This window comes from Dyella sp. CR10 (assembly GCF_055814425.1).
In genome coordinates, this window is sequence record NZ_CP185986.1 from 3,234,822 (window position 1) to 3,292,492 (window position 57,671).

The window sequence follows — 57,671 nt, forward strand, 5'->3', positions numbered from 1 at the left end:
CGCAGCGGCGACGTGAGCGCATTGGTGATCGGGTATGCCGGCAGGCCGTGCTCGATGCCGGCCATTGCCTTGACGTACGTGTTGCGCAGGCCGCGCGCCGCGCGGCCGGAGAAACTGCGGATGGTGGCGACCTCATGCTCGGCCGATCCGGGCAGGTCGCGCTTCCAGGCATCGGCCGCGCCGCTTTCCGGACATGCCAGGAACGCCGTGCCCAGCTGACTGGCCGCCGCTCCGAGCACCTCCGCTGCCAGCATGCCGCGTCCATCCATGATGCCGCCGGCGGCGATCAGCGGGATCTTCACCGCCCGCGCAGCCAGCGGCAGCAGCGCGAACAGGCCGATCAGTGCCTCTTCCGGCTCGTGCAGGAAGGTGCCGCGGTGCCCGCCCGCTTCCGCACTCTGCAGGCTGACCGCATCGGCGCCCAGCGTTTCCCAGGCGCGCGCCTCGGCCACTGTGGTGGCGGTGCCCACCACCACGATGCCCAGTTCCTTGAGCCGCCGCATCTGCGCCGGCGTGAGCAAGCCGAAGGCGAAGCTCGCCACCGGCGGGCGCGCCTCGCACAAGGCCTCGAATTGGTCGGCGAAGGACGGCGCCCAGCGCGCAGGCAGAGTGGTTCGCACCGCCAGCCCTTCGCGCTCCATCAGCGCATCGAGCGCGCGGCGCGCCGCGTCCACCGCGGACATGTCCACCTCGAAGGCTTCCGGCAACACGAACAGATTGATCCCGAACGGCTGCCCACAGACCGCGCGAACGGCCTCGGCCTGATCGAGGATCGCCTGCGGTTCCAGATAGCCCGCGCCCAGCGAACCCAGCGCGCCCGCGTTGGATACCGCGGCGACCAGCGCCGGCGTGGTGGAGCCGGACATCGGTGCCTGGATCAAGGGATGCGCGATGCCCAGTCGCGCGACGAGAGAGGGAACCATGGCGTGCCTCCGCGATGCGAAACCCGCGCATTACACCACGGAAGAAAACGCGACGGCCCTCTCCGTCGCCGGAAAGGGCCGCGCGTGGAACCGCTGAAATGACGATCAGTGGCCGCTGCTCGAGGACGAGGCAGGCTCGGTCGAGGCCTTCTTGTGCTTCTTGTGCTTGTGCTTCGTGCCGGTCTCGGACTTCATCGAGTCGCCGGATTTCATCGAGTCGCCGGATTTCATGGAATCGTGCGACTTCATCGAGTCGTTGGATTTCATGTCCTTTTGCATGTCCGATTTCATCGTGTCGGATTTCATCGACGACTGCGCGGGCGCGGGCGCGGCTTGCTGCGCCGAAGCCTGGCCGATGCCGACACCGAGAGCGAGCGCGATGGAGAGACCAAGGACGGCGTGGCGTGACATTTTCATAGATGCGTTCTCCTTCAGTCGGTGGTGTTAGTGATGCGGCTCGGCCGCACGTCCAGAATGAAGTGCCGGCGCGGTCCCCTCCCGGACCGCGCCGGCGAACCGCCGTCGACATGGCCGACTGCGGGTACGCTGCGTCAAGCGGAATGCGCAACGGCCCCGCTGGCTGACGCCGCGGCGGCGCCCCCTCCGCGCCACCGACGGCAAGCAGCCTAGCCCCGCGTTCATGCCGTACCGCCCAGGGCGGAATATCGCCGTTCAGCGTCAATACCGTCTCGCGCGGGTTTCGCCGAGGGCGTGCTGCAATGCCCACGTGCGACGATCCGGCAGGGATGGCGCCGCCACACCCTTCATGGGCAAGGAAAGCACACAGCGGTGGGCGCTCCAGCCCGGGCGGAGGTCGCTTATGCCGATGCGGTCTGCCGCGGACGAACGCCGAAGCGCTGCAACGCACCAGAAAAACGAAAGTTCATGCGCCTTGCGCGAGACTGACGCCGCAACCGACGAAAACGTTTCAGCGCGGCTGCAGCAGCCGCCCGCTCATCGCCGTATTCACGCCGATCACCAGCATCACCGCCAGCGCATGCATCACCAGGTCGGTGAAGGCGGCGTCGAACTCATGGCAGATCTCCAGCAGGCTCGCCGACGCAGCCGCGCTGGCCAGGCCGACCAGCACGGCGGTGAGCACCGGCCGCAGCGGGCAGGCACGCCGCAGCAGCCAGATCATCAGCGCCGACAGCGGTACCGAGAAGCTGACGATGAAGAACAGGCAATGCCCAGCCTGATGCGGGCCCGCCACCAGCGTGTCGGGGGCGATCCAGCCGCGCAGGCAGCCCAGGCCGCTGGCGCCTATCCACAGCAGCGCCGCCGGCAGCGGCAGCCATGCCCAGCGCACGCTGCGCCCCGGTACGCCCAGCGAGAACGCGGCCCAGGCGGCGGTCACCGCGGTCAGCGCCGCCCCGATGCCGGCCCAGGCCAGGTCCGGCGTGCCGGCCCAGCGCCGCAGCATGCCGTGAACGCCGTAATGCGCCAGCAGGATCGCTGCGATCGCCGCGACCACCAGCAGCCAGCCTGCGGTGCGCCGCCACGGCGGCGGCAACCGGCGCACCGGCGCCAGCTCGGCGCCGAGCGCATCGATCAGGGCCTGATGATTGCGCGGGTCGGACATGGTGCTCAGGGATCTCCGTGGATGCGTTGGCGCAGCGCTTTCAGCGCTCGATGCAGGTTGACCTTCAGCGCGCCCGTATTGCGACCGGTGTGCTCGGCGGCCTCGGCCAGCGAACGCTCGCGCAGGGCCAGCTGCTCCACCGCCTCGCGCTGTCCCGGCGGCAGCGTGGCGATCGCTTCGCGCAGCCGGCGGGCTTCCTGCTCGCGCTCGGCGCCGCGGGCCGCGTCGGCGTGCTGGTCGGGCTGGCTGTCGAGCACCAGCTCGTCGTGCAGCTCGCGGCGGTCGCGCCGGCCATGGCTGCGCAGCGCATCGATCGCGCGGCGCGTGGCGATCGCGGTAAGCCAGGCATCGTACGAACGCGAGGGATCGTAGGTGTGGCGGACGCGATGCACGGTCAGCAGCGTTTCCTGCACCACGTCGTCGATCGCGTCCACCGCCACGCCCTGGCGCCGCGCCGCGGCGCGGATAACCGGCAGCGATTCGGCCAGCACGCGCTCGTAGGCACGGCGATCGCCCGCCTGTGCGGCCGCCATCCACGCGGCGCGGCGCTGGTCGGCTTCTTCCTGGGCGCTGGCGGGTTCGGCGGACAAGGTTCGGGACGCGGCCTGGAAACACAAACCGTCATCTAGAACCATGCGGCCGCCCGCGGTCAAGCTCGCTGCCATGGATGTCTCGTCGTCCGGGTCAGATCTTCTTCGCCGCGACACGCCTGGCCGTTACCTGCCGGTGACACGCACACCGGGCACCGGTGCTGGTAACCCGTCGCCCGGCGGCGTCGAATAACAGTCAAACCGCGACGGATCGACTTTCATGCTCGTGCTCATCCTGGCCTACCTCGGCGGCGTGCTGACCATCCTCAGCCCGTGCATCCTGCCGGTGCTGCCCTTCGTGTTCGCCCGTGCGGACCGGCCGTTCCTGCGCAACGGCCTGCCGATGCTGCTGGGCATGGCAGTGACCTTCGCGCTGGTCGCCACGCTCGCGGCGCTGGGCGGCGGCTGGGCGGTGCGGGCCAATCAGTACGGCCGCTGGATCGCCCTGGCCGTGCTGGCGGTGCTCGGCCTTACCCTGCTCTCGCCGCGCGTGGCCGAATGGGTCGCCCGCCCGTTCGTGGCGCTGGGCAACCGATTGACGCAACGCGCTGAGGCGGACGAGGGCTCGGTGTTCTCCGCCGCCGGCCTGGGTATCGCCACCGGCCTCCTCTGGGCACCCTGCGCCGGCCCCATCCTCGGCCTGCTGCTGACCGGCGCGGCACTCAATGGCGCCAGCGTGCAGACCACGCTGCTTCTGCTCACCTATGCCGCAGGCGCCGCGACCTCGCTCGGCCTGGCCTTGCTGGTCGGCGGCAAGGTATTCGCCCTGATGAAGCGCTCGCTCGGCGCCGGCGAATGGCTGCGCCGCGCGCTGGGCGTGCTGGTCCTGGCCGGCGTCGCGGCCATCGCCCTGGGTCTGGACACCGGCGTGCTCACGCGCGTGTCGCTCGCCAGCACCGGTGGCCTGGAGCAGCGCCTCGTCGACCAGGTGATGCCGGCGCCCGCGCCGCAGCCGGAGCGCAAGCCCGGCGAAGCACTCCCGGTCGAAGGGCAGCTGCCCTCGCTGGCCGGCGCCACGGCGTGGCTCAACACCGCGCCCCTCACCGCGCCAGCGCTGCGCGGCAAGGTGGTGCTGGTGGATTTCTGGACGTACTCCTGCATCAACTGCATCCGCGCCCTGCCCTACGTGCGCGCCTGGGCCGACAAGTACAAGGAGCACGGCCTGGTGGTGCTGGGCGTACATGCACCGGAGTTCGCCTTCGAGAAGGACCCGGGCAACGTGCAGCGTGCGGTGAAGGATCTGGGCGTGAGCTATCCGGTCGCGCTCGATAACGACTATGCGATCTGGCAGGGCTTCAACAATCGCTACTGGCCCGCGCACTACTTCGTCGATACGCAAGGTCGCATCCGCCACCACCACTTCGGCGAAGGCGGTTATGAACAAAGCGAGGACGTGATCCGCCAGCTGCTGACCGAAGCGGGCCAGAAGAACCTGCCCGGCGGCTACGTGCGCCCCGACGCCAAGGGCGCCGAAGCCGCCGATTCGCAGGCCACTGACCGTTCGCCCGAAACTTACGTCGGCTATGCGCGCGCCGCGCACTTCGCCGGCGGAGAGATGGCCCGCAACGATCGCCAGCGCTATCGCGCCCCTGCCGCACTGGCCGCCAACCAGTGGTCGCTGGACGGCGATTGGACGGTGCGCGCCGAAGACGCGCAGCTCGACACCACCGGCGGTCGCATCGTGTACCGCTTCCGCGGCCGCGATCTTCATCTGGTGCTTGGGCCCGGCGCGGATGGCAAGCCGGTGCGGTTCCGCGTGCGCATCGATGGCAAGGCGCCCGGCGCCGACCACGGCATGGATATCGATGCCGACGGCAACGGCACGGTCACCACGCAGCGCCTGTACCAGCTCGTGCGGCAGGCGCAGGGCACGGGCGAACGGCAATTCGAGATCGAATTCCTCGATCCGGGCGTACGCGCCTACGCCTTCACGTTCGGCTGATCCATCCGCTTATCGAAGAGGCTTCCCCATGAGCACTCGCAGCATCCGCACGCTACAGAACGAACAACGCCGGACCTTCCTGCGCATCGCCGCGCTCGGCGCGGGCGCCGCGGCGGCCGGCGTGCTGTGGTGGCCGCGCCGCGGCCCCGGTTTAGCCACCGCAGTCGCGGCTGCCGCGACACCCGCGGCAAAGGACCTTTTGCTGGAATGCTTCGCCGATGCCGACGGCCGCCACCTCGGCCCCTGCCACGTGCAGAAGCTGGTGCTGACCGATACGCAATGGCGCCAGCGCCTGTCCGCCGAGGCCTTCGAGGTGATGCGCCGCGAAGGCACCGAGCGCCCCTTCAGCGGCCAGTACTGGAACCTGCATGCGAAAGGCCTGTTCCGCTGCCCGGGTTGCGATACCGCGCTGTTCGACGCCTCCACCAAGTTCGACTCCGGCACCGGCTGGCCCAGCTTCTGGGAGCCCATCGCCAAAGCCAACGTCATCGAGAGCAACGACTACAGCCTGGGCATGGTCCGCACCAAGGTGAGCTGCGCTGGCTGCGACAGCCACCTGGGCCATGTGTTCACCGACGGACCGAAGCCGACCGGCCTGCGCTATTGCATGAACTCGGTGGCGCTGCGCTTCGTGCCGCGCGGCGCGTGAACGCTCATAGCGTTTCGATGCGCAGGATGCGCCCGCCGCGCGGACTGCGGTCCACATAGTCCATGCGCACCACGCTGCCGCAGGTGATGGTGTCGTCGTCCGGCGATTTCAGACCGGTGGGATAGAGGCGATCACCGATGCGGTACCAGCGCTGCAGTTCCGAATAACGTCCCACCGCGACCGGACTGTCGAGCACTTCGGCGACGACGCCGGTCACGCTCAACGTCCTGGGACGAATCGCCGCCCAGCGCTTCATCTTCCGCCTCATCCATACGACGCCGCTGGTGCCTATGATCAATCCCGGCAGCGCACCGATCGGGCCGAAGGCGATCAGCAGCATGAACAGTACGAACACCAGCATGCCGCCCAATCCGGCCATCGCGATGCCGGTGAAGTCCCATGTGGCTACCGCCTGACATTCTTCTTCCGTGGACGCGCGCGCTGCCACGATCGGTGGATAGCCCGGGTATTCCACCTTGAGCAGCAGCGATGCCGGCGCGTCCGCCAGATCGAACCGTTCCAGCAGCACTGGCTGATGGATTAACCCGTCGAGGCGACGTGCCGATGTGATGCACTGAAGATTGCCGCTGTTGGCATGGCGGATCGGGATCCATACCGGCAGGACGGTGCCGCCGAGGTCATAGCGCAGGACGCCATCTTCGCTGGAAATCCCAGCCAGCTCTCCGCGGCTGACCGTCTTCGTGAAGCGCTGCGGTTGCCGCAGTACCGAGCCAATGGCGAGAAACAGGCGGATGTTGCGCATGCACCAGTACACGGCGAAACCCGCTACGACGGCCAGCAGGCAGCAGAACATCAGCACCACGGAAGTTCGGCTGTCGCTGCCGCCGAGATCGAACAGCACCCAGCAGAACACGACCAGCGCCAAGACGAACGTCGCGCTGATCAAACCGATGAAAACGATCGCGCCGGACAGACTCGCGCGCAGCGTGCGCAACAAGGCCAGGTCGTCACCCGCGAGCGGTTGTTCGCTCGATGCACACTGCATGGCTTGCGTCATGGCTGGCTTCCTTGTCCGGGCATGACGGCATGTCCCGTCGCGGCGGTGCGCGATGGCGCTGCTGCTCCCGCCAAGGGTTCGATGCGCACGATCCAGCCGCCGAGCGGACTCCTGTCCACATAATCCACGCGCACCAGGGTGCCGCAGACGAAGAGATGGTCCTTGGGCGGCTCCTGCCGGGTGGCGTAAAGGCGATCGCCGATGCGGTACCAGCGCTGGGTGCGCGAATACCGGCCGATGGAGACGGTCTTGTCGAGCACCTCCGCGATCACGCCGGTCACGACCAGCGTACGCGGCTGGATCGCCAGCCAGCGCTTCGTCTGCCGCCACATGAGCACCACGATCGCACCGATCGGGAGTGCCGACACCAGCAGCCCGCCGGTGAGCCGCGAATACATCCAGGCATCGATATAGGCGAACAGGCCCGTGCCAGCGGCCAGCAAAACCACGCTCGCGATCGCCGCCATGAACCAGGCATAGGCGATGTGGTCCCACCAGGCCACCGCGCGACGTTCGGCTGCCGTAGGTGCGCGTTCCACGATCGCCGGCGGATCGTCGGGATAGTCGACGCCGAGCAGCAACAGCTTCGGTGCGCCTTCGATGCGCAGCCATTCCAGCACCACCTGCCGATGCAGCAGGCCATCCAGGCGCGGCACCGACTTCTCGAACTCGAGCTTGTCCGCGTCGGCCAGCGGTACCGGCAACCAGACGTCGAACGCTTCGCCGCTCACCTCATAGCTGATGCGCCCATCCTCGCGCGACACCGCAGTCAATTCGCCCCGGCTCGCCTTCTTCGCGGTTCGACGCGGCTCCCGCACAATGGCGCTGACGCGGCGAAACAGCCGGACATGGCGCATGCCGTCGTACAGTGCGGCACCGACGATCGCGGCGAGTACGAGGGCCACCGCCAGGCCGGCAGGAAACTCAGCCCCGATGCCTCCCGCGAGCAGCATCCAGCCGCTGAATGCCAGCGCGTACGCGACGACGACGCCACCAAGCGCCGCAATGCACACGCCGCGAAACAGCGATGCCCGCAACGCGCGCAGCACGGCCAGGTCGCGCGCTTCCAGCGGTCGTTCGATGGTCGTGGTGCGGTGGGTGGGTGGTGTCACGATTCGCTTCCTTGCCGAAAACATCCACGCTTCAGATGCAGCGGTGCCGGTGCTCGCTAGCGATGCCGGTAAGGCGCCAGCAGCGCCGGATCCTCGAACAAACCGCATGGCAACAGATAGCGCGGGTCGCGCCCCGCCGCCAGCAGTTCGCGGATGCGCGTGGCGGAAATCTCCAGCGGCGTCACCGTCAGTTCGATGACCTTGCCCGCGGGCCGCGCGCGCAGCTCGGCGACATCGTCGGTGCGGCGACCGCCGATTTCCGCCCATAGCGCATGCGGCAACTCTGGCTCGGCACCCGGCCGGCTGAGCACCCCCAGATGTGCCACGTCGAACAGCTCGCGCCAGCGATGCCAGCCCGGCAGGCCGGCGAACGCGTCCGCGCCGAGCAGCAGCACCAGCGGACGATCGCCCAGTTCGGCGCGCAGCTCGCTCAAGGTGTCGTAGGTATAAGACGGACCGGCGCGGCGCAGCTCGCGCGTGTCCACGGCGAGGCGGTCCTGTTTCTGCAGCGCGGCGTGCAGCATGGCCACGCGCTGCTCCGGATTCGCCAGCGGCGCGGGACGGTGCGGCGGCACGCTGGCCGGCATCAGGCGCACCTCGGCGTCGAGCAGCTCCGCCGCTTCCCAGGCCACGCTCAGGTGCCCAAGGTGCACCGGGTCGAAGGTACCGCCGAACAGCGCGAGCGGTTTCATGCGAGCGCGCCGGCGGCCCTGGGCTCGGCGATGGCGGCAATCAGTCGCTCCGCTTCCAGCCACGGATCGCCTGCCTCGCGCCCTTTGGCCATGCGGTCGATGCGCGCGGCGCGCGCCAGGCACTGCAGCCAGTGTTCGCGCGGTGCACGGCGCAGCGCCTTGCGGAACAGCTGCTCGCGTGCAGGCCACAGGCGCTCGGCGCGGGCCTGCGCGGCGAAGTCGCGCGCATTGGCCAGGCGCAGCGCCAGCTGCAACTGATTCACCAGCCAGCCCATCAACGCGATCAGCTCGTCGCCTTCGGCGCGCAGCCCCGCAAGGATGTGCAAGGCGCGCCCGCCGTCGCCGGCGAAAGCCGCGTCGGTGAGCTTGAAAGCGTCGTAGCGCGCGCTGTCGGCAACCAGATCTTCCATCTCGGTCGCGTCGATGCGCCCGCTGCCGCTTTCGCCCCGCAGCACGGCGAGCTTGTCGATCTCCTGCGCGGCGGCCAACAGATTGCCTTCGACGCGCTCGGCCAGCAGCGCCGCCGCATCCGGCGTGGCACTGAGGCCGCGCGACGCCAGACGCGCGCCGACCCAGGCCGCCCACTCGTGCGGCTTGGGCGCGTTGAACACCACCAGCGCGCCGGCGGCGTCAAGGTTCTTGGTCCACGCGCCTTCGTGCTTATTGCTCCATTCGGTGGCGGTGATCAGCAGCGTGACGTCAGGCGGCGGGTTGGCGCAGAACTCGTTGATGGCCTTGGCGCCCTCGGTGCCCGGACGCCCGGTGGGCAGACGCAGGTCGAGCAGGCGGCGCGTGGCGAACAGCGACATGCCGGCGGCCGAACGCGCCAGATCGTCCCAGTCGAAATGGTTGCCGACATCCAGCACCTCGCGCTCGGTGTAGCCGAGACGGCGCGCCTGCGCACGCAGCGCGTCGGCCGCCTCGAGCACCAGCAGTTCCTCGCCGGCCAGCAGATACACCGGCAGCAGCCGGTCGCCAGCCAGCGCCTTCTGCCACTGCGCGGGATTGAGTGGCATGGCGCTCAGTGCGACGAGGAGGAAGCCGCGGCTGGCGCCACGCCGCCGCCGTGCTTCTGCAGCGCCTGCAGGCGGAACAGGATGGCCTGCACCATGTCGTCGTTGAGGCTGCGCTGGATCTCTTCCACCTGGGCCGTGGTGCCGATGGTGTTGGTGGCGTCGTAGCTGAATTCGCGCGACATGCTGATGCTCTGCGCCGGCAGCAGCACCTGACCGGCGCCGTCGTCGAGCTGGAACTGCACCTGGTAGCGCACCGCGTACTCGGTCACGCGCGCATAGCCGCTGACCGTCAGCGTCTCGGTGCTGAAGTTGGCCTGCGGCACGCGCAGCTCGGCAACCCCCGGGCCGGGCTTCTCTTCGACCGTCGCGCCGGAGGCTTCCAGAGCGCGCGCCAGATCGCGCTGCAGATCGACGCCGCCATTCACCGCCAGGTGCACGCGCTGCATCGCCGCGGGCAACGCGGCGCTCTGGCGGAGATGGAAACCGCACGCCGTCAGCGCGAGGGCGGACACCAGCATCAGCGTTGCTTTGAACATGCGGCTCACGGATCTCATGGGGACGCTCTCATCCTGCGACGATGTTGACGATCTTGCCGGGCACCACGATCACCTTGCGCACGCTCTGGCCTTCCAGGAAGGCAATCACGTTCGGGTGGGCCAGGGCCAGCTTCTCGGCCTCTTCCTTCGAAGCGCCGGCGGCGACCTCGATGGTACCGCGCAACTTGCCATTGACCTGAACCGCCAGGGTCAGCGAGTCGCGCACCAGCGCCGCTTCGTCGACCTTCGGCCAGGCCTGGTCTTCGAGCACCGCCTCCGCATGGCCCAGCACCTGCCACAGGGCGTGGCTGACATGCGGCACCACCGGATTGAGCAGCAGCACCATTGCCTCCAGCGCCTCGTGGCGCACGGCGCGGCCCTGCTCGCTCGGGTCGTCGAACTTGCCCAGCGCGTTGAGCAGCTCCATCAGCGATGCGATGGCGGTGTTGAAGGCGTGGCGGCGGCCGAAGTCATCGCTCACCTTCTGGATGGTCTCGTGCAGCTGGCGGCGCAGGGCCTTCTGAGCAGGGTTGAGAGCGACCGCATCGACCACCGGGTGGTCCGGACCGGCCGCGTGCGCGGTCACCTCGCGCCAGAAGCGGCGCAGGAAGCGCGCCATGCCTTCCACGCCCGCCTCGCTCCATTCCAGCGACTGCTCCGGCGGCGCGGCGAACATGGAGAACAGGCGCACCGTGTCAGCGCCGAACTTCTCCACCATCGCCTGCGGATCAATGCCGTTGTTCTTGGACTTGGACATCTTCTCGGTGCCACCGATCTGCACCGGCTGTCCGTCGCTCCTGAGCACCGCGCCGACCACGCGCGCCTTCTCGTCGCGCTGGATTTCCACGTCGGCCGGATTGATCCAATCCTTCGAGCCGTCGGCGTTGTCGCGATAGAACGTCTCGGCGATCACCATGCCCTGGCACAGCAGATTGGTGGCCGGTTCGTCCGAATGCACCAGGCCCGCGTCGCGCAGCAGCTTGTGATAGAAGCGGAAATACAGCAGGTGCAGGATGGCGTGTTCGATGCCGCCGATGTACTGGTCCACCGGCAACCAGTAGTTGGCGCGCCCGTCGACCTGCTCATGGGCGCCCGGGCTGGTGTAGCGCGCGTAGTACCAGCTCGACTCCATGAAGGTGTCGAAGGTGTCGGTCTCGCGCTCGGCCGGGCCGCCGCACTGCGGGCAGGTGGTCTTGCGCCATGCCGGATCGGCCTTGATCGGCGACTGCACGCCGGAGAAGGCGACGTCCTCGGGCAGCACCACGGGCAGCTGGTCTTCCGGCACCGGCACGGCGTCGCACGCGGGGCAGTAGATCACCGGGATCGGGCAGCCCCAGTAGCGCTGGCGGCTCACGCCCCAGTCGCGCAGGCGCCAGTTCACGCGGCGGTGGCCCTTGCCCTCGGCTTCCAGCGTGGTGGCGAGGTAGTCGAAGGCTTCGCGGTAGTTCTTGCCGTCCAGCGCGCCGGAATGAATCACGCGCATGTCGGCGCGGGTCTTGTCCGAGTACCACTCCTGCCACTTGGCCGGATCGTAGTTTTCGTCGCCGGCGGCGATCACCTGCTTGATCGGCAGGTCGTACTTGTGGGCGAACTCGAAGTCGCGCTCGTCATGCCCGGGCACCGCCATCACCGCGCCGGTGCCGTAGCCCATGAGCACGAAGTTGGCGACCCACACCGGCACCTTGGCGCCGGTGACCGGATGGATGGCGAACAGGCCGGTGGCCATGCCGCGCTTTTCCTGCGTCTCCAGCTCGGCCTCGGACACGCCGCCGTGGCGCAATTCATCCAGGAAGGAAGCCAGCGCCGGGTTGCCCTGCGCCGCCTTCAGCGCCAGCGGATGCTCGCCAGCGATGGACACGAAAGTCACGCCCATCAGCGTGTCGGGGCGCGTGGTGAACACCGTCAGCGGCTCGGCTTCGCCTTCGACGGCGAAATGGATCTCCAGACCCTCGGAGCGGCCGATCCAGTTGCGCTGCATGGTCTTCACCGCGTCCGGCCAGCCCGGCAGCGTGTCCAGGCCGTCGAGCAGTTCCTGCGCGTAGTCGGTGATCTTGAGGAACCACTGCGGGATCTCGCGCTTCTCGACCAGGGCACCGGAGCGCCAGCCGCGGCCATCCACCACCTGCTCGTTGGCCAGCACGGTCTGGTCGACCGGATCCCAGTTCACCACCGCGTTCTTGCGGTAGGCCATGCCCTTCTTCATCAGCCGGGTGAACATCAGCTGTTCCCAGCGGTAGTACTCCGGGCGGCAGGTGGCGAATTCGCGCGTCCAGTCGTAGGCGAAGCCCATGCGCTGCAGCTGGCCGCGCATGTGCTCGATGTTCTGGTAGGTCCACTTGGCCGGCGCGGTCTTGTTCTTGATCGCGGCGTTCTCGGCCGGCAGGCCGAACGCATCCCAGCCCATCGGCTGCAGCACGTTCTTGCCGTTCATGCGCTGAAAACGGCTGATCACATCGCCGATGGTGTAGTTGCGCACGTGGCCCATGTGCAGGGCACCGGACGGGTACGGCAGCATGGAGAGGCAGTAGAACTTGGGCCGCGAGGCATCCTCTTTCACCTCGTAGGCGCGCTGCTCGCGCCAGTACTGCTGCGCCGAGGCTTCCGCCGCCTGCGGCTGGTAGGCCTCGTTGCCCTGTTCGTTCGTGCCCTGGTCTTGGATGTCCTGCATGTGCTTCCGGCGCCTGACTCGTTGCTGGCAGCCGGACCGGCGTCCGCCGGCGGCTGCGGGTGAACGCGGCAGACTAGCAGATGAGGGCCGGTTCTTGGGCCTTTCGCGGGGACCGGAAGCGCCCCTGCGACGGTACCGGGCTCAGCCCGCCGGGCACGCCCCGGGCTGGCCGGCGCCCACCGCCTGTGCGCCCGTGGCGATCTTCGCGGCCAGCTCGCTCAGCGCCCGCTGATGGCCTTGCACCAGCGCCGCGTAGCCTTCACCGACGCTCTCCCGCACCTGGCTGGTGCACGAGAGGACCGCGCCGCCTTGCAGCGCGCGCACGCTCCATGCGGCATCGATCCATGCATAGCTGCCCGGCATCGAATCGAAGCGACGCAGATCCACCTTGATGCGCAGCACCGGCCGGCCCGACGCGGCCAGGCCGGTGATGTCCTGGGTATGCAGCTCGCGCGCCAGATCGGCCGACAGCGCGCCGCGCACCTCATCGGCCAGCGGCGCGATCCAGCGCTCCCCGTTCAGTACCGCCACGCCCTGCCCGCCCTGGCGCACCACCAGCTGCGGCTGGTCCGCCTGGGCCGGCACGCCCACCGGCAGCAGCTCGAACTGGAACGGCGTCGCCGGCGGCACGATGGCGGCCCGGGTAGCCGTCGCCACCTCGTCGGCCGGCGACACCAGCGTGTAGTAGTGCACCGGCGCCGAGCCGCCGCAGGCGGCCAACGCGAGCGCGCCGCCCAGGACCAGCGCGCCCAGTCCGATGAAGCGGTCTCCCTTGCGGATCATGGTTTGCTCCCTTCTTGCGTGGGTGCCTGCTGGATCGGCGCCAGCGGCGCATCCGCCCGGCGCCCGCGCAGCAGCGCGTCCGGATGGCTGCCGAGATAGTCGGTGAGCACGCGCAGCGAGCGCACCGTGCGCTGCAGCTCCTGCATGGTGCCGCCCAGGTTCTGCTGCAGCGGCGAATCGGCCGACAGCGCGTTGTTGGCGTTGCCCAGAGTCTGCTGCGCGCCCTGCAGGGTCGTCTTGAATTCCGGCAGCACGTCGTTATTGACCTGCTTGAGCGTGCGGTTGAGCTCGGCGAGGGTGGCATCGGCGTTCTTGCCGATGCTGTCAAACGGGATCTTCTGGATCTTGTCGACGATCTCGGCCAACTGCTCCTGCAGCTTGTCGAAGCTGCCAGGCACGGTCGGGATCTCCAGCGGCTTCGCAGCCGTATCAAACGCCACCTTCGGTGCCTTGGGTACGAAGTCCAGCGCGACATAGAGTTGGCCAGTCAGCAGGTTGCCGGTGCGCGCCTGCGCACGCAGGCCATGCTCGACCAGACGCCCCACCATCTGCGACAGCTCCGCATCGTCGCCGTGTGCCTTGGCCAGCGCGACCAGCTTGTCGTGCGCGCGACCCAGACGCTGCGGATAGACCACCGCGCCGACCACCACCGGGAAGGTCTGCGTCTTCTCGTCGAAATCCAGGTTGACCGACACCACGCGGCCGAACGGAATGCCCAGGAACTCCACCGGCGCATCCACTTTCAACCCGCGCAGCGACTGGTCGAAGCGCATGCGGATGTATTTCGGCTCGCCATCCGGCGGCGCCATCGCCGTGGTCTGGTCGCCGAACAGGCGGAACTCGGCACCGGTCAGGGCCGGCGTTTCGTCGTGCGGCCCCATCGGCGTGCCAAAAGCCACGCCGCCGGCCAGCACGGTGGCCAGCGACTGGGTGTTCAGCTTGACGCCGTCCGCGCCGATCGAGACGTCCACGCCGCTGGCGTTCCAGAAGCGCGTTGAACGGGTGACGAACTCGTCGTTGGGCCCGTCGACGAAGATCTGCAGGCTCACGCCCTTGCCGTCCCTGTCGAGCTGGTAGGTCACCACGCGGCCGACCTGGATGCGCCGGTAGTACACCGGCGAGCCGATGTCGAGCGAGCCCAGGTCGTCGGTATGCAGCTTGAAGGTCTTGCCCGGCGCGCCGTGAGTCACCGCCGGCGGTTCCTCCAGGCCGGTAAACTCGTCGCGCGAATCCTTGGACTCGCCCACGTCGGCGCCGATGAACGCACCGGACAGCAGCGTGTCGATGCCGGACACACCGCCCAGGCCGATGCGCGGCCGCACCACCCAGAAGCGGGTGTCGGCGGTGGCGAAGCCCTCGGCGCTCTTTTCCAGCGACACCTTGGCCGTCACGTGGCTGCGGTCCTTGGCCAGCGTCACCGCGGTGACGCGGCCGATCACCACGTTCTTGTACTTCACCGGCGTCTTGCCCGGATCGAGGCCCTCGGCGCTCTGGAAGCTGATCGTGATGTTCGGCCCGGCCTGCAGCCACGCATTGATCACCAGCGACAGGCCCACCAGCGCGGCGAGCACCGGGATCAGCCACACGAAGGAGGCATTGATGCGCGGTTTGCGCACGACCGGTTCGGGCAGCGCGTCGCCGGGCGGCGTTTGTTGGTCAGTCATCGGATTCCCTGCCATCCCAGATCAGCCTGGGGTCGAAACTCATCGAGGCGAGCATGGTCAGCACCACCGTCAGGCCGAAGAACACCACGCCCGGCAGCGGTTCCACCAGGCTCAGCACACCGAACTGCACCAGCGCCGTCAGCAGCGCCACCACGAACACGTCCAGCATCGACCAGTAGCCGATCAGCTCCACCAGGCGATACAGCTTGGCGCGCTGCCGCCGGCCCCACGCGGTGCTGCGGTGAGAACTCCACAGCAGCGTCACCAGCGCCAGGAACTTGAGCATCGGCACCATGATGCTGGCGGTGAACACGATCACCGCCAGGTCCGGCGAGCCTTTCACCCACAGCTCGACCACGCCGCTGAGAATGGTGTTGTCGTCGACGTCGCCCACGCTCACCGTGCGCATGATCGGCAGCAGATTGGCGGGAATATAGAGAATGAACGCCGCGATCAGCAGCGCCCAGGTGCGGCTGTAACTGGCGTGCTTGCGCCGGTGCAGCGCCGACAGGCAGCGCGGGCAATGCGCGTCTGCCACGCCGGTGTCGCGCGACACCAGGCCGCACACGTGGCAGCCGATCAGGCCCAGCTCGGCCGCGCGCGGCAGATCGGCGCTCATGCGGCCGCCTCCGGCACCAGCTCCCACAGGCGGCGCAGATCGATGCTGGCGAACACGGTGATCAGCAAGGTCAGCGCCGCGTACGCGAAGATGCCGGGATTGAGGGTCACGTCGAAGTACACGCGGGCCTTGACGATCGCCACCAGCGCGCCGAGCACGAACACCTCGCTCATCGTCCACGGCCCCACCCGGTGCAGCATGACCATCGCCAGGCGGAAACCCGGCGCGCGCCGGCCGCGCTGTGCGAACGACAGCACCCAGCCCAGCAACAGCATCTTGCCCAGCGGGAAGAAGAACAGCGTAGCCGCGGCGAGCACCGACACGATCTGGGAATGCTCGCGCCACATCATCACGATCGCGCCCCACAGCGTGGTGCTGATCAGCTGGCCGTTGAGCCCCAGCGTGACGATCGGCCAGATGTTGGCCTGCACGAACACCAGCATCGCGGTGACCACCAGCGCGAACATCCCGCTCACGCCCAGGCGGTGGTGGCGTTCCAGCACCGCATCGCAGCGCAGGCAGCGCGCGACTTCGCCACAGCACAGCTCGCGCCGCCGATAGACGGTGTCGCAGTGCTCGCAGATCAGCAGCGGCTGCCTTTCGGCCATGCGGGTCATGTCTGGGCTCGGGGGGTCATTCGGCGGATTCTCGCAAATCCGCCCCACGCTCGCCCAGGCGTCTGATGGCCCATTCAGCGCTCGCGCGGATAGCCGCGCTTCCCTTGATATGCTCGGCGGCGCCCTGATCTGATCGGGCCTGATCGACCTTTCTTCTTTTTCCCCGGAGTCTTGCCGTGACCGCCAGCGACGCCCCCACCCATGTCTTCGACGTCGACCAGGAGAACTTCGAGGCCGAGGTGCTGCAAGCCTCGCTGACGACGCCGATCCTGATCGACTTCTGGGCGACCTGGTGCGGCCCCTGCAAGACCCTTGGCCCGCTGCTGGAAAAGCTGGCCGCCGCCTTCAATGGCGCGTTCCGCCTGGCCAAGATCGACGTCGACAAGAACCAGCAGCTGGCCGCGATGTTCGGCGTGCGCAGCATCCCCACGGTGATCCTGGTGAAAGACGGCCAGATCGCCGACGGCTTCGCCGGCGCGCTGCCGGAAGGCCAGCTGCGCGAGTTCCTGGAGCGCCACGTGCAGCCGCTGGAAGACACCGCCGAGGAAGCCGTCCTCGCGCCGGCCGAAACGCCCGAGCAGGCCATCGAACGCCTGCGTCATGCGATCGCCGCCGAGCCGGACCAGGCCGAACTCAAGCTCGATCTCGCGCTGGCCCTGATGAAGGCCGGCCAGGCCGACGCCGCGGAGAAGGAACTCACCGCCCTGCCTGCCAATCTCGCCACCGACGCGCGTGCGGTGCGCCTGCGCAGCCAGCTCGACCTGGCCCGCGCCCTGCAAGGTGCGCCTTCGCTGGGCGAGCTGCAGCAGCGCGTGCAGGCCGACGACGCCGACTGGCCGGCGCGCGATCTGCTTGGCGTGCGCCTGCTGCTGGAAGGCGACGCCGCCGCCGGCCTGGAACAGTTCCTCGCGATCCTGGCAAAGGCCCGCGATTGGAACGACGGCCAGGCCAGGAAGCGCCTGCTTGCCGCCTTCGCCACGCTCGACGACGCCGAGCTGGTGGGCAAGTACCGTCGTCGCATGGCCTCGCTGCTGTTCTGAGCGATAGCGGCGGCACCTTCGGGCATGCGCGGCCGGGGCATCTCCTGGCCATGCATGCGGGGCGCCGGAACAATCCGTACGCTGACGTATGTTTGTCGTAGACTGCGCGCTCCCGCCGACGTCCAAGACATCCGATGCGCGCCTCGACTTTCCGCCGCCTGCTCAACTTCTGGCCGCCGTTCCTTTTCAACAGCATCCGCGTGCAGCACGTGGCAGAAGACTGGTCGGAAGCGCGGGTGGTGCTGCGCCTGCGGCCGTGGAACCGCAACTATGTGCGCACCCAGTTCGGCGGCAACCTGTTCGCCATGACCGACCCGTTCTGGATGCTGCTGGTGATGCACCGGCTGGGCGGCGATTACTTCGTGTGGGACAAGGCCGGTGCTATCGACTTCGTGGCACCGGGCCGCGAGGACGTCTATGCCGACTTCAAGCTGGAGCCGGCGGTGCTCGATGAGTTGCGCGCCGCTGCCGCGAACGGCGAGAAGGTGCTGCGCTGGTTCGAGACGGACGTGAAGAGCGCCAGCGGCGAAGTGGTGGCCCGGGTGCGCAAGCAGCTTTATGTACGCCTGAAGCCGAGGGCGCGCGAAGCAGCGTGACCGGACATCGTCACGACTGCTCGAAGCGGCGAACCTCGTCCATCATCGCTTCCGCGCGCAGCACGCTGCGCCCGACGAAGTTGCGCTCCAGCCAGACGCGCTTGCCGGCATAACGCAGCACACCGTAAGTCCCCCAGGTCAGCACCAGGCTCACCACGCCCGCCAGCATCAGATACAGCGCCAGCCCGGGTGCGACCTTCAGCAAGTCACCGCCCCAGCCGTCGAACATGTGTTGAAACCACATCAGCACCAGCGGCACCCAGATGAAGCTGCCCAGCGTAGCGAACACGGGCGCCTCCACACGCACGCGCCAATGCCGCAACGTGGCCAGACGGCGTTGGATATCCAGTACCGGAGACGCGTAATCGATGCCTTGGATCAGCGAAATCACCCGCCCGGTGAACGCGACCACCAGGATCCCAAAGGCCTGCGTGACGATCCCGCACGCGACCCATCCCGCTGACCACAGATGGGTACTCCAGAACGACACTCCAGTCAGCAGTAGCACCACGCCCAGCGCCAGCTGCGCCCACTGGCCCCACAGCAACGGACGCAGGCCGCGTCGCAACTTGTCGAGGCGGCTCTCGCGGTAGAGCTGCAGATGCATTTCCTGTTGCCGTGCCATGTGGCGATCCAGCGTCTGCCAGGCGGATTTCATCTCGTCCAGTTCCATGTCAGGCCTCCTCGCTTGGCGCGACCATGCGGGCGCGCAGTGTCTGCTTGATGCGACCGATCTTGGTCGCCACGTTGGTTTCGCTGATGCCCAGCACCTCGGCGATCTCCGCATAGGTACGGTCTTCCAGGTACAGCAGGATCAGCGCGCGATTGAGCGGCTCGAGCTCTCCGATGAAGGCGTACAGCGCGATCAGGCGCTCGTCGCGATCCGGCGCCTCTTCCGCGCCGATGGTGTCCAGGTGGTGGGGTTGCAGCGGCTCCAGCGGCGCCGCGCTGCGGCGCCTCGCCTGCGAGATCGCCACGTTGAGCGCGATGCGGTAAAGCCAGGTGGAAAACTTCGCGCGGCGTTCGTCGTAGCCAGGGAACGCGCGCCAGAGCTGCACGCAGATCTCCTGCTCCAGATCGCGCCGGTCTTCCATACCCGCGGCGTACACGCTCGCCACCTTGGCGATCAGTCGCCGGTGCTCCCGCAATCGCTGCTCGAACTGCTGCTGATCCGCCTTGCCGCCCATGTCCGCCCCCGAAGCTCTCCCTCCATGATTCGCGCGGCCGCCGAAAAAATCACAGCGGGAAAACCGCGACACCGACGAAAGGGCCGAACGTCACGCCCGGCCGACGCCAGTCGCCCCCCTACAATGGCCGCTTCCCCCGCCACCCGAGGGCCCGCCCATGCGGCGACTGCGCGTCAAACGCTATCTGCTCACCGGCCTGCTTACCTTCATCCCGCTGTGGGTGACCTGGCTCATCTTCAAGTTCGCACTGGGCCTGCTCGTCAATGTCGGCGCGCCTCTGGTCAGCACCATCACCCTCGCGCTCGGGCGAGCATCCCCGCAACTGAAGACGCTGCTCGATGGCACCTGGCTGTCCTTCGCCCTGGCCATCGTGCTGACGCTCGCCCTGCTCTACGCACTGGGCTGGCTCGCAAACCGCGTGATAGGGCAACGCCTCATCGGGGCGTTCGATGCCCTGCTCGCGCGCATCCCCCTGGTGCAGACCATCTACGGCGGCACCAAGAAACTGATGGCGGTGCTGCAGCAGAAGCCGTCGGGCGTGCAGCGCGTGGTGCTGATCGACTTCCCGCGCCAGGGCATGAAAGTGGTCGGCTTCGTCACCCGCGTGATGACCGAGGAAGGCACCGGCCGCGAGATGGCCGCCGTGTACATCCCCACCACGCCCAACCCGACCGGCGGCTATCTGGAAGTGGTGCCGGTGGACGAACTCACGCCCACCGACTGGACCATGGACCAGGCCATGGCCTTCATCATCTCCGGCGGCGCCGTGGCTCCCGATACCTTGCCCGCCTCGCCCGCTTCGCTGACGCAGAACCAGGATCGCGCATGAAACACCGACTGCTCGTGGCCGCCCTGTGGGCGGCTTCCGCCTCCTTCGCACATGCCGCCGACTGGACCACGCCCGCCGAAGCCGCGCATTTCCGCACCACCCCGAGCTACGCCGATACGGTGGCTTATCTGCACAAGCTCGCCGAGGCGGCACCCGGCAAGCTCACGGTGGAAACCTTCGGCACCTCGCCGCAGGGCCGTCCGATGACGGTGGTGATCGCCAGCGGCGACGGCACGTTCACCCCGGAGGCCGCGCGCAAGTCCGGCAAGGCGGTTGTGCTGGTGCAAGCGGGCATCCATCCCGGCGAGATCGAAGGCAAGGATGCCGGCCTGATGCTGCTGCGCGATTTCGCCGTGACCGGCAAGCTGCCGCAGCTGCTCGATCACGCCGTGCTGGTCTTCATCCCGGTGTTCAGCGTCGACGGCCACGAGAACGCCAGCCCCTACCATCGCATCAATCAGAACGGCCCGGACAGCATGGGCTTTCGCGGCCAGTCGCAGTACCTCAACCTCAACCGCGACTACGTCAAGGCGGACGCGCCGGAGATGCTGGCCTGGCTCAAGCTGTGGCAGCGCTGGCAGCCAGACCTGCTGATGGACATTCATACCACCGACGGCGCCGACTACCAGTACGACCTGACCTGGTACCTGGAAGACCCGCACAAGCTCGACCCGGGCGTGAGCGCGTGGCAGCAGAAACTGCTCAACGACCGCGTGATACCCGCTTATGAAAAGCGTGGCCATCTCGCATCGATCTACCTGGAATTCAAGGACGGCCGCGATCCGCGCAAGGGTATCGTCAACTTCGGCTCCGGCCCGCGCTTCTCCACCGGCTACGCGGCCTTGCAGAACCGTCCGGCACTGCTCGTGGAGACGCACATGCTCAAGAGCTACGAGAACCGCGTGCGCGGCACCTACGATCTCGTTGCGCTGATGCTCGAGCAGACCGGCGCGGACGCGGCTCATCTCATCGCGATCAACCGCAAGGCGGATGATGCAACAGCTGCGCGTGCGCGCGATCCGAAGGCGCAGGTCGCGCTGACCTTCAAGGACGATCCGACCTCCACCCCATTCCAGCTCAAGGGCTACGACTTCAGCCTCACCCACAGCGACGTCTCCAACAGCGAGTGGATTCAGTACGACCCGTCGAAGCCGAAAATCTACGACATCCCGAACTGGAACGGCCTGCTGCCCGACCTCACCGTCACGCCGCCGGCCGCCTACGCCATCCCTGCGCAGTGGACGCAACTGATCGCCAGGCTCGACGCCCACGGCATCGCCTACCGCCGCCTTGCCCATCCGGCGAAGCTCAAGGCGCAGGCGTACCAGCTCGACAAGCCGCAATGGGCGACCAAGCCGTTCGAAGGGCATCTGATGCTGCGCGACTTCAGCCAGGCCAGTACCGAGCGCGAGATCGACCTGCCGGCCGGCTCGGTGATCGTGCCGATGGACCAGCGCGCGGCCAACGTGGCCATCGAGCTGTTCGAGCCGCAGGCACCGGACTCACTGCTGCGCTGGGGCTATCTCGACGCCATCTTCGAACCGAAGGAATACGGCGAACCGCGCGTGCTGGAAAAACTGGCGCGCGACATGCTGGCCAAAAACCCAGCGCTGAAGACCGCCTTCGAGCGCCGGATCCATGACGATGCGGCTTTCGCCGCCAGCCCCTCGCAGCGGCTGATGTTCTTCTTCGAGCATTCGCCCTGGTATGCGGCACAGGACGTCGGCGCCTACCCCGTATACCGGCTCGACGCGGCCGCCCTCAACGGGCTGGCTCCCTGAGGGCCTGCGACGGCGCCGCAAGATCCCGTGCCCCCTGACCTTTGACACTGTGCCCGACCGTGACCTTTGGCCTAGCGTCAAGGGTCATGACCGTGAAACGGGACACACCCGGCCGGTCATCGAGCCAGACATCCAAGAACCACGCGCCCCTTAAAAGGCGCCATTCCAAGAGAGGGAGATCCATGACCAAGCCGTACCTGAAGCCGCTCGCCCTTGCGGTGAGCCTGGCCCTGACGCTGTCCGCCTGCGGCAAGCACGAATCCGCCGAGCAGGCGCCCGCCGCCGCCGGCAGCGCGCCGGCCCCGGCCGCCACCACCGCCGCCGCGGCGCCCGCCAAGAAGAGTCCCTTCGACGTCAGCGAGCTGGATACCGGCATCAACGCGTGCCAGGACTTCAACGGCTTCGTCAACGCCAAGTGGGTCGCCGCCAACCCGATCCCCGAGGACCGCACCCGCTGGGGCGCCTTCGACCAGCTGGCCGAGAACAGCCTCAACACCCAGCACGACATCGTCGACGCCGCCGCCAAGGGCGCCGCCCAGGCGCAGGCCGGCTCGATCGAGCAGAAGATCGGCCTGCTGTACCAGTCGGGCATGAACGAAGACGCCATCGAGAAGGCCGGCTTCGAGCCGATCAAGCCCAAGCTCGACGCCATCGCCGCGCTGAAGAGCGGCGCCGACGTGGCCGACTACATCACCAAGAGCTACGCCGAGGGCGACGGCCAGGTGTTCCAGTTCGGCGCGGGCGCCGACTTCAAGCACGCCGACATGCAGATCGGCTACGCCAACCAGAGCGGCCTGGGCCTGCCCACCAAGGACTACTACTCGGACGCCAAGTACAAGGACATCCGCGACGCCTATGTGGCCCACATCGCGCAGGCCCTGCAGCTGGCCGGCGTGTCCGAAGCCGACGCCAAGAAGCAGGCCGACGACGTGCTGAAGTTCGAAACCCAGCTGGCCGCCGCCTCGCTGGCGCCGGTGGAAGAGCGCGATCCGAAGAACCAGTACCACTTCGTCACCGTCAAGGAAGCCGATAAGGTCACCCCGCACTTCAGTTGGGAGAAGTTCTTCAGCGCCCAGGGCGTGACCATCGACAAGGGCTTCTCGCTGTCGCAGCCGAAGTTCTTCGCCGAGTTCGACAAGCTGCTTGCTTCGGCGCCGATCGAGCAGTGGCAGGCCTACCTGCGCTTCCACACCGTCAGCGATGCTTCGCCGTACCTGAGCAAGGCGTTCCAGGACAACAAGTTCGACTTCTACGGCAAGACCCTCGCCGGCCAGCCGCAGCAGAAGCCGCGCTGGAAGCGCGTGCTGGGCGCGGTGAACGGCTCCATGGGCGAAGCGTTGGGCCAGCTGTACGTGGCCAAGGTGTTCAAGCCCGAAGCCAAGGAGCGCGCGCAGGAACTGGTCGACAATGTGCGCAACGCCCTCAAGGCGCGCATCGAGAAGCTCGACTGGATGAGCGACGCCACCAAGGAAAAGGCCATCGCCAAGTGGAACACCTTCCTGCCCAAGATCGGCTACCCCGACAAGTGGCGTGACTGGTCGGGCCTGAACGTCAGCGGCGACAACTTCTACGGCAACGTGATGGCCGCCTCGAAGTTCAACTACGACTACGACATCGCCAAGATCGGCAAGCCGACCGATCGGAAGGAATGGGGCATGACCCCGCAGACGGTCAACGCGTACTACAACCCGACGGACAACACCATCAACTTCCCGGCCGCGATCCTGCAGCCGCCGTTCTTCGACGCCAGCGCCGACGACGCCATCAACTACGGCGGCATCGGCGCCGTGATCGGCCACGAGGCGAGCCACGGCTTCGACGACGAAGGCAGCCAGTTCGACGGTGCCGGCAACCAGGAAAACTGGTGGACCAAGGATGACCGCGCCAAGTTCGACGCGCGCACCGACAAGCTGGTGGCGCAGTTCAACGACTACACGCCGATCAAGGACAAGCCGGATGCGCACGTCAACGGCAAGCTGACCCTGGGCGAGAACATCGCCGACCTGGGCGGCCTGAACGTGGCCTACGACGCGCTGCAGAGCGTGCTGTCCAAGACCCCGGGATCGACTGAGCAGAAGGTGGAAGGCTATACGCCGGACCAGCGCTTCTTCCTCAACTGGGCGCGCGTGTGGCGCGGCCACGTGCGCGAGAAGCAGGCCCTGCTGTACCTCAATACCGATCCGCACGCCCCGGCGTCGCTGCGTGCTGTCGGCGCGCCGTCCAACATGGAAGCCTTCGCCAAGGCCTTCCAGTGCAAGACCGGCGACGCGATGGTGCGCGACGGCGACAAGCAGGTGAAGATCTGGTGACCTGCGCTGCCGCGGCGTGAGCCGCGGCAGGCCGATGCAAACGAAAAACGCCGCACGTGAGTGCGGCGTTTTTTTTGCGCGCCGCCCTGGTCCTGATCAGGGATCACGCGCGGGCATTCAAGCCGCGTGACCGTGTCGTTTCTCGTAAGCCTTCAGATGCGTATACGCCAGGCGCAGCAATGGCAGCGCCGTGTCCGGTGCCGCGCGTGCAATCAGGTCGCCGATCACGTGATCGGCTTCGACCGGACCGCCCTGTTCCAGATCCCGCATCATCGATGCGCTCAACGTGGAACCCTCCTCGGTCAGCACGCCGCGCGCTTTCGCCAGCACGCTCTCCGCCGGCGCGTGGCCGTTGTCTGCCGCCACCTGGCGGCAGTCCTCCAGCATCGCCAGCGTCGCATCCAGGCCACCCGCTGCGGCCACGATGTCGCCCACCGGCGCGCGCATGAGGCAGGTGATACCTGCCAGCGACGCGAGGAACACCCATTTGTCCCACATGTCCTGCAACACCGTGGTGCTGAGTCGGGGTTCGAAATTCACGCCCTCCATCGCGCGAGCGATCCGCTCGATGCGCGCGGAGCGCGAGCCGTCGCGTTCGCCGAAGGTCAGGCTGTGCGAACGATTGAGATGACGGATCTCGCCTTCCGTGCCCAGCGTCGCGGCGATCACACACAGGCCGCCCAGCACGCGCGCCGCACCGAAGCGCGCATCGAGCACGTCCAGGTGCCGCATGCCGTTGAGCAGCGGCAGGATCGTCGTGTTCTCGCCCACTGCCGGCGCGATGTCTGCGATGACCTGATCGAGATGGTAGGCCTTGCAACTGAGCAGGATCACGTCATAGGGCTTTTGCAGGTCGCCGGCCGTCACCGTCGGCGCGCGCAGCGTGGCATCGCCCCATGCGCTGCGTATGACCAGGCCTTGCCGGGCCAGAACGGCGGCGCGTGCCGGCCGCACCAGGAAGGTCACGTCCCCGCCGTTCTCCAGCAGACGTCCGCCGAAATAGCCGCCCGTGGCGCCAGCGCCGACAACGAGGATGCGCATGTGAGGGTTCTCCTTTGCATGGGCCGCCCGGCGTTATCGCGGTACGGCTGGGGAATGCGCAGTGTAAGAGCGCCGCGCGTCGCTGACGGCATATGCGGCAATTGCAAATCATTCTCATTAAAAATACCATGCATGGGTCACGGCCCACCCAGGGGATCCACCGGTAGTTGCCGTGATCGACAACCCACGCAGCCCGTGCCGCGCGACCGACGCGAGGCGCGAACGCCTGCGCATCGCCAGCTGCCGCCGCGCGCGATGTATCCGCCCCCCATTCCGTTGCTCTGGAAGCCCATGGCCTACATCAAAAGCCGCAAACACCCTCTTCCCAGGATCCAGCCCGGTCAGTTCGCCGTCGCCGCCGCCACGCTGCTGGCCGGCATAACCATCGCCGCCCCGGCCAATGCGGCGGACGGCCTGTCCGCCGATCCGCAGAGCAAGGCCAAGAGCCTCACCCCAGTGACGGTCGAGGCGACGCGCGGCAGCGACTACGTCGCCGATAAGGTCGACTCCCCCAAGTTCACCCAGCCCCTGCTCGACACCACGCAGACGATCTCGGTGATCACCAAGGATCTGTTCCTGCAACAAGGTGCCACCACGCTCACCGAAGCGCTGCGCAACACGCCGGGCGTCGGCACCTTCTATGCCGGCGAGAACGGCAATACGACGACCGGTGACGGCATCTACATGCGCGGCTTCGATACATCCAACAGCATCTTCGTGGACGGCGTGCGCGACACCGGCTCGATCTCGCGCGACATCTTCAACGTCGACCAGGTGGAAGTAACCAAGGGCCCGGCGGGCACGGACTACGGACGCACCGCACCGACCGGCGCGATCAACCTGGTGACCAAGCAGCCGCTGTTGCAGGACGCGCTCTCCGGTCAGGTCGCCTATGGCAGTGCCAGCCGCAAGCGCGCCACCGCCGACTGGAACCAGACGCTCGGTGGCAGCAGCGCGTTCCGCCTGAACCTGATGGCGCAGAACAGCGGTGTGCCCGGCCGCGACGACGTGGAAAACAACCGCTGGGGCTTCGCGCCCTCGCTGGCCTTCGGGCTGGGCACCGCCACGCGCGTCTATCTGAACTACCTGCACATCAAGCAGAACAACGTGCCCGACGGTGGCGTCTCCACCATCGGTCTGCCCGGCTACAGCAGCCCCGATTCCGGGCGCCTGTGGCTCTCCGCCGCGCGCCCGGTCGATCCGTCGAACTTCTACGGCACCGACACCGACCACGACCACGTCAAGGCGGACCTGTTCACCGTGCGCGTGGAACATGATTTCAACGATGACCTGTCGCTGCACAACACGCTGCGCTGGGGCCGCACGAAGCAGGATTATCTGCTCACCTCGTTCATGGCGACCGCGGCCAACCTGCGCACGCCGGATCCGAACGATCCTGCCACCTGGACCGTCGCGCGCAGCAACCCGACGTTCAAGGATCAGACCAACAAGATCCTCACCGACCAGCTCAACCTCACAGCGAACTTCCAGACCGGCGCCATCGCCCACAACCTGAGCAGCGGTGTCGAACTGACCCGCGAGGAAGCGAATACCACCGGCATCATTCCCCTGGCCGGCACGACCTGGCCCGCCGCCGGCGTGTACCGTCCCAAACCGCACGTGACGGGCTTGCGCTGGTATCGCAACGGCAGCTACACGCACGGCAAGACGGATACGTATTCGGCTTACGTGTTCGACACGCTCAAGTTCAACGAGCAGTGGCAGGTCAACGCCGGCGTGCGCCTGGATCACTACAAGACCGATTTCGATAGCGCCGTCACCTGCGGCGGCCGCGGCGCACCGGCCTGCGGCAGCCTGCCGGTCAACGCCGCCGTACCGGGCGTGGACGCACGCAAGAGCGACAACCTGTTCAACTGGAAAATCGGCGTGCTGTACAAGCCCGCCGCCAACGGCAGCGTGTACGCCAACTATGCGATCTCGCAGCAGCCGCCGGGCGGCAACACGCTGGCGCTGAGCAGCGCGGCCAACAGCGCCGACAACCCCAACTTCGATGCGCAGAAGGCGAGGACCGCCGAGATCGGCACGAAGTGGGCGTTCGACGACAACCGCCTCATGCTCACCGGCGCCGTCTACCGAACTGAGGTCAGCAACGACGTGGTGCAGGATCCGGTCGACCTGCAGTACTACCAGACTGGCAAGAAGCGCGTGCAGGGCGTCGAGCTGAGCGCAGTCGGCCAGCTGACCGAGCATTGGGCGATCAGTGCCGGCTACACCGTGATGGATACGAAGGTGCTCCGCGGCAGCAAAGTCACCAGCGACGGCAGTACCGACCTGGCCTATACGCCGAAGTCCGCTTTCACCGCATGGACGACGTATGCTCTGCCGTTCGGCCTCACCGTCGGCGGCGGCGCACGCTACAACGACCGGCTCAAGCGCGGCACCGACGGCGCCATCGGCACGCCGGCTTACACCAAGTCGTACTGGGTGTTCGATGCGGTGGCTACGTATCCGCTCAACGAGCACGTCGACCTGCAGTTGAACGTGTACAACCTGTTCGACAAATCGTACGTCGCCGCGATCAACAAGAGCGGGTATCGCTACACGCCGGGCCAGCCACGCTCGGCTATGCTCACCGCCAACGTGCGCTTCTGACGCATCGACATCCGCAGGTTGGAGTGAGCGAAGCGAACTCCAACCTGCGTGCTCCGGAAGGATGGCCATGCTATTGCACATCCCCAACGTACTGACGCCCGACCAGCTGCGCCACGTGCGGCAGGAGCTGGAACGCGCCGACTGGACCGACGGACGCCAGACCGTCGGCGCACAAGGCGCCCAGGTCAAGCGCAACCTGCAATTGCCGGAAGCTTCGCCGGCACGCGCCGCGCTCGGCCGCCTGATCCTCGATGCGCTCGCGCAGCAGCCGCTCTACCACGCCGCCGCGCTGCCCCTGCGCACGCTCGCACCGCGCTTCAATCGCTACGAAGGCGGCGGCCACTACGGCTTCCACGTCGACGGCGCCGTGATGGCGTTGCCCGACGGCGGCCAGTTGCGCAGCGATATCTCGTGCACGCTGTTCCTCGCCGAGCCGGCGGAGTACGACGGCGGCGAACTCATCGTCAACGACACGTACGGCGAGCACGAAGTGAAGCTACCCGCCGGCGACCTGGTGCTCTATCCCTCCAGCAGCCTGCACGAAGTGCGTGCGGTGACACGTGGCGCACGCCTGGCCGCGTTTTTCTGGATCCAGAGCCTGGTGCGCGACGACGGCCGCCGCCGTCTCCTGTTCGACCTGGACGTGGCGATCCAGACACTCACGCAGAACCCGACCGCCGACCGCACCGCCCTGCTCTCGCTCACCGGCGTCTATCACAACCTGCTGAGGCAGTGGAGCGAGACCTGAGCGTTCTCTGGAACCACGCGTGCGTTTGCGGATCGCCGCAATTCCCTGCGCCCCGGCCGTGACACCGCGCACGGATGCAGTTTTGGTGACCGCAAGTTATTACGGCGGCGCTATTTATTCGGACGAACGGTAAAAAACATCCGACAAACGGCGGCGTGTCTCCGCTTGCCTTCCTCTAGCATGCGCTCATCGCAGCGACATCACGCAGCGGCGCCCGCACAGGGCGCCCCGAGGCGTCACGTGCCAGGGGACAACAGGGGGCGCAATCCATGCGAGGCTACTCGTCGCAACGAGGCGTATCGCTGATCGAGGTGATGGTCGCCATCATCGTCTTCAGCGTTGGCGTGCTCGGCATTGCCATGCTGCAGATCAAAGGCTCGCAGTTCAGCAAGCAATCCGGCGCGCGCACCGTGGCCATCCTGCAGGCGCGTTCGCTCGCCGATGCGATGCGCGCCAATCCCGCCGGCGTCTACGGCGTATCCACTCAGGTGCAGATCAGCGGCAAGAAAGGCGATCTGAGCGGCAGCTATTACCTGTACGACGGCAAGAGCAAGCCCGATCCCAGCGGCTGCAACGATACGCCCTGCAAGACCGCCAAGAACGACCTGCTGAACTGGCTCGCGCAATTGAGTGCCGGCGCCAGCGACGCCTCGCTCCATTCCAAAGTCAGCGTCAATACCAGCACCGGCACGCTCACCGTCGCATCCAGCTGGAGCAACCTCGCGCCAGGCACGGCGACCAGCGGCACCGACGCCTACCAATTCGATTACCAGCCCTGAAGCGGAGCTCAACCGTGCATCCCAAAGCCGGACACTTGCCGCGAAGAGCGGCCGGTTTCTCGATGGTGGAACTGATGATTGCCGTCGTGCTCGGCGCCATCGTCGTGGGCGGCCTGATCAACCTGTTCGTCGCCAACAAGAAGGCGTACCAGGTGCAGTCGGGCAACAACTTTCTGCAGGAAAATCTGCGCATCGCCGCCGACCGTATCGGCTGGTCAGCACGCATGGCCGATTTCTGGGGTGGCAACAAAGTGGCCACGGTGTCGGGATCCGGTTCGGCAGGCAAGACGGTGACGGCCAAAGGCAAATGCACGGGGGCGTGGGCGACCACATTCAAACCGGATACCTCCGGCGGCGGCGGCGTCTATGGCTACGACGGCGGCAGCGGCTTTCCCATCGACAGTGCGTGCATCGATGGTGCCGCCAACTACGTCGCCGGTTCGGACGTACTGGTGTTGCGCTATGCCGACCCGCAAGTACTGTCCCCCGGTCCGGCAGACAGCACCACGCCGGCCGAATCGAGCACCATCTCGGGCAATGCCAGTGCCGTGTTCCTGCTCACCACGCCGGGCGTGAACGCGCAGCTATTCTCCGGCTCCGTGCCCAGCACGACGACCGCGAAGCTCCAGCGATACGTGCATCCCTATCAGGTCGATGTGTATTACCTGCGACCGTGCGCGGTGATTTCCAGCGGCACCGCGTGCGGCGCTAAGGACGACGGCGGCAATCCGCTGCCCACTCTCATGCGCATGCATCTCAACCTGGACGGCACCTTCAGCTCGGACCCCATCGTCACCGGTATCGAACAGCTCAAGTTCGAGTACGGCGTCGTCACCGACCCGACCAATGCGGCGCCCACCTACAAGAGTGCCGGCGACGTCACCGCGTCAGGACAATGGGGCAGCGTGGTATCCGTGCGCGTCACCATGATCGCGGTCAATCCCACGCGCGACGTGGCGCTGCCGCATACGGCGACCTTCACGCTGCCGTCGTGCACCTATGCCATCACCAGCAGCGGCAGCGACGTCAGCAAGTGCGCCAACTTCACGCCCTTCGGGGACAAGCCGTGGCAGTTCGCCCGGTCGCGCCTGCAACAGGTCGCGCAGCTGCGCAACCGGACAAGGGGTTAAGCACATATGGCCACCCGTGGCATCAAGGCACGCACCGCAAGCGCGCTTCATAGTCAGCGCGGCATCGCGCTGTTCGTTGGTCTGATCTTCCTGCTGCTCCTGACCGTCGTCGCCCTGGTAGTGATGCGCGGCACCGTGCTGGAGATGCACCTGACCTCGGGCACGGCACGGCATGAGCAGGCCTTCGAAGCCTCCGAAGCCACCCGTGCGATTCCCGAGGTCATCATCAACGATCACGTATTCAACCGCGGCTGGCCCAAGAGCTGGGGCGGCGACGTGCCCGACACGATGTTCGACCTGGCCTCGTCGTTCGCCAATCGCACCGACTGGATCGCTCTGCTCAAGCCCGACAGCAGCGCCAAGACCGGCCTACAGAACTACTGCGGCGGCACCTCGCTGGCCAGCTTCTATCTGCCGGTGTCCTGTTCTTCGCACACCGCCGGCTACAACTACACGCCCGCGCAGTGGGAGAACACCGTGGTCATGGCCGTGTGCTCCGGGGCAGCGCAGAGCGGCTGCCCCGCCAATCAGAAGATCAACTCGAACATCGCCATCGTACGCGATGGCGTGCGGCCCAACGCCGGCTCCGGCGGCGCGCAGGCGCAGGGCTATGCCAGCCCCGGCATCGGCACCGCCACCGGCGGCGCCTCGCTTCTGCTGCAGATCCGCAGCAATGCCACGGTCGCCGGCAACGGGCAGGCCATCACCATCGCCCAGTACAAGCAAGTCATTACCCACTAAGGGCAACCCGACATGTCCAAGTCCCCCCTTCGCTACCTCCTGCTCGGCCTGCCGCTCGCGCTGCTGAGCGCGGTCGCGCTCTATCTGGACTCGAACGCGGTGGACGCGCCGCCCGCGACGCCGACGCAGATCTCCGACTCCGCCACGATGTCGAACGCCAACTACGAGGCGTATCCCTCCGGCATCAATGCACTGGCCGCGCCGAACGTGCAGCCACTGATCATGCTGGTGATGTCGCGCGACGAGCAGCTGTTCAACAAGGCCTATCCGGACTTCACCGATCTGGACGGCGACGGCAAGCCTGATACGACCTATACGGACAGCTTCGCCTACAACGGCTATTTCGATCCGAACATCTGCTACACCTACACCAGCGGCGTCTACAAGGCGGCCACCAGCGTCACCGCCGGCTCGCACAAATGCGCCAAGGGCAAGAACTACTGGAGCGGCAACTTCCTCAACTGGGTGGCGATGAGCCGCCTGGACGTGCTGCGCTGGACCTTTTACGGCGGCACGCGTAGCACCGATACCGCCACCAGCACCATCCTGGAACGCGCGGAAATTCCGGACGACCTGCACGCCTGGACCAAATCGTACGCCGGTACTGACATCGCTTCCTTCGCGCCGTTCACCGGCGCCACCACGTTCTGCAACGTGTCCATTGGCAAGACAGGCCAATGGAACACGCCCACGACGACAACGTCGGGCGTCCAGTCCACACCGGTGATCCGCGCGGCGGCGGGCACCTGGAATGACTGGGCCAGTACCGAAGCCTTGCAATGCCAGGATGCTCCGAAGACGGCGGACGGCATCCATCCCAGCGGCACCATTACCAACTACACCGTGCGCGTGCAGGTCTGCCAGAACGCCACGGGCATTCCCAACGAGAACTTCTGCGTCTCGGTCGGCAGCGCGCTGAAGCCGGAAGGCCTGCTGCAGAAGTACAGCAAGAAGGACAGCAACGCCAAGCGCTTCGGCCTGGTGACGGGCTCCGATATCAACCCGCGCCTGGCTGGCCAGCTGCGCCGCAACATCGGCCAACTCGCCAACAACAGCAGCAGCACGGCGTGCGCAACCAGCAGCGGCACCGGCGATGGTGACGAGTTCAGCAGCGCCGACGGAACCTTCTGCTACAAGGCCGCCACCAAGGCGCCTACCGAAGGCATTGTGATGACGCTCGACCGCCTGCAGATCACCGGCTGGAACGGCAGCAATTACGGAACATCAAGTAAAACCGACTGCTACCTGACCAGATCCGATGGCAAGACCTCAGCATGGGGATCCCGCGGATCGCAGATTCAGGCGACGAGCACCATGTGTCCCGATTTCGGCAACCCGCTGGCCAGCATGTACGCGACGGCGCTGAACTACCTGCAAGGCGCATCGGCCAGCGGCCAGGACTCGGGCACCGATGCCCTGCCGAACCCGACCTGGGTGGATCCCTACGGCACCACCTCCAGTTCCGGCTCGTCCACCACCACCCAGCGCAACCAGCCCTGCGCCAGCTGCTCGATCGTGCTGGTCAGCAGCGGCCTCAACACCTTCGATGCGCAGAACGTCCCGAGCGTGACGGGTGTGGATCCGGCCTCGCTCACCAATGCCATCCAGACGTCCGAAGGACTGACGGGCAACTACTTGCTCTCGACCTACTACAACAACTCCTCGCTGACCGGTGCGCCAGCCAATGGCAGCCTGACGGCTGCCGGCACGAACTACAGCGACATCTCTCTCTGCCAGCCTGCCAATCTCGCAGGCAACAGCCTCGCCAGCATCGTCGGCATCTGCAACGGCGCACCGGGGCAGCAAGGCAGCTACCTGCTTGCCGGCCTTGCGTATGGCGCCTGGAAGAGTCCCATCCGCACCAAGAACGTCAGCTCGGATTTCAAGATCAAGACCTACGGCGTCTCGCTTTCGGACAACCTGCCTTCGTTCAGCGTCCCGGTGGGCAGCGGCTCGATGGTGATCACGCCGAGCTGCCGTGCCGACCCAGCCAACCAAGGCACGTTCACCAGTTGCTACATCGGCCATGTCAGCCTGGTGCCCCCGACCGACATCGCCGGCAACACGACGTATGGTCTGGTGCCCACTACGAGCTATCCGAACGTGGGCAGCTTTTATTTGACCTGGGAAGACTCTCAGTACGGCTCGGACCACGACATGGATGCCACCCATGTGATTTCGTGGTGCGTCGGCGCCAGCTGCAATCTGCCCTCCAAGATGGTTTCCGGCGGCGTCAAGATCTGCGATCCGGAAATCTTCAACAACAAGATCTCCAGCTCCATCGACTCGATCAGCAACGCCTGTACCTCGGCGGGCACGCTCAACTTCACGCCTGGCGCCACCGACGTCGTGGTGCGCGACGAAACGCTGAACTTCAGCTCCTCCGGCATGTACATCGGTTTCCGCATGAGCGGCTCGACCAGCGATGGCCTGACGGAGATGTACATCAACGACGGCAATAACGCCAAGTTCGGCTGCGCGCTGCTCGGCAACGTGAAGGACTGCACGAACAAGCCCCAGGTGATGCACTTCACCCTTGGCACCAGCGCTCCGGTAAGCACCCTGCAAAGTCCGCTGTGGTACGCCACCAAGTACAGCGGCTACACCGGCTCCGCTCCCTCGCTGCCGGCCGGCCAGGACCCGCCGAACTACTTCTTCGCCCGCAACGCCGGTGCGCTGAAGGCGCAGCTTGATACGGTGTTCCAGGCCATCACCTCCTCGGCCGCCAACGATTTCGGCAATGCCACCACGCCCTCGTCCAGCAACGACATCAAGGGCAATGGCCAGTCGTACCAGGTCAACTACTACATGACCCGCAACGGCGTGAACTGGACCGGCGGGCTGCAGGCATTCTGGGTCGACAGCGACGGCTACCTGCGCGAAGGTTCCACCGACGGCTCCGGCAATCAGGTGCTCGATACGGCCAATGCGCGCTACATCGTGGCGGGCCCCGACAACTCGGCCAACGCGCTTCCCGGCGCGCGCATCATGTACACCTGCTCCAGCGCGCCTGTACCGCCCGCCGGCGGCACCTTCGACCCGACCTCGAGCGCCAACAGTTCGTCGTGCAGTGTGGTCTCCGCCACCAATGCAGTGAAGCCGGCATGGGATGCCGCGACCCTGCTCAACGCGGTCTACGATGCCTCGACCAGCGCCGGCACCGCCGCGATCGGCAGGATCGGCACCCAGCGCAGCTACAGCGCCGATGCCAGCGCATCGGCCAACACCGGGCAGCGCTACATCTTCACCTACCTCACCTCCGCGCCGAATGGCAGCGGCGCCAGCGGCACCGTGGTGAGCGGCACGCAGACCGATTTCGTGTGGAACGACTCGGCCTGCGATACGAGCGGCAAATACACGCTCAATGCCACCTCCGGCTTCTGCGGCGCCTACGATTCCACTAACAAAGTGCGTACCGGCAACTTCGGCCTGCTCAACGAGCAGAACCCGCTGCTGGCCAAATCGCTGCTTCTGTGGATCCGCGGCAACGAGGACAGCACCTATCGCAACCGCACCAGCACGGCGCTGTCGTCGCCGGGCACCTACCGCCTCGGCGACATCGTGGATTCCTCGCCGGCGATCGTCAGCACGCCGGCCGAATCCTACGACCTGCTGTACAGCGACTTCAGCTACGCGGCATTCCGCAGCAACTACCGCAACCGCCGGCAGATGGTCTATGTCGGCGCCAACGACGGCATGCTGCATGCGTTCAACGGTGGCTTCTACGTACCCGGCCAGGCGGCCAACGGCACTACCGCCGCGGTCACGCCGAAACTGTACCGCCAGCTGCCCACCGGCCTGACCACCGGCGACAGCAGTGCCCCGCAAGGCAACAACTGGGCGCTGGGACAGGAGGCCTGGGCCTTCATTCCGGAGAACCTGCTGCCCCATCTGCGCTGGCTGGCCGACAAGGGTTACAAGCACGTGTTCTACGTGGACGGCTCGCCCGTGATCAGCGACGTAAAGATCTTCGGCACCGGCAGCAGCGATACCTGCCTCGCCGGCAAGCCCTCCACCGATGCGGGCAGCACCGACATCGATGCCAAGGGCCACGTCTGCGGCTGGGGCACGGTGATGGCGGTGCCGTTCCACCTCGGTGGCGGCCCGATCAGCGTCGACGTGATCGGCGATGGCAAGACGACCAGCACGCAGGTGTCCAACTCCGCCTACGTGCTGCTGGATGTCACCGATCCGGAACAGGCGCCGACTGTGCTTGGCGAGATCACCACCGGCAGCTTCACGCTGGGTGCGCCCGCGTTCGCCGTACACAAGGAAAGCGACGGCAAGCTCCATTTCCTGCTGAGCATCGGCTCAGGCCCCGCGGACAATGGCGGCGCCAACGGCACCAAGCTGGTCTCCGCCGCCGCCAGCAGCAAGCTCAATGCCTGGGTGTACGACCTGGCCAGCATCTACGCCAACAAGAGCGCGCCGGCGGCCACTTTCACCGAGGGCCCCTCCAACAGCTTTGCCGGCGACATGGTCGCGGTCGATTTCGATCTCAACGACAGCGCCGAGGCCATCTACTTCGGTGTGGTGACCAATCCCCCGCCGCCGAACGGCACCACCTCAACGCCGCAGGTCTACGGCGGCGGCCTGTGGAAGCTCGATCTGCGCGACGCCTCGGCCACGACGCCGGACATCAGCGAGCCGGCCTCCTGGACTTTGAAGGAGGTCATCAATACCGGCACGCCCATCACCATCCGCCCGACCGTGGCGCTGGATCCGCTGCAGCGTCCCACCGTGTTCTTCGGCAGTGGCCGCTCCTACACCACCAACGACGACAGTGGCACGAGCGACCAGGGCACCCAGCAGCAGTACATCTACGGCGTCACCGACAACAGCATGCTCACCGGCTTCGCCGCCAGCTGCCAGGCGGAGGCGACCACCAGCGGCCTGTACGATGTGAGCAACGCCACCGTCGGTACCGACGGCAGCGTTGGCGGCCTCACCGGCGTGACGACATTGACCGCGCTGCAGAGCGCTCTGGCGGCCACCTCGATCCCCACCGGCGGTACCGACACCTGCTACACGTACTCGGGCTGGCGCTTCAAGCTGACCGCTGGCAATGCCGACAGCACCGTCCAGCAGCCGTCCGAACGCGTGGTCAACAGCCAGACGCTGCTGGGCGGCATCCTCACCACGCCTACCTACATTCCCGCCAACAAATCGGCCAAGGACGCGGCCAAGACCAGCGACTGCAATCCCGTTCCCGTGCCCGGCACCAGCTACCTGTATGGCGTCAATTACCTGACCGGCACGGCCGATCCGAACCTGGCGAACTTCTTCGGCGTGGACAAGTCGGGCAGCAATCCCGCCGTGCTGCGCGTGGTCTCGCTGGGCAGCGGCCGCTCGTCGGCGCCAGTGCTGCACCTGGGTACGGCCGCCGGCGGCGGCCAGACGGTGAAGGCTTGCTTCAATGTCGGCGGCGTCACCGTCTGCAAGGACATTTCCGCGATCAACGCCGTCAGCAGCGGCGAGATCTCCTGGCGCGAGCCGGTCGACAACCTGTGAGATATTCCATGCAACGCCATCGCGGTTTCACGCTAGTCGAACTCCTGATCGTCGTGGTGATCATCGCCATCCTGGCCGCGGTCGCTATTCCGTCCTACCGCAACTACGTGTTGCGCTCGCACCGCACCGATGCCACGCGCGCGCTCAACGACCTGGCGGCGCGGCAGGAGAGCTACTTCTTCTCCAACAACACCTACACCAGCAAGCTCTCCGACCTGGGCGCGAATTCGAGCGTTGCCGGCAGCTACTTCACCGTCGGCATCGCATCAGCCAGCACCACCGCCTACACGCTGACGGCAACGGCGCAAGGCAAGCAGACCCAGGACACCTGCCAGTCCTTCAGCCTCACCCGCGCGGGGGCGCAGACCTCCAACGGCAGCTCGTCCGACACGCCCAACTGCTGGGGCAAATGACCATGCGCAGCCCGCTGTTCTTGTCCGCGATACTGCTGTGCCTGTTGGCGCCGACATGCCTCACCGCGCAGACGTACTACAAGTGGGTCGATGCGCAGGGCGTGACGCATTACGGCGACCAGCCGCCAAAGGCGAAGAGCAGTCGGCTCGAGTTGCGCGGCAACCTGCCGCCGGCCGCGCCGGCGCCTTCCGCCCCTGCACCGGCGCCCGCGCCCGCGCCCGCGCCCGACGCGAACGAACACGCCTACCGCGAGCAAGCCTGTGCCACGGCGCGCAGAAACCTGGACGTGCTCGCCAGCGGAGCGATGGTCGTCACCGGCGGAACGATGGGTTCACCCGGCAGCTTCGACCAAGCCGCGAAGCTCACGCCCGAGCAGCGCGAGGCCGCCAAGGCCGAAGCGGAAAAACACGTGCACGAACTGTGCGGACAAGGATGAGACATGACCCGTCGGCGACTTAATGGCTTCTCCCTGGTCGAACTGATGGTGACGCTAGGCGTACTGGCCATCATCACGGCGCTCGCTTATCCGTCCATGCGCGATTTCATGCGCCGCAATCGCGCCGTCGCGCAGTCGAACGCGCTCATGGCCGACCTCCAGTACGCACGCGGGCAGGCTGCGGCGACGCGCAGCTACGTCTCCATCTGCCCGCGTGCATCGGCCACCGGCACGACCTGTGGCACCGACGGCAATTACGACCTGGGCTGGCTCGTCTATACCGGCCAGTCGCCGGGCGTCGCCTATGCTTCCACCGCCGCCGGCGCCGCCGACAACCTGCAGCGCCAGGCGCCGGACATGAGCGCCACCACGTCAGTGCGCGCGTCGGCCAGCGGGCCGCTGACGTTCAACTCGCGCGGCGAGCTGCTCAACGCAGCCTCGCCCGGCAGCGATGTCAGTTTCCTGACCTGCGCGAAGGCCAAGGCTGGCGACAGTCTCGGCGCCAACACCACCCGCATACCCGGCATCCGGCTCAACGTGTCCTCCTCCGGCAGAGTGGCCTCGTCCACGCTGGCCAGTGCGGATGCCTGCCAGTAATTCATCGCACCGGTAAGGCAAAACTAGGCAGGGCCTGCACGAGGGCGGATAATCTCCGCCCCTTTGTTCGTTTACGGCATATCGATGTTCGTTCCAGGCCAACGATGGATCTCCACCGCCGAACCCGAGCTGGGCCTCGGCACCGTGCTCAGGGTGGAGGGCCGCGGGGTGCAGGTGCTGTTCGCCAAGGCCGGCGTGCTGCGGCCCTACGCGGCGGATTCGGCGCCGCTGGTGCGCGCGGAATTCCGTGCCGGGCAGCGTGTTTCCGGCAAGGGCATCGCCTTTCTGGTCGAGCGGGTCGAAGTGAAGGACGACCTGCTGATCTACCGCGGCGAAGGCCGCGAGCTGCACGAGGGCCAGCTGGACGACGAGCAGAGCGTCAGCCAGGCCGATGACCGCCTGATCGGCGGGCGCACCGATCCGGTGGCGCGCTTCGACCTGCGCGTGGAAGGCCTGCAGCGCCGCGCCGATGCTCGCCGTTCGCCGGCCTGGGGCCTGGGCGCCGCGCGCATCGGCCTGGTGCCGCATCAGCTGCGCGTGGCCGGCATCGCCGCATCGCGCCGCCCGCCCCGCGTGCTGCTGGCGGACGAGGTCGGCCTGGGCAAGACCATCGAGGCCGGCATGATCATCGCTCGCCAGCTCGCCACCGGCCGCGCCCAGCGCGTGCTGGTGCTGCTGCCGGACACGCTGGTCTACCAGTGGTTCGTCGAACTGCTGCGCCGCTTCAACCTCAGCTTCGCCATCTACGACGAGGAGCGCTGCGAAGCGCTGGATATCAACGGCGAAGGCGCCAATCCGTTCGAGGACGAGCAGCTGGTGATCGCCGATTTCGGCTTCCTCGAACAGAATCCCAGACGCGCCGAGCAGCTGCTGCAGGCCCCGTGGGACCTGCTGGTGGTGGATGAGGCGCATCACCTGGCCTGGACGCCCGAAGCGGCCAGCCCGCGCTACGCGTTGGTCGAACGGCTGGCCGCCGTCACGCCGGGCGTGATCCTGCTCACCGCGACGCCGGAACAGCTGGGCCGCAGCGGCCACTTCGCTCGCCTGCGCCTGCTCGATCCGCAGCGTTACCGCGACCTGGACGGCTATCTGGCCGAGGCCGACAGCTTCCAGAACCTCTCGCGCATCGCCGACCGCCTGCTCGATGGCGAAGCACTGGACGAGGCGCAGCTGGCCACCCTGCGCGAGGCCTTCGCCGGCGACCAGGCCCTGCTCGCTCGACTGGCTGCCACCACCAAGCCGGACAACGCGCGCGAGCTGATCGCCGCGCTGATCGACCGCCACGGCACCGGCCGTGCCATGTTCCGCAACCGCCGTGCCGGCATCGGCGGCTTTCCGCAGCGCGTGCCGGTGTGGCACACGCTGGACGCCGGTTCGCTGAGCGAGGATGGCCGCCAGGCGCTGCTGGCCGAATTCCACGCCGACATCCAGCAGCCCTCCCCGGCGCTGGAGCTGGACTACGCCAACGACCCGCGCGTCGAGGCCCTGGTCGGCCTGCTGGACGAGCATCCGCAGGACAAGTTCCTGCTCATCTGCCGCAGCCAGGCCAAGGTGCTGGCGCTGGAAGAAGCCCTGCGCACGCGCACCGGCGCGGGCGTGGCGCGCTTCCACGAAGGCTTGGGCATCGTGCAGCGCGACCGCAACGCCGCGTATTTCGCGCAGCCGGACGGCGCACGCCTGCTGCTGTGTTCGGAAATCGGCTCGGAAGGCCGCAACTTCCAGTTCGCCCACCGCCTGGTGCTGTGGGATCTGCCGCTGGACCCGGACCTGCTCGAACAGCGCATTGGCCGCCTGGACCGCATCGGCCAGAAGCACGACATCAGCATCCACATCCTCGCCGTGGCCGACAGCGCGCAGCACGTGCTGGCGCGCTGGTACGACGAAGGCATCGACGCGTTCCGCTTCAGCCCCGCCGACGGCCGCGAGCTGCTGCGCCGCTATGGCGAGCCGCTGGCCCGCCTGGCCGACCAGCATGCGCGCGGCGACGATGGGCGCGACCAGGAGCTGGACGTGCTGCTGGCCGAAACCCGCGCCAGCCACGAAGAAATGGCCGCGCTGATCCGCGAAGGTCGCGACCATCTGCTGGAACTGGCGGCCAGCCGCGACCTGCACGCCGACGAACTGCAGCAGGCCTTCTCGCGCGAAGAAAACGATCCGGGCCGCGACGACTTCGTGCAGCGCCTGCTCGAACAGTTCGGCGTGCATGCCGAGGAACTCGGCGGCAAAGTGCTGCTGCTTGATCCGCAGTACCTCTCCACCGATGCGCTGCCGGGTTTCGCTGAAGGCCCCGTCGCCGCGACCTTCGCGCGCGATGTCGCCCTGGCGCGCGAAGAACTGCCGCTGCTGCGCCTGGATCACCCGATGGTGGCCGGCGCGCTGGACCTGGTGCTGTCCGGCGAGGACGGCAACGCCGCCTTCATGGTGGACGACGCACTGCCGCCGCGCAGCGCCCTGTTGCAGGCGGTGTTCCTGCTCGAATGCGTGGCCGATCGTACGCTCGACGCCGAGCGCTTCCTCCCCACCCAGCCCGTGGCGGTGGTGGTGGATACGCGCCTGGCCGAACGCGCCGGCTTCCAGCCCAGCGAGCTTTCCCTGCGCAAGGCGGCCGACCGCAATATCGAAGTGCCGCGCTATCGCAAGTTCCTCGCCAAGCTGGTGCCACCGATGCTGGAGAAGGCCGAGGAACTGGCCGGCCAGCGTGCGCAGGTCGCGATCGTCGAAGCGGTGGCGCATGCGACCGAAACGCTAGATGCGGAGCTGTCGCGCCTGCTCGCGCTGCGCGCGGTGAACCCCGCCATCAGCGAGGCGGAGATCGCCACGCTCGCCGGCGAACGTAGCGCCCTGCTCGCGGCCTTGCCGTTGTCACGTCTGCGGCTGGATGCGGTGCGCTTCGTGGTGAGCCCGGACTTTTTGGCGTTGCGCTGATTCCCGTCCTCACTGCGATACCGCTGCACTTCTCCCTCTCTTCGCGGGGGAGGGGGCCGGGAGAGGAAGTCTACGGAGCGATACCGCCCCCCCTACCTCATCCTCCGCTTTGCCCCTTCCCCTTACCGACCGCCCAACGCGAAATCCACAGCTGCCGCCGCGTGCAGCGCGGTGGTATCGAACAGCGGTACCGGGCTGTCCTCACGCCCCACCAGCAGCCCGATCTCGGTGCAGCCGAGGATGATTGCCTGCGCTCCGCGCGCGGCGCAGTCCACCATGATGGCGCGATAGAGCTGGCGCGAAGACTCGCGCACGATGCCCGCGCACAACTCCTCGTAGATGATCCGGTGCACATCCTTGCGCTGCGCCTCGTCGGGCACGATGCAGCGCACGCGATAACGCTCGAGCAGGCGCGCGCGGTAGAAGTCCTGCTCCATGGTGAAGGCCGTGCCCAGCAGCGCCACCCGGTCGTAGCCCGCCGCGCGCAGCGCCGCGCCGGTGGGGTCGGCGATATGCAGGAACGGCAGCGGCGTCGCGGCAATGACCGCGGATGCCACCTTGTGCATGGTGTTGGTCGCCAGCACGATAGCGTGCGCGCCGCCGGCGTGCAGGCGCCGCGCCGAGTCGGCCAGCAGTTCGCCCGCGCGCGCCCAGTCGCCGGCGCGCTGCAAGGCTTCGATCTCGCCGAAGTCGAGGCTGTCCAGCAGCACGCGCGCCGAACGCAGCGCGCCGAGGCGTTCGCGCACGCCGCGGTTGATCAGCTGGTAATAGGTGACCGTGGATTCCCAGCTCATGCCGCCGATCAGGCCTATCGTGCGCATGTCGGGCCTCCTTACCCTGCCGTACCGTCAGGCCGCCGAGGCCAGCGAGCGCACGCGCTCGCCGATACCCAGCCCGTACCAGGCCAGCGTGAGCAGCACGATCCAGCCCGCACCGACGTAAAGCGCTACGCGTGTATCCGGGCTGTAGCCGAGCATGACCAGCACGAACGTCAGAAAGGCCAGGCACACGATGCTGCTCAACGGCCACGCGCGCAGCGCGAACCCCGTCGCGCCATGGCGCCGGCGGAAACTGAAATGCGCGATCAGCACCATCATCCAGGTCCATACCGTGTTGAACGCGAGGATCGACATCATCATCGCGAACACGCGCTCCGGCAGCAGGTAGTTCAGCACCACGCCGAACACCAGACAGACCAGGGTGACCAGCACCGCGCGCACCGGCACGCCATGTCCGCTCACGCCACTCAGGAAGGCCGGCGCCTGGCCCTTGGTGGAAAGGCTGTAGAGCATGCGGCTGCCGCTGAAGGTGGTGCTGTTGAAACCGGACAGCGCCGCGGTGATCACCACAAAATTGATCAGTCCCGCCGCCTGCGGAATGCCCAGTTTCGCGAACGTGGTGACGAACGGGCTGCCCTGCGTGCCCAGCTGATTCCACGGATAGATCGCCATGATCACGAACAGCGCGCCGACGTAGAAGATCAGGATGCGCCACAGCACCGAGTTCACCGCGCGCGGGATGGTGCGCTCCGGCTGCGCGGCCTCGCCCGCGGCCATGCCGATGGTCTCGATGCCGCCGAAGGCGAACACCACCACCGGCAGGGCCAGCACCATGCCGGTGACGCCGTGCGGGAACCAGCCACCATGCGACCACAGGTTGGACAGACCGACGGGCTGCCCGCCGTTGCCCCAGCCCAGCCAGATCATGCTGGCGCCGCCGAGGATCATCAGCACCACGGTCACCACTTTGATCAGGGTGAACCAGAATTCCGTCTCGCCGTAGAACTTCACCGCCATCAAATTCAGGCTGCCGATCATCGCTACGCTGGCACCCACCCACACCCAGCGCGGTATGTCCGGGAACCACTGCGTCATGTAGATGCCCACGGCGGTGCTTTCGGCCATGCCCACGCCGACCATCAGGATCCAGTAGTTCCAGCCGGTGAGATAGCCGGCGAACGGTCCCAGGTAGCGGTGCGCGTAAGTGCTGAAGGAACCGGCCACCGGGTCGTGCACGGCCATCTCGCCGAGCGCGCGCATGATGATGAAGATCATCGCGCCGCCCACCATGTAGGCGAACAGCACCGAAGGACCGGCCAGGTTGATCGCATTGGCGGAGCCCAGGAACAGGCCGGCGCCGATCGCCATCCCCAGGGCCATGAAAGTGATATGGCGCGGGGTCAGCCGGCGCTGCAGGTGCTGAGTCATCGACAGGCGATCTTCGGTAGGGAAAGGATCAGCGCAACAGGCGCCGCTTGGGTTTGATCGGCAGCTTGCCGCGCCAGTATTCGATCAGCACGTACCCGCCCAGCATGCCGCCCAGGTGCGCGAAATGCGCGATGCCCGGCATCCACCCGGCGGTACCGGACACCAGTTCCAGCAGGCCGTAGCCGATCACGAACAGCCAGGCCGGGATCGCCACCGGGATCGGGAATACGATCAGGCGCTCCTGCGGCCACATCATGCCGAAGGCCAGCAGCAGGCCGAAGATCGCGCCGGAGGCGCCCACCGTCGGCGTCTGGAAGTCCTGCTCGAAGTAGCGCAGCCAAAGCAGCTGCAGGACCGAGGCGGTGACCAGGCAGACGAAGTAGTACAGGGTGAAATGGCGCGCGCCGAAGAGCCGCTCGACGCGACCGCCGAACATGAACAGGGCGAACATGTTGAAGAACAGGTGGGTGAAGCCGCCATGCATGAAGGCGTTGGTCACCACCTGCCACGGCTCGAAGTAGCCGCTGCCCAGCGGCCACAGCGCGAACGGTGCCGTCTGCATCGGCATCAGCCATTGCAGCAGGTAGATCACCACATTGGCGATCAACAGGTTACGGGTGACGGGAGGCAGGTCGTAGGCCATGGCCGGGTCCGGAGGCAAGCGCCCAAGGTTAGCGGCTGCCGGCCAATGCCGCCATCGACGCCCCAGGGGCGCCCGCAACAACCTGCGACAATGCGCCGCACCCCGCCTCGGGAACCTTGCGGGGGCGCGACTTGGACGCGATGCACGGACGCCGCCACGAACGCGTTTGCCTCCTGCCGGTTGACATCGCTTCGACGCGATGCAGAAATGGACGTCCATACGGCCGCTTCCCCAACGCGCCGTCGTCTTTTCCACAGGAACATCCTTTCATCGTGACTATCCAGGGCAACCGCCGGATCGCCAGCACCACGCATCGCATGTGCGCGATGTGTTGTTGCTGTTGTCGCTGATCCCGCGCCGCTTTCCCTCGATACCGGGCCCCTGTCCCGGCTCCAAGCAAGCCAGCGTCCACGGACGCACGTCATGCCGGATACCACGATGCACCTCCCGCACGCTCTTTCTTCGCACCGCGCCGACCGCCACGTCCTCGCAGGCATGGCGTGTTGTTGTCGCTGTCGAATGTGTCGCATCGGCTGATCCAGCCTTAGGCGTTTCCCCGCGCCTGCCTTGACGCCGTCCCCGCGGCGTACGCCCCGACCGCAGCTCCCCCGCTGCATCCCGCCGTCCCTGTCACCTGGCCTCGCGCCGGGAAGGACGCGCTCACAGGAATGCTTCCACCCATGTTCAAGCCCAGCCTGCTCCCGCTAGCCATCGCCTCGGCGCTCGCGCTTTCTCCGCTGCACGCGGAAGACGCCGACGGCAAGAAGGCCACCCAGCTCGAAGCCGTCACGGTCACCGGATCCAATATCAAGACGACCGATCTGGAGGGCCCCAGCCCGGTCCAGACGATCACCGCCGAACAGATCCGCGCCAGCGGCAAGACCACCCTGCCCGATCTGCTCCGCTCGATCTCGGCCAACACCGGCAACAGTGTCAACGAACAGCTCACCGGCAGCTTCTCCGCCGGCACCGCGGGGATCTCGCTGCGCGGCCTGGGCCAGAAGAACACGCTGGTGCTGCTGGACGGCAAGCGCGTCGCCAACTACGCCACTGCGTTCGAGCTGCAGGACACCTTCGTCGACCTGAATTCGCTGCCGCTGGCCGCGGTGGAGCGCATCGAAGTGCTCAAGGACGGCGCATCCGCCGTGTACGGCTCCGACGCGATTGCGGGCGTGGTCAACATCATCCTCAAGCAGAACTATCAGGGCGCCGAGCTCGGCGCGAACATCGGCGGCAGCACCGAAGGCACCGGGCAGCATTCCAACAACTTCCACCTGCTGCTCGGCAAGGGCGACCTGAAGAAGGACGGCTACAACGTGTTCTTCGCCCTCGACGGCACGCGCACGTCGCAGCTCAACCAGGACGACGTGAGCTGGCTGCGCGACAACGACTTCCGCGACAAGCCGGGCGGCCGCCTCAACTGGACGCCGACGAACTACTACAACAACGATCCCACCCAGGGCTTCGCCGATGCCGTCGGCCCGGTGCGCAAAGTGCCCTACGGCGCCATCACGCCCGGCAAGGCCGGCAATACCTGGGCCCACAACCCGGCGCCCTACACCTCGCTGATTCCCGGCGTAGAGCGCTACCACGCAGTGCTCAAGGCCACGGTGAAGCTCACCGACGACATCCAGGCCTACGGCGAAGCGGTCTACAGCCGCAGTCACGCCGCCTTCGTCTTCAGCGCACCGCTGGCGATCGGCACCAGCCTGCGCGCCTGGGACAATGCCAACCAGCGATTGGTGAACATCGACACCACACTGCCGACAGGCAACCCCGCCAACCCGTACGGCGTGCCCACCCCGGTGAACACCAACCTGTGGAACGTGGGCCAGCGCAACAAGCGCGACCGCACCATCTTCACGCGCTTCCTCGGTGGCGTGAAAGGCCATACCGGTGCGTGGGACTGGGACGTCTCGGCCGGGCACTCGGAAAGCAGCCTGAAGGAATACGTCACCAACTTCGGCAACCGCTACGCCTTCCAGTCGCTGCTCGCCAGTGGCGGCTACGACTTCGCTGCAGGCCATAACTCGCAGGCGGCGATCGATGCGCTTCGCCTGTCCACCATCCGCCCGGCGGTGTCGCGCCTGACCACGGTGGACGCCACCGCCAGCACCCAGTTGTTCGACCTTCCCGCAGGCGCGGTGGGCTTCGCCGCCGGCTACGAATTCCGCAACGAGTCGATCAACTCGCGCACCTCGCAGGCGGTGCTCTCGGGCAGCGAACTGCGCCCGGCCATCGACATCATCCGCGGCTCGCGCGACGTGCACGCCGCGTACGCAGAATTCAACGTGCCGATCCTTGCGACGCTGGAAGCGGGCGTGGCCGGACGGCTGGATCACTACAACGATTTCGGCAATGCCTTTGCGCCTAAATTCACGCTGCGCTACCAGCCACTGGACTGGCTGCTGCTGCGCGGCTCGTACTCGCGCGGTTTCCGCGCCCCGTCACTGCCGGAGATCACCCACAGCACCGCGGTGAGCTACAGCACCGTGGTCGATCCCTACGATCCGGTGACGCCCGGCCAGCGTCGCGGCTATACCGACGTGTTCGCGGCGAATCCGAAGCTGCGCCCGGAGCGCTCGGAGAACTACAACGGCGGCCTCGTGATCTCGCCCAGCGCCGACACCAGCGTGAGCCTGGACTACTACCACATCGTTCAGCGCGGCATTATCGGCCCCGACGACGACGCCACGCTGGTACTGCGCAAGGATCCGCGCGTGCAGCGCGATGCTCAGGGCCGCATCAGCATCATCACCAACCAGTACCGCAACCAGCAGAGCCTGACCACCGACGGCGTCGATCTCGACTTCCACCACACGTTGCATGCCGGCGCCGCCGGGGACTTCATCCTCAACGGCAGCTGGACACGCCTGCTCAAGTACAGCCAGCCGCGCGTGGCCGGCGACGCGCCGGTGAACGGCGCCGGCACCAACATCTTCGGCTCGCTGCCGAAGTGGCGCGGCAGCACCGGCCTGACCTGGGGCTTCCACGACGTCGCGAGCACGCTGACCTGGTACCACGTGGGCGGCTACCGGCAAAACCCGGACAACCGCCTGAGCCCCGCCTACCCTGAGCGGGTAAAGGCCTGGAACACGTTCGATCTGAGCGTCGCGTACACGGGTCTGCCCAACACCACGCTCATGCTGGCCGTACAGAACCTGCAGAACCGCCGGCCGCCGTGGGATCCGTCCAACACGTATTACGACCTGACCCAGGCCGATCCCCGCGGCCGCTATGTCTACGTCGGCGCGGACTACCGCTTCTGAGCCCTCCGGCGCGGGACATCCCCGCCCGCGCCCCCCATCCCCCACAGGAATCCACGTTTCATGTCTCTCCCGATCGCAACGCGCGGCGCATGGCTGCGCACTTCGCTCTGGCTGGGTCTCTCCCTCGCCTTCGGCGCGCATGCCGCCGACGACACGCCCGCACCGCAGGACAGCAAGACGCTCGAACAGGTCACCGTGACCGGCTCGCGCATTCCGCGCGCGGATATCGAAGGCCCTTCGCCGGTCATCACCATCAGCGCACAGGACATCCAGTCGCGCGGCTTCCGCAGCGTCTACGACGCCATCAACTCGCTCAGCCAGAACACCGGCATGACTCAGGGCGAGGATTTCGGCAACACCTTCACGCCGGCCGCCAACACCATCAACTTGCGCGGACTCGGTCCCAACCACACGCTGGTACTGGTCAACGGACGCCGCGTAGCGGATTACCCGGTCGCCTACGACGGCTCGGTGAATTTCGTGAACCTGGCGAACATCCCCGCCGTGATGATCGACCGCATCGAAGTGCTCACCGGCGGAGCATCCGCGGTGTACGGCTCGGATGCGATCGCCGGCGTGGTCAACGTCATCCTCAAGCAGAAGGCCAAGGGCTTGGATGTCGCACTGCGCACCGGCGGCACGCAAGGCGGCGGCGGCGCCAACCAGCGCCTGCAGATCGGCGGCGGGCACAGCTGGGGCAAGCTCGACGCCGTGTTCGGCGTGGAGCTGACCCGCCGCGAGCCGATCTGGGGCACGGACCGCCGCTTCATGGATTCGCTCGCGCGCGACCCGAGTCTCCACGGCGCACCCACGATCCCCACCGCGGTGTTCTATCGACGCGACATGAACACGGGCAAGTACGTCGATCCCGGCACCGGTACCTGCGACGCTCTGAGCGGTCTCTACGGCGGCACCGTGCGCCGCGCCTACAACCCGCGGCTGGGCTACTACTGCGGCAGCGACCGTGCCCCGCCGACGTTCTGGACCGTGCAGACGCAGCAACGCAACGTCAACGCCTATACCGGCCTGCATTACCAGCTCAGCGACGATACGGAACTGTTCGGCGATTTCATGCTGGGCGTGGACAAGATCCGCAACACCACGCGCGCGCCGAGCTGGACCTCGCTGGCCGCCGGCGACAGCTATTTCATCAATAGCGCCACCGGACAGCCCGAGCGCTGGTACCGCCGCTTCTCTCCGGAAGAGATCGGCGGGCGCACGCAGGCAGGCAGCCGCTTCTTCGAACGCGCCTGGAACGCCACTGTCGGCGTGCGTGGCCGCGCCGGCGAGCACTGGCGCTACGAAGCGGCGTACAACCGCTCGGAGTACGACAACATCACCAGCCGGCGCGCCTTCCTCAATGGGCTGGACGAATACTTCCTCGGCCCGCGCAGCGGAACCTCCAACGGCGTGGCCGTCTATACGCCTGATCCCGCGCGGCTCTATCGGCCACTCACGCCCGATGCATGGGACCAGCTGACGGACACCTACGCCAGCCACAACACCGCCTGGGTGCAGACGCTCAGCCTGAGCGCGAACCACGATGACCTGTTCGCCCTGCCCGGCGGCTCGGCGGGCTTCGCCGGCGTGATCGAGGCGGGCAGCCAGGGTTACCGCAACACGCCGGACGAGCGCCTGCGCGAAGGCGTGTTCTGGAACAACAGCGGCAACCTGCCATCCAGCGGCAAGCGCGATCGCTATGCGGTCGGCGCGGAGCTGAGCCTGCCGCTTTACGAAAAGCTCATCGCCACCGTGGCCGGGCGCTACGACAGCTACAGCTATGCCGGCCGCCACGACCGCAAGGCCACCTGGAGCGCCGGGCTCGAGTATCGCCCGGTGGATTCGCTGCTGCTGCGCGGCAACGTGGCCACCAGCTTCCGTGCGCCGGACATGAACTACATCTTCGCCAGCGCGACCAACGGCTATATCCCGGGCCTGACCGACTACTACCGCTGCCGCGTGGCAGGCCAGCCCTTCGGCAGCTGCGACTTCGCCAACCAGAGCATCAACTACACCAGCTACGGCAGCGACAAGCTCAAGGCGGAGAACGGCCGTTCGTACAGCTATGGCCTGGTGTGGTCGCCAAGCCGGCAGTTCGATCTTTCGATCGACTACTACCACGTGCGCATCGACAACGAAGTCACCAACCTCAGCGCCGATGGCGTGCTGAGCGACGAAGCCGATTGTCGCCTGGGCCGCACGCAGGCCGGCCAGCCGGTGGACATCGCCTCGCCGCAGTGCCAGGCCACGCTGGCGCGCGTACAGCGCAATGCCGCCGGCGCGGTGGATCCGCTCACCGCCACGCGCATCTACGTCAACCCGATCAACGCCGCCAGCGAGCGCACCAGCGGCATCGACGCCAGCGGCAATCTGCGCTGGGGCAGTGCGCGTGCCGGCGATTTCGCCCTGCGCCTGAACTACACGCTGGTGCTCACGCACGATTACCAGCAGTTCCCCGGCGGCACCGTGCTCGATCTGCGCAACGGCGCCGGCCAGAGCGATTCGGGCAGCACCTACGAGTGGCGCAGCAAGCTCAACGGCAGCCTCAGCTGGAGTTACCGCGATGTCACCACCACGTTGTACGGCATCCGCTACGGCAGCTTGCTCAATGCCGATCAGAGCGGACGCATTGCGCCCTATTTCCGCTACAACGCCAGCGTGGCATGGCGCATCACCGACCGCGCCAGCGTGTCGCTGACCATCAACAACCTGCTGAACAAGGCGCCGCCGCGCGACCGCACCGGCAGCGGCTGGCCGTTCTACCCGGTTGGTAACTACGATCCGTACGGCCGTCAGTGGTGGATCGAGGCGAGCTATCACTTCGGCGCCAAGAGCTGACAGCGGCAAGTCGACTGCAGGGCCGGCATTTCCGTACATGCCGGCCCTGCGTTCCTTGCACGATCCATCGCACAATCTTGCGCGTTTTCAGCGGGCACCGACGCGGTTACATTCCCGCGAACCGTATCGCACGGGATCCCGAGGAATGCGCCGTCTCTTGTCCATGTTCGCTCTGTGCACGTTGCTGGCCGCATGCCAGCATCACCAGGTGGCATCGCGCGATGACGATACGACGGCGAACTTTTCGCCCGGCATCATGCCCGAGGATTTGGCCGTCCATTTCCGTGCACTGTCCGCGCCCGCGCTGCGCGACCGTTCACCGGGCAGCGATGGCGAGCGGCGCACGGTGGCGTATTTGATCGGGCAATTCGAGCGCATGGGCCTGCAGCCGGGCAATGGCGACAGCTGGACCCAGGACGTGCCCTTCGTTGCCAGCCGCGTGCGCGACGCTGCGCGCGCCACTCTGCGTATCGCCGACGGGGCGCAGCCGCTGTCGCTGTCGTGGGGCACCGACATGGTCGTCAACTCGCCAGCCGCGTTGCCGCACGCGGCGATCGATACGTCGCCGCTGGTGTTCGCCGGCTATGGCATCGTCGCGCCCGAGCAGGCATGGAACGACTACGACGGGCAGGACCTCAAGGGCAAGACCGTCATCGTGCTGATCAACGATCCGGGCTGGAACAGCCAGGATCCGGCGTTGTTCCATGGCCGCTGGCCGACCTTGTTCGGCTCGTGGCGCTACAAGGTGGAAGAGGCCGCGCGGCACGGCGCGGCCGCAGTATTCGTAGTGCACGACGAAACCGCGGCGGGCTTCGCCTGGCAGAGCGTGCTCGACCGTGGGGCCGGCCCCTGGTACGGCCTGCCCGAGGACACCCGCGGACGCTCCACGCCCTCCCTCGCCGGCTGGCTGACCACGGCGGCCGCGCAACGCCTGTTCGCGGATGCGGGCGTGGACTTCGACACGCTGCGCGAGGCCGCACAGCATCGCGGCTTCCGTCCGATTGCCCTGCCAGTCAAGGCCAGCCTGGCCATCGACAGCGACATCAGCCGTGGCACCTCGCCCAACGTGATCGCGCGCCTGTCGGGCAGCAAACGTTCCGATGACGCCATCGTCTACGCCACGCACTGGGACCACCCCGACGCGCGCGACAGTCAGTCGTTGCATGGCGTGGCGCAGAGCGCGGCCGGCTTGGCAGGCCTGCTGGAGCTGGCCGAGGCTTTCACGCATCGCGCGCCGAAGCCCCACCGCAGCGTGCTGTTCGTCGCGCTCACGCTGGAAGAAGCCGGCATGCTCGGCGCGCGCTACTACGTCGACCATCCGCCGATGCCGCTGGAGCACACCGTCGCCGAGATCGAACTGGACGCACTGCCCGGGCTCGGCCCCAGCCGCGACTTGAACGTCGTCGGCTATGGCGAGTCGCAGATGGACGACTATCTCGCCGATGCCCTGCGCAGCCAGCGCCGCAGCCTCACCCCCGACGACGAGCGCACGCGCGCCCTGCTGTTCCACTCGGACGCGCTGAGCTTCGCCAGTCGCGGCGTGCCGGTGCTGTATGCGCGCTCGGGCCTGAATCTGCTCGATGGCGGCCTCGCCGCGGGACGCTCGCGCTACGGCGCCTTCCTTGCCGCCAGCGCCAGCCAGCCCCAGGCCGATGTCGACCCCGGCTGGGATATGCGCGGCGTGGCCGAGGACCTGCGTGCGCTGTTCATGGTGGGCGGGCGATTGTCGATGGATGCCAGCTATCCGCAATGGAAACCGATGGCGAGTTTCCGCCGTCCGGTGACCATGGTCGCGCGCTGACCCCGCGCATGCAGGGCTGAGCGGGACATCACGCGCAACACCGGCGAAGCGTGGCAGTCTGTGCGGGTCGGTCCTCCCGCTGCACCCATGAACGCATCGCATCATCACGTCCTGCTCGCCGGAGCCACCGGGCTCACCGGCGGCCTGCTTCTGCGCGAACTGCTCGCCGATCCGTCGGTGGCCCGCGTGCTTGCGCCGACGCGGCGCCGACTGCCGTCCGCCCCGCGGCTGGAGAATCCGGTCGGGCTGTTGCACCGGGTACTGCCGCAGCTGCAGCCGCCGGTGGATATCGCCATCTGCTGCCTCGGCACCACGCTCGCGCAGGCCGGTTCGCGCGAGGCGTTCCGCATGACCGACTACGATCTGCCGCTGGCGCTCGGCCGCCGCGCACGCAAGCTCGGCGCGCGCCATTACCTGGTGATGAGCTCTCTCGGTGCCGACCCGGCCTCGCGCAGCTTCTACACGCGCGTCAAAGGCGAGCTGGAACAGTCGCTGCGCGAACAGGGCTGGCCGCAGCTGACCCTGGTGCGGCCGTCGCTGCTGCTGGGGTCGCGCGACGAGTTCCGCCTTGGCGAAACCCTGGCCGCGCCCTTGTCGCGCCTGCTGCCCGGCCGATGGCGCGGCATCCGCGCCGAGACAGTCGCCCGCGCACTGTGGCAGCTTGCGCGCCAGCCCGGCGAGGGCGTGCGCGTGGTGGAATCGGACGAACTGCGCCGCCTGGGCCGCCAGCCGGGCTAAGCGTGGGTCGGGGTGAAATCCCAGCGGAAACACTTGGCGCTCGGAAGCATTCGTTGCGGAGCCTCTTCAGCCCGCTCGAGCATGCGCCCCGTTCCCTGCTCCCCCAAAAAAACAAGGCCGCCTTTCGGCGGCCTTCGACTGCGGAAAATCCTGGAGCGGCTCAGCCGTTCTGCGCCATGCCCTCGGGGCGCTTGGCACCGGCGAAGCGCTTGGCCCAGTAGGACTGCTCGAGGCTGTCCACGCGCACCGTCTTGCCGCGCGAGGGCGAATGGATGAACTGGCCGTTGGCGATGTAGATGCCCACGTGCGAGATGCGTCCGCCGCCGCGGCGGCCGGCGGTACGGAAGAACACCAGGTCGCCCGGCTGCATTTCCGAGCGCTTCACCTTCAGGCCGGCCAGGAACTGGCCGGCCGAATTGGAAGGCAGCTCCAGGCCCACGGCATGGGCGAACACATAGCGGACGAAACCGCTGCAATCGAAACCGGTGGAAGGATCGTGGCCACCGCGCACGTAGCGGATGTCGCGCAGCTTCATGGCCAAGTCGATCAGCGTCTTGCGCAGGTCGTCGGCATTGCCTTCTTCGTCGGCGGCGATGGCCGGCGCGGCGGGCAGTACGGACTGGGAGATCGCCTGGGCCGGCGCGAGAGCCGCGAACTGGCTCATCAGCGGCGGGGTGATCGTAGCGATGGCCGGCGAGGGCTGTCCGCTGGGGCTGGCGAAAACGGGACCGGCTGCGAGGGCGGCAACGGCCAGCACGGACAGGGCGGTCAATCGCTTGATTGGCATGCGGGAAAAATCCCTTTGCTGTTCATGAGATTGGCCGCCGGGTGTGTCGGCGACCGTGACGAAGCCGTGAACTTAGCAAAGCGATATAGACCGTATGTTCGATTGGGGTTAACTAAACCCCGCGGTTTCATAAAACTGAAGGCCTGAGAAACGTCCAGCATCCATCTGAAAACAGGCGGAAATCACCGTAATGCCCCGACCTGCCTAGGAATTCTTCTTAGGCGCTTTCGTCTCGGAACTGTGACGGAGGTCCGTAACAGGTCTACCCGGCGTCCTCTCAAAGCCGGTCAGGGCGTCCGTCGCCCGAAGATCGCAGTGCCGATACGCACCTCGGTGGCACCCTCCGCGACGGCCAGCGGGAAATCCCCGCTCATGCCCATGGAAAGACGCGGCAGGTCGTGGCCCTGCGCCGCCATCCGGTCGCGCAGTTCGCGCAGCAGGCGGAAACAGGCGCGCACCGGTTCGGCTTCTTCCGCGTTCACCGCCATGGTCATCAGGCCCCGCACGCGCAGGGTGTCGAAAGCGCGCAGGCGCCCCAGGAAAGCCGGCAGATCAGCCGGTGCGAGTCCGTGCTTGCTTTCCTCCGGCGAGGTCTTGACCTGTACCAGCACGTCGATCGCCCGCCCTTCCGTTTGCAGGCGGCGGTCGAGCGCCTCGGCCAGATCCAGGCGATCGAGCGATTGCACTTCGCTGGCCAGGCGGGCCACGTCCTTGGCTTTGTTGGTCTGCAGATGGCCGATCATCACCCAGTCGATGCCGGCATCGGCCAGCGGGCCGGCCTTGTCGCGGATCTCCTGCACCTTGTTCTCGCCGAAGCGGTGCAGGCCCAGCGCGACCGCAGCGCGGATGGCCTCCACCCCGAAGGTCTTGCTGACCGGCAGAATGCCGACTTCGGCGGGATCGCGGCCGGCCGCACGGCAGGCCGCATCCACGCGGTCGCGCACCGCGGCCCAGTTCGCCGCGATGTAGCTGTAGTCGCTGTCCGTCACGCTCATGGCGTCGCGAAAGCGCGCCGCCACGGGGGCGGCGCTTTCGGCTCAGGCCTTGCCGGCCTGCTCGAAGTGGCGCGCCACCACTTCGGCGACCACCATGCTCACCTTCTTGCCGGTGGGGATGTGCAGGAACTCGTTGGGGCCGTGCGCGTTGGAGTGCGGGCCCAGCACGCCGGTGATCAGGAACTGCGCCTGCGGGAACTTCTCGCCCAGCATGCCCATGAACGGAATGCTGCCGCCCTCGCCCATGTACGCGGCCGGCGCGCCGAAATAGTGCTGCGAGGCCTCGGTCACCGTCTGCTCCAGCCACGGCGACAGCTGCGGCGCGTGCCAGCCGCCGCCATCCTTCTCCAGCTTGAAGCTGACCTTGGCGCCGTACGGCGGGTCCTTTTCCAGCAGTTGCTTGACGAACTGGCCGGCCTGCGTGCCGTTGAGCGTGGGCGGCAGGCGCAGGCTGAGCTTCACCGAGGTCTTCGGCCGCAGCACGTTGCCGGCGCTTTCCAGCGGCGGCAAGCCGTCCGCGCCGGTCACGGCCAGCTGCGGGCGCCAGCTGCGGTTGAGCACCAGCTCGGCGAGATCGTCGGTGACCGGCTTCATGCCTTCGACGAAGGGGAACTTGTCGTAGATGGCGGTGCCAAGCACCTTGGCCGCCTGCTTCGCCTGCTCGACGCGCTGCGCCGGGATGTCGACGTACAGCTCCTTGGGCTTGATCGTGCCGGTCTGCGGATCCTCCAGGCGCGACAGCACGTCGCGCAGGATGCGGAAGCTCGACGGCACCACGCCGGAAGCGTCGCCCGAATGCACGCCCTCCTCCAGCACCTGCACGGTCAGCTCGCCGCCGGTCATGCCGCGCAGCGAGGTGGTCAGCCACAGCTGGTCGTAGTTGCCGCAGCCCGAATCCAGGCACACCACCAACGAGGGATTGCCGATACGCGCGGCCAGATGATCGACGTAGTACGGCAGGTCATAGCTGCCCGATTCCTCGCAGGCTTCGATCATGACCACGCAGCGCGCATGCGGCACGCCCTGCTCGCGCAGCGCCAGCAGCGCGGCCAGCGAGCCGAAGATGGCGTAGCCGTCGTCGGCGCCGCCGCGGCCGTACAGCTTGTCGCCCTTGATCACCGGGGTCCACGGACCCAGGCCTTCGGCCCAGCCGGTCATTTCCGGCTGCTTGTCGAGATGGCCATAAAGCACCACGGTGTCGTCGCCCTGCCCCGGCACCTCGATATAGATCAGCGGCGTGCGGCCTTCCAGGCGCACCACCTCGAGCGTGGCGCCCGGCAAGGCGGACAGCTTGGAGCGCGCCCAGGTCTCCATCAGCTTCACCGCGGCGTCCATGTGGCCGTGCTCTACCCACTTGGGATCGAACATCGGTGACTTGTTGGGGATGCGGATGTACTCCATCAGCTGAGGCACGATCTCGGCATCCCACAGGCCGCTGATGAAACCGGAAAGGCGGGCGGTATCCATGAGGACTCCTGGGCAAAGGGAAAGCGCCGATTGTATCAGCGGCGCCGAGAGCACCACTGACAGTCGCGTAGGCGACAACGCACACGACATGAGGCCTCCCGCGTACCGCGACGCGGACAGTGCGCCGGCTGTGGCTTGCCGGCATGCGCGGCAAGGTGGCGATGCGGCGCGCAGACGTCGCGCTTTCCCTGTCCACGAGGAGATTTCCATGTTTCGCAAACTCGCCCCCATCGCGCTCGGCCTGGCTCTGAGCCTGGCGCTGCCGCTGCATGCCGCCACGCCGGTCAACGTCAATACCGCCGACGCCGCGGCCATCGCCAAGGCGCTGGACGGCATCGGCCCGGCCAAGGCGGCCGCCATCGTGGCCTGGCGCGAGGAGCACGGGCCGTTCAAGAGCGTCGACGAGGTCGGCAAGGTCAAGGGCGTCGGCGCGGAAACGCTGGAGCGCAACCGGTCCGCGATTCTGCTGTCCGGCGATGGCGCCAAGGCCGAGGCGGCGCCGGGCAAGGCCAAAGGCAAGGCCAGGAAGGCCGAGGAGGAATAAGCCGGGGGAAACCAAGGAAGGGCAGGAACACCGCCGGCCGCCATGGTCGAGGCCGCCAGCAAGCATCCACCCCATGCGTTCCATCGCCCTCCCGCTGCACCGTGGCGACCCTGGCGGGTCGCCACGGTTGCGCCTACACTCCGCCTTCACTTCCGCCCGCCCGGTCATCCGGGCGGCATGTCCCATGGCCCCAGATCCAGGCTCCATGAAGCGATTCCTTCGGCTGTTCGCGCCCTCCACGCCATGATCCTGCCGCGTTACCGCATTGCCGCTTCGGGTATCGGAGGCGCCGGCAACGGGCTGTTCCTGGAGCAGGACGTGGCCGCCGGCCGCGTCGTCACCGCGCCGGACACGATCGACCGCACCTGGTCGCTTGCCGAGATCCTGGGTTCGCCGGAGCTGAAGGCCCAGCTCCACGCCAGCGCGCGCTGGTTCGAGGACCGCTACACGCTGTCCCCCGACTGGCCCGACGAGTGCTACATCAACCACAGCTTCGAGCCCACCGGGCTGTGGCACCTCGGCTTCGTGTTCGCCGCGCGGGACCTGCCGGCGGGCACGGAGATCACGGTGGACTACCGCCACCTCCTCGCCCCTGGCCAGGAGGAGGACTTTATCGACACGGCCACTGGTGGGAAAATTATCGGCTTGCCTTGGGCCGAAAGCCTGGCCATGAGTACCCGCGCCCTCGCCGGCTTGCTGGCCGGCACGCCCGTCATCTGAATTACCGCGATGTTCGACATACCCACCCTCGAAACCGCGCGCCTGCGCCTTACCGCCCTCAACGCCAGCCATTTCGACGACTACGCCGCGATGCTCGCCGACCCCTCCAGCACGCGCTGGGTCGGCGACGGCGAGCCGCTGGACCGCGGCCATGCCTGGCGTTCGCTGGCCATGCTGCTGGGTCACTGGCAATTGCGCGGCTACGGCATGTGGGCGCTCGAACTGAAGGAAACCGGCGCCTTCGTCGGCCGGGCGGGCCTGATGAATCCCGAGGGCTGGCCGGGCCTCGAACTGGGCTGGATGCTCAAGGCCGAATACCGCCACCACGGCTATGCCACCGAGGCGGGCAGCGCGATCCTCGACTACGCCTGGAACCAGCTGCGCGCGCAGCGCGTGATCAGCCTCGTGCGCGTGGGCAACGATGCCTCCGACCGCCTGGCCGAACGCCTCGGCGGCGAGCACATCGAGGACATGGATTTCTGCGGCGCTTACAACCATGTGTTCGCGTACTACCCGCCGTATCGCGAAACGCGCCGCGCCGCTTACGCCTGAGCGGCGCGCGGGCTGACGCGCT

Annotated in this window: 47 protein-coding genes (1 of these 47 only partly in view); 24 read left to right on the forward strand and 23 right to left on the reverse strand. The window is 67.2% G+C overall.

Annotated features, from left to right (window positions below):
• The 4 genes from ACNR9O_RS14535 to ACNR9O_RS14550 all read right to left on the reverse strand — a co-directional run.
• Positions 1-923, reverse strand: partial view of an NAD(P)H-dependent flavin oxidoreductase gene (locus tag ACNR9O_RS14535; protein WP_473687622.1) — the 5' portion only. Its footprint begins 145 nt before the window's first position; only the first 923 of its 1,068 coding nucleotides appear in the window; it begins with the start codon at positions 921-923; its stop codon lies beyond the left edge, outside the window.
• A gap of 105 nt (positions 924-1,028) precedes the next feature.
• Complete coding sequence (locus tag ACNR9O_RS14540; protein ID WP_473687620.1) at positions 1,029-1,340, reverse strand: hypothetical protein; 312 nt, start codon at positions 1,338-1,340, stop codon at positions 1,029-1,031.
• Between the two features lie 511 nt (positions 1,341-1,851).
• Positions 1,852-2,505 carry an NrsF family protein gene (locus ACNR9O_RS14545; protein ID WP_473687618.1) on the reverse strand — a complete coding sequence of 218 codons (654 nt, stop codon included), beginning with the start codon at positions 2,503-2,505 and terminating at the stop codon, positions 1,852-1,854.
• Between the two features lie 5 nt (positions 2,506-2,510).
• Positions 2,511-3,170, reverse strand: coding sequence for an RNA polymerase sigma factor (locus tag ACNR9O_RS14550; protein WP_473687616.1), 660 nt, complete (start codon positions 3,168-3,170; stop codon positions 2,511-2,513).
• A 145-nt stretch (positions 3,171-3,315) separates the two neighbouring features.
• Between ACNR9O_RS14550 and ACNR9O_RS14555 the strand changes: the two genes are divergently transcribed.
• Together ACNR9O_RS14555 and msrB are read left to right on the forward strand one after the other, a co-directional pair.
• Entirely contained in the window at positions 3,316-5,037 is a 1,722-nt protein-coding gene (locus ACNR9O_RS14555) for a cytochrome c biogenesis protein DipZ (RefSeq protein ID WP_473687614.1), read from the forward strand.
• 28 nt (positions 5,038-5,065) lie between these two features.
• Positions 5,066-5,686 (forward strand): peptide-methionine (R)-S-oxide reductase MsrB, encoded by a 621-nt coding sequence (gene msrB / locus ACNR9O_RS14560; RefSeq protein ID WP_473687612.1) that lies wholly within the window; start codon positions 5,066-5,068, stop codon positions 5,684-5,686.
• A gap of 4 nt (positions 5,687-5,690) precedes the next feature.
• Here msrB and ACNR9O_RS14565 read toward each other — a convergent pair whose 3' ends face one another.
• From ACNR9O_RS14565 to ACNR9O_RS14610, 10 genes are all read right to left on the reverse strand, one after another.
• Positions 5,691-6,704, reverse strand: a complete 1,014-nt coding sequence (locus ACNR9O_RS14565) for a hypothetical protein (RefSeq protein WP_473687610.1) — start codon at positions 6,702-6,704, stop codon at positions 5,691-5,693.
• Positions 6,701-7,816 (reverse strand): hypothetical protein, encoded by a 1,116-nt coding sequence (locus ACNR9O_RS14570; RefSeq protein ID WP_473687608.1) that lies wholly within the window; start codon positions 7,814-7,816, stop codon positions 6,701-6,703. Before ACNR9O_RS14570 ends, ACNR9O_RS14565 begins: the two co-directional genes overlap by 4 nt.
• Before the next feature lie 56 nt (positions 7,817-7,872).
• Complete coding sequence (nadD, locus tag ACNR9O_RS14575) at positions 7,873-8,508, reverse strand: nicotinate-nucleotide adenylyltransferase (RefSeq protein WP_473687606.1); 636 nt, start codon at positions 8,506-8,508, stop codon at positions 7,873-7,875.
• Complete coding sequence (gene holA / locus ACNR9O_RS14580) at positions 8,505-9,524, reverse strand: DNA polymerase III subunit delta (RefSeq protein ID WP_473687604.1); 1,020 nt, start codon at positions 9,522-9,524, stop codon at positions 8,505-8,507. Before holA ends, nadD begins: the two co-directional genes overlap by 4 nt.
• A gap of 5 nt (positions 9,525-9,529) precedes the next feature.
• Positions 9,530-10,060 carry an LPS-assembly lipoprotein LptE gene (locus tag ACNR9O_RS14585; RefSeq protein WP_473687602.1) on the reverse strand — a complete coding sequence of 177 codons (531 nt, stop codon included), beginning with the start codon at positions 10,058-10,060 and terminating at the stop codon, positions 9,530-9,532.
• Positions 10,061-10,088: 28 nt separating this feature from the next.
• Positions 10,089-12,728, reverse strand: coding sequence for a leucine--tRNA ligase (gene leuS / locus ACNR9O_RS14590; protein WP_473687600.1), 2,640 nt, complete (start codon positions 12,726-12,728; stop codon positions 10,089-10,091).
• A 141-nt stretch (positions 12,729-12,869) separates the two neighbouring features.
• Positions 12,870-13,511 carry a PqiC family protein gene (locus ACNR9O_RS14595; protein WP_473687598.1) on the reverse strand — a complete coding sequence of 214 codons (642 nt, stop codon included), beginning with the start codon at positions 13,509-13,511 and terminating at the stop codon, positions 12,870-12,872.
• Positions 13,508-15,175 (reverse strand): PqiB family protein, encoded by a 1,668-nt coding sequence (locus ACNR9O_RS14600; protein ID WP_473687596.1) that lies wholly within the window; start codon positions 15,173-15,175, stop codon positions 13,508-13,510. The genes ACNR9O_RS14595 and ACNR9O_RS14600 overlap by 4 nt, the downstream gene beginning before the upstream one ends.
• Entirely contained in the window at positions 15,168-15,794 is a 627-nt protein-coding gene (locus tag ACNR9O_RS14605) for a paraquat-inducible protein A (RefSeq protein WP_473687594.1), read from the reverse strand. Before ACNR9O_RS14605 ends, ACNR9O_RS14600 begins: the two co-directional genes overlap by 8 nt.
• Positions 15,791-16,411 (reverse strand): paraquat-inducible protein A, encoded by a 621-nt coding sequence (locus tag ACNR9O_RS14610; protein WP_473687592.1) that lies wholly within the window; start codon positions 16,409-16,411, stop codon positions 15,791-15,793. Before ACNR9O_RS14610 ends, ACNR9O_RS14605 begins: the two co-directional genes overlap by 4 nt.
• A gap of 176 nt (positions 16,412-16,587) precedes the next feature.
• On the opposite strand from ACNR9O_RS14610, the gene trxA reads away from it, so the two are divergent.
• The gene (gene trxA, locus ACNR9O_RS14615; protein ID WP_473687590.1) at positions 16,588-17,451 is read left to right on the forward strand and encodes a thioredoxin; all 864 of its coding nucleotides are present in this window, start codon (positions 16,588-16,590) and stop codon (positions 17,449-17,451) included.
• Positions 17,452-17,585: 134 nt separating this feature from the next.
• Positions 17,586-18,047 (forward strand): DUF4442 domain-containing protein, encoded by a 462-nt coding sequence (locus ACNR9O_RS14620; RefSeq protein WP_473687588.1) that lies wholly within the window; start codon positions 17,586-17,588, stop codon positions 18,045-18,047.
• 10 nt (positions 18,048-18,057) lie between these two features.
• Here ACNR9O_RS14620 and ACNR9O_RS14625 read toward each other — a convergent pair whose 3' ends face one another.
• Positions 18,058-18,720, reverse strand: coding sequence for a hypothetical protein (locus ACNR9O_RS14625; RefSeq protein WP_473687586.1), 663 nt, complete (start codon positions 18,718-18,720; stop codon positions 18,058-18,060).
• Between the two features lies 1 nt (position 18,721).
• Positions 18,722-19,234 (reverse strand): RNA polymerase sigma factor, encoded by a 513-nt coding sequence (locus ACNR9O_RS14630; RefSeq protein WP_473687585.1) that lies wholly within the window; start codon positions 19,232-19,234, stop codon positions 18,722-18,724.
• Between the two features lie 157 nt (positions 19,235-19,391).
• Here ACNR9O_RS14630 and ACNR9O_RS14635 point away from each other — a divergent pair, with 157 nt between their 5' ends.
• From ACNR9O_RS14635 to ACNR9O_RS14645, 3 genes are all read left to right on the forward strand, one after another.
• Positions 19,392-20,063 carry a DUF502 domain-containing protein gene (locus ACNR9O_RS14635; protein WP_473687583.1) on the forward strand — a complete coding sequence of 224 codons (672 nt, stop codon included), beginning with the start codon at positions 19,392-19,394 and terminating at the stop codon, positions 20,061-20,063.
• Positions 20,060-21,844: a M14 family metallopeptidase gene (locus ACNR9O_RS14640; protein WP_473687581.1), complete on the forward strand. Its 1,785-nt coding sequence runs from the start codon at positions 20,060-20,062 to the stop codon at positions 21,842-21,844. Before ACNR9O_RS14635 ends, ACNR9O_RS14640 begins: the two co-directional genes overlap by 4 nt.
• Positions 21,845-22,026: 182 nt before the next feature.
• A complete protein-coding gene (locus ACNR9O_RS14645) occupies positions 22,027-24,153 on the forward strand; it encodes a M13 family metallopeptidase (protein ID WP_473687579.1) in 2,127 nt (708 codons plus the stop codon).
• A gap of 117 nt (positions 24,154-24,270) precedes the next feature.
• On the opposite strand, the gene panE is transcribed toward ACNR9O_RS14645, so the two are convergent.
• Positions 24,271-25,194, reverse strand: coding sequence for a 2-dehydropantoate 2-reductase (gene panE / locus ACNR9O_RS14650; RefSeq protein ID WP_473687577.1), 924 nt, complete (start codon positions 25,192-25,194; stop codon positions 24,271-24,273).
• A 291-nt stretch (positions 25,195-25,485) separates the two neighbouring features.
• On the opposite strand from panE, the gene ACNR9O_RS14655 reads away from it, so the two are divergent.
• The 10 genes from ACNR9O_RS14655 (at position 25,486) to rapA (ending at position 41,088) form a co-directional block, all read left to right on the forward strand.
• Positions 25,486-27,807, forward strand: coding sequence for a catecholate siderophore receptor Fiu (locus ACNR9O_RS14655; protein WP_473687575.1), 2,322 nt, complete (start codon positions 25,486-25,488; stop codon positions 27,805-27,807).
• A gap of 67 nt (positions 27,808-27,874) precedes the next feature.
• The gene (locus tag ACNR9O_RS14660; protein WP_473687573.1) at positions 27,875-28,555 is read left to right on the forward strand and encodes a Fe2+-dependent dioxygenase; all 681 of its coding nucleotides are present in this window, start codon (positions 27,875-27,877) and stop codon (positions 28,553-28,555) included.
• 269 nt (positions 28,556-28,824) lie between these two features.
• Positions 28,825-29,334 carry a type IV pilus modification protein PilV gene (gene pilV, locus ACNR9O_RS14665; RefSeq protein WP_473687571.1) on the forward strand — a complete coding sequence of 170 codons (510 nt, stop codon included), beginning with the start codon at positions 28,825-28,827 and terminating at the stop codon, positions 29,332-29,334.
• Positions 29,335-29,348: 14 nt separating this feature from the next.
• Complete coding sequence (locus tag ACNR9O_RS14670) at positions 29,349-30,464, forward strand: PilW family protein (RefSeq protein WP_473687569.1); 1,116 nt, start codon at positions 29,349-29,351, stop codon at positions 30,462-30,464.
• Positions 30,465-30,470: 6 nt separating this feature from the next.
• Positions 30,471-31,205: a PilX N-terminal domain-containing pilus assembly protein gene (locus ACNR9O_RS14675; RefSeq protein ID WP_473687567.1), complete on the forward strand. Its 735-nt coding sequence runs from the start codon at positions 30,471-30,473 to the stop codon at positions 31,203-31,205.
• Between the two features lie 12 nt (positions 31,206-31,217).
• Positions 31,218-36,716, forward strand: a complete 5,499-nt coding sequence (locus ACNR9O_RS14680) for a pilus assembly protein (protein ID WP_473687565.1) — start codon at positions 31,218-31,220, stop codon at positions 36,714-36,716.
• Positions 36,717-36,724: 8 nt separating this feature from the next.
• Positions 36,725-37,129 carry a type IV pilin protein gene (locus ACNR9O_RS14685; RefSeq protein ID WP_473687563.1) on the forward strand — a complete coding sequence of 135 codons (405 nt, stop codon included), beginning with the start codon at positions 36,725-36,727 and terminating at the stop codon, positions 37,127-37,129.
• Entirely contained in the window at positions 37,126-37,566 is a 441-nt protein-coding gene (locus ACNR9O_RS14690) for a DUF4124 domain-containing protein (protein ID WP_473687561.1), read from the forward strand. The genes ACNR9O_RS14685 and ACNR9O_RS14690 overlap by 4 nt, the downstream gene beginning before the upstream one ends.
• A 3-nt stretch (positions 37,567-37,569) precedes the next feature.
• Positions 37,570-38,163, forward strand: coding sequence for a GspH/FimT family pseudopilin (locus tag ACNR9O_RS14695; RefSeq protein WP_473687559.1), 594 nt, complete (start codon positions 37,570-37,572; stop codon positions 38,161-38,163).
• A gap of 84 nt (positions 38,164-38,247) precedes the next feature.
• A complete protein-coding gene (gene rapA / locus ACNR9O_RS14700; protein ID WP_473687557.1) occupies positions 38,248-41,088 on the forward strand; it encodes an RNA polymerase-associated protein RapA in 2,841 nt (946 codons plus the stop codon).
• A 122-nt stretch (positions 41,089-41,210) separates the two neighbouring features.
• Here rapA and ACNR9O_RS14705 read toward each other — a convergent pair whose 3' ends face one another.
• From ACNR9O_RS14705 to ACNR9O_RS14715, 3 genes are read right to left on the reverse strand one after another with little or no spacing between them, the layout of a single operon-like run.
• Positions 41,211-41,909 (reverse strand): aspartate/glutamate racemase family protein, encoded by a 699-nt coding sequence (locus ACNR9O_RS14705; RefSeq protein ID WP_473687555.1) that lies wholly within the window; start codon positions 41,907-41,909, stop codon positions 41,211-41,213.
• A gap of 27 nt (positions 41,910-41,936) precedes the next feature.
• Positions 41,937-43,295: an amino acid permease gene (locus tag ACNR9O_RS14710; protein ID WP_473687553.1), complete on the reverse strand. Its 1,359-nt coding sequence runs from the start codon at positions 43,293-43,295 to the stop codon at positions 41,937-41,939.
• Positions 43,296-43,323: 28 nt separating this feature from the next.
• The gene (locus ACNR9O_RS14715) at positions 43,324-43,938 is read right to left on the reverse strand and encodes a rhomboid family intramembrane serine protease (RefSeq protein ID WP_473687551.1); all 615 of its coding nucleotides are present in this window, start codon (positions 43,936-43,938) and stop codon (positions 43,324-43,326) included.
• A 680-nt stretch (positions 43,939-44,618) separates the two neighbouring features.
• Here ACNR9O_RS14715 and ACNR9O_RS14720 point away from each other — a divergent pair.
• The 4 genes from ACNR9O_RS14720 to ACNR9O_RS14735 all read left to right on the forward strand — a co-directional run bounded on the left by ACNR9O_RS14720 (position 44,619) and on the right by ACNR9O_RS14735 (position 52,584).
• Complete coding sequence (locus tag ACNR9O_RS14720; protein WP_473687549.1) at positions 44,619-47,207, forward strand: TonB-dependent receptor; 2,589 nt, start codon at positions 44,619-44,621, stop codon at positions 47,205-47,207.
• A gap of 60 nt (positions 47,208-47,267) precedes the next feature.
• Positions 47,268-50,045: a TonB-dependent receptor plug domain-containing protein gene (locus ACNR9O_RS14725; protein WP_473687547.1), complete on the forward strand. Its 2,778-nt coding sequence runs from the start codon at positions 47,268-47,270 to the stop codon at positions 50,043-50,045.
• 163 nt (positions 50,046-50,208) lie between these two features.
• On the forward strand, positions 50,209-51,846 hold the full coding sequence (locus ACNR9O_RS14730; protein ID WP_473688373.1) for a M28 family peptidase: 1,638 nt from the start codon (positions 50,209-50,211) through the stop codon (positions 51,844-51,846).
• 87 nt (positions 51,847-51,933) lie between these two features.
• A complete protein-coding gene (locus tag ACNR9O_RS14735) occupies positions 51,934-52,584 on the forward strand; it encodes a Rossmann-fold NAD(P)-binding domain-containing protein (RefSeq protein WP_473687545.1) in 651 nt (216 codons plus the stop codon).
• Positions 52,585-52,744: 160 nt separating this feature from the next.
• Here the strand turns inward: ACNR9O_RS14735 and ACNR9O_RS14740 are convergent, their stop codons facing one another.
• From ACNR9O_RS14740 to ACNR9O_RS14750, 3 genes are all read right to left on the reverse strand, one after another.
• A complete protein-coding gene (locus ACNR9O_RS14740; RefSeq protein WP_473687543.1) occupies positions 52,745-53,371 on the reverse strand; it encodes a C40 family peptidase in 627 nt (208 codons plus the stop codon).
• A gap of 287 nt (positions 53,372-53,658) precedes the next feature.
• Positions 53,659-54,366 (reverse strand): YggS family pyridoxal phosphate-dependent enzyme, encoded by a 708-nt coding sequence (locus ACNR9O_RS14745; protein WP_473700786.1) that lies wholly within the window; start codon positions 54,364-54,366, stop codon positions 53,659-53,661.
• Positions 54,367-54,408: 42 nt separating this feature from the next.
• Positions 54,409-55,833, reverse strand: a complete 1,425-nt coding sequence (locus ACNR9O_RS14750) for a M20 family metallopeptidase (RefSeq protein WP_473687539.1) — start codon at positions 55,831-55,833, stop codon at positions 54,409-54,411.
• Positions 55,834-56,041: 208 nt separating this feature from the next.
• On the opposite strand from ACNR9O_RS14750, the gene ACNR9O_RS14755 reads away from it, so the two are divergent.
• The 3 genes from ACNR9O_RS14755 to ACNR9O_RS14765 all read left to right on the forward strand — a co-directional run bounded on the left by ACNR9O_RS14755 (position 56,042) and on the right by ACNR9O_RS14765 (position 57,649).
• Entirely contained in the window at positions 56,042-56,377 is a 336-nt protein-coding gene (locus tag ACNR9O_RS14755; protein ID WP_473687537.1) for a ComEA family DNA-binding protein, read from the forward strand.
• Between the two features lie 243 nt (positions 56,378-56,620).
• On the forward strand, positions 56,621-57,097 hold the full coding sequence (locus ACNR9O_RS14760; RefSeq protein ID WP_473687535.1) for an SET domain-containing protein-lysine N-methyltransferase: 477 nt from the start codon (positions 56,621-56,623) through the stop codon (positions 57,095-57,097).
• Between the two features lie 9 nt (positions 57,098-57,106).
• Complete coding sequence (locus tag ACNR9O_RS14765; RefSeq protein WP_473687533.1) at positions 57,107-57,649, forward strand: GNAT family N-acetyltransferase; 543 nt, start codon at positions 57,107-57,109, stop codon at positions 57,647-57,649.
• Positions 57,650-57,671: the final 22 nt, after the last annotated feature.

Excerpts from the sequence above, each read along its gene's own strand:
- ACNR9O_RS14540 (WP_473687620.1), bottom strand. The coding sequence starts at position 1,340 with ATGAAAATGTCACGCCACGCCGTCCTTGGTCTCTCCATCGCGCTCGCT.
- ACNR9O_RS14545 (WP_473687618.1), bottom strand. The coding sequence starts at position 2,505 with ATGTCCGACCCGCGCAATCATCAGGCCCTGATCGATGCGCTCGGCGCC.
- ACNR9O_RS14550 (WP_473687616.1), bottom strand. The coding sequence starts at position 3,170 with ATGGCAGCGAGCTTGACCGCGGGCGGCCGCATGGTTCTAGATGACGGT.
- ACNR9O_RS14555 (WP_473687614.1), top strand. The coding sequence starts at position 3,316 with ATGCTCGTGCTCATCCTGGCCTACCTCGGCGGCGTGCTGACCATCCTC.
- msrB (WP_473687612.1), top strand. The coding sequence starts at position 5,066 with ATGAGCACTCGCAGCATCCGCACGCTACAGAACGAACAACGCCGGACC.
- ACNR9O_RS14565 (WP_473687610.1), bottom strand. The coding sequence starts at position 6,704 with ATGACGCAAGCCATGCAGTGTGCATCGAGCGAACAACCGCTCGCGGGT.
- nadD (WP_473687606.1), bottom strand. The coding sequence starts at position 8,508 with ATGAAACCGCTCGCGCTGTTCGGCGGTACCTTCGACCCGGTGCACCTT.
- holA (WP_473687604.1), bottom strand. The coding sequence starts at position 9,524 with ATGCCACTCAATCCCGCGCAGTGGCAGAAGGCGCTGGCTGGCGACCGG.
- ACNR9O_RS14585 (WP_473687602.1), bottom strand. The coding sequence starts at position 10,060 with ATGTTCAAAGCAACGCTGATGCTGGTGTCCGCCCTCGCGCTGACGGCG.
- leuS (WP_473687600.1), bottom strand. The coding sequence starts at position 12,728 with ATGCAGGACATCCAAGACCAGGGCACGAACGAACAGGGCAACGAGGCC.
- ACNR9O_RS14595 (WP_473687598.1), bottom strand. The coding sequence starts at position 13,511 with ATGATCCGCAAGGGAGACCGCTTCATCGGACTGGGCGCGCTGGTCCTG.
- ACNR9O_RS14600 (WP_473687596.1), bottom strand. The coding sequence starts at position 15,175 with ATGACTGACCAACAAACGCCGCCCGGCGACGCGCTGCCCGAACCGGTC.
- ACNR9O_RS14605 (WP_473687594.1), bottom strand. The coding sequence starts at position 15,794 with ATGAGCGCCGATCTGCCGCGCGCGGCCGAGCTGGGCCTGATCGGCTGC.
- ACNR9O_RS14610 (WP_473687592.1), bottom strand. The coding sequence starts at position 16,411 with ATGACCCGCATGGCCGAAAGGCAGCCGCTGCTGATCTGCGAGCACTGC.
- ACNR9O_RS14620 (WP_473687588.1), top strand. The coding sequence starts at position 17,586 with ATGCGCGCCTCGACTTTCCGCCGCCTGCTCAACTTCTGGCCGCCGTTC.
- ACNR9O_RS14625 (WP_473687586.1), bottom strand. The coding sequence starts at position 18,720 with ATGGAACTGGACGAGATGAAATCCGCCTGGCAGACGCTGGATCGCCAC.
- ACNR9O_RS14630 (WP_473687585.1), bottom strand. The coding sequence starts at position 19,234 with ATGGGCGGCAAGGCGGATCAGCAGCAGTTCGAGCAGCGATTGCGGGAG.
- ACNR9O_RS14635 (WP_473687583.1), top strand. The coding sequence starts at position 19,392 with ATGCGGCGACTGCGCGTCAAACGCTATCTGCTCACCGGCCTGCTTACC.
- ACNR9O_RS14640 (WP_473687581.1), top strand. The coding sequence starts at position 20,060 with ATGAAACACCGACTGCTCGTGGCCGCCCTGTGGGCGGCTTCCGCCTCC.
- ACNR9O_RS14645 (WP_473687579.1), top strand. The coding sequence starts at position 22,027 with ATGACCAAGCCGTACCTGAAGCCGCTCGCCCTTGCGGTGAGCCTGGCC.
- panE (WP_473687577.1), bottom strand. The coding sequence starts at position 25,194 with ATGCGCATCCTCGTTGTCGGCGCTGGCGCCACGGGCGGCTATTTCGGC.
- ACNR9O_RS14655 (WP_473687575.1), top strand. The coding sequence starts at position 25,486 with ATGGCCTACATCAAAAGCCGCAAACACCCTCTTCCCAGGATCCAGCCC.
- ACNR9O_RS14660 (WP_473687573.1), top strand. The coding sequence starts at position 27,875 with ATGCTATTGCACATCCCCAACGTACTGACGCCCGACCAGCTGCGCCAC.
- pilV (WP_473687571.1), top strand. The coding sequence starts at position 28,825 with ATGCGAGGCTACTCGTCGCAACGAGGCGTATCGCTGATCGAGGTGATG.
- ACNR9O_RS14675 (WP_473687567.1), top strand. The coding sequence starts at position 30,471 with ATGGCCACCCGTGGCATCAAGGCACGCACCGCAAGCGCGCTTCATAGT.
- ACNR9O_RS14680 (WP_473687565.1), top strand. The coding sequence starts at position 31,218 with ATGTCCAAGTCCCCCCTTCGCTACCTCCTGCTCGGCCTGCCGCTCGCG.
- ACNR9O_RS14685 (WP_473687563.1), top strand. The coding sequence starts at position 36,725 with ATGCAACGCCATCGCGGTTTCACGCTAGTCGAACTCCTGATCGTCGTG.
- ACNR9O_RS14690 (WP_473687561.1), top strand. The coding sequence starts at position 37,126 with ATGACCATGCGCAGCCCGCTGTTCTTGTCCGCGATACTGCTGTGCCTG.
- ACNR9O_RS14695 (WP_473687559.1), top strand. The coding sequence starts at position 37,570 with ATGACCCGTCGGCGACTTAATGGCTTCTCCCTGGTCGAACTGATGGTG.
- rapA (WP_473687557.1), top strand. The coding sequence starts at position 38,248 with ATGTTCGTTCCAGGCCAACGATGGATCTCCACCGCCGAACCCGAGCTG.
- ACNR9O_RS14705 (WP_473687555.1), bottom strand. The coding sequence starts at position 41,909 with ATGCGCACGATAGGCCTGATCGGCGGCATGAGCTGGGAATCCACGGTC.
- ACNR9O_RS14710 (WP_473687553.1), bottom strand. The coding sequence starts at position 43,295 with ATGACTCAGCACCTGCAGCGCCGGCTGACCCCGCGCCATATCACTTTC.
- ACNR9O_RS14715 (WP_473687551.1), bottom strand. The coding sequence starts at position 43,938 with ATGGCCTACGACCTGCCTCCCGTCACCCGTAACCTGTTGATCGCCAAT.
- ACNR9O_RS14720 (WP_473687549.1), top strand. The coding sequence starts at position 44,619 with ATGTTCAAGCCCAGCCTGCTCCCGCTAGCCATCGCCTCGGCGCTCGCG.
- ACNR9O_RS14725 (WP_473687547.1), top strand. The coding sequence starts at position 47,268 with ATGTCTCTCCCGATCGCAACGCGCGGCGCATGGCTGCGCACTTCGCTC.
- ACNR9O_RS14730 (WP_473688373.1), top strand. The coding sequence starts at position 50,209 with ATGTTCGCTCTGTGCACGTTGCTGGCCGCATGCCAGCATCACCAGGTG.
- ACNR9O_RS14735 (WP_473687545.1), top strand. The coding sequence starts at position 51,934 with ATGAACGCATCGCATCATCACGTCCTGCTCGCCGGAGCCACCGGGCTC.
- ACNR9O_RS14740 (WP_473687543.1), bottom strand. The coding sequence starts at position 53,371 with ATGCCAATCAAGCGATTGACCGCCCTGTCCGTGCTGGCCGTTGCCGCC.
- ACNR9O_RS14745 (WP_473700786.1), bottom strand. The coding sequence starts at position 54,366 with ATGAGCGTGACGGACAGCGACTACAGCTACATCGCGGCGAACTGGGCC.
- ACNR9O_RS14750 (WP_473687539.1), bottom strand. The coding sequence starts at position 55,833 with ATGGATACCGCCCGCCTTTCCGGTTTCATCAGCGGCCTGTGGGATGCC.
- ACNR9O_RS14755 (WP_473687537.1), top strand. The coding sequence starts at position 56,042 with ATGTTTCGCAAACTCGCCCCCATCGCGCTCGGCCTGGCTCTGAGCCTG.
- ACNR9O_RS14760 (WP_473687535.1), top strand. The coding sequence starts at position 56,621 with ATGATCCTGCCGCGTTACCGCATTGCCGCTTCGGGTATCGGAGGCGCC.
- ACNR9O_RS14765 (WP_473687533.1), top strand. The coding sequence starts at position 57,107 with ATGTTCGACATACCCACCCTCGAAACCGCGCGCCTGCGCCTTACCGCC.